The organism is Micromonospora sp. NBC_00821 (assembly GCF_036347035.1).
GTDB lineage: Bacteria > Actinomycetota > Actinomycetes > Mycobacteriales > Micromonosporaceae > Micromonospora > Micromonospora hortensis.
In genome coordinates this window covers 2,122,274-2,179,944 of sequence record NZ_CP108880.1, presented here as the reverse complement: position 1 = coordinate 2,179,944, position 57,671 = coordinate 2,122,274, and the positions used below count along the sequence as shown (strand labels likewise).

Below are 57,671 nucleotides of genomic sequence, written 5' to 3'. Positions count from 1 at the left end.
GCGCGGTCGTCGCCGTACCCGAACACACCACCACGACGAGGAGACACGACCCGTGGGAACCATCTGCTACGTCAGCGCCATCGATCCCGCCCAGCCGAGCACCGTCCACGCCCGCTACGTCCACTTCGACGGCTACCCCCTGGCGCTCATCGCGCACCTGCGCGGCATCTGGGCCACCACCGCCCGCCGCGACACTCAAGCCCTCATCGACGCGGTCCTCGCCCACGACTGGTACTACCTCGGATCCGACGTCACCCCAGACACCCGGTCGTTCCCCCACCAGCACCCCGTCGGGGGTGTCGGCGTGACGTTCGACGACACCGAGCCAGAGCCCGCCACCGTCTTCCCGCTCAGCCGCGCGGTCGACCTCGACGCCTCGTGGATCTACGTGATCAGCCCGGCCGACGACACGGTCACCGTGCACACCGGCGACGGCGATCCGGTCGGTGTCCACAGCCTCGGCTAGCCGGCAACCAGGAGGACCAGTCATGCCCGGCCACGCCTCTCCCCTCGTCCAGCGCCACTCCACGCCCTACCGCGCTCCCTACCTCACCTATCCCCTCGGCCGCTGGGGGCCGACGTGAAGCTCCGATCTCTGGTGTCAGTCGCGGTGGCGCTCGTCGCCGTATTCATCCTCTGCGCCGGTGGGCTCGGCGGATTCCTCGCCGGCGGCTCGGCCACCGCCGGATGTGACCCCATGGTCACCACTTCCCGGTCCACGTCAGACGGCACGGCGTCGCCACCCGGGCCGCCGCCCCTGTGGCCGGCGGTCGGTGACTGGGACAGCGACCAGGTCGGCAACGCCGCCGCGATCGTCACCACCGGCGCCCGCCTCGGGCTACCAGCGCGCGGCTGGGTGATCGCGGTCGCCACCGCTATGCAGGAGAGCAGCCTGCGGAACCTGCCCGCCGGCGACCGGGACTCGGTCGGGTTGTTGCAGCAGCGCCCCAGCCAAGGGTGGGGCACCTCCACCCAGCTTCAGGACCCCGTCTACGCGTCGGAGAGGTTCTTCGACGAGCTGGCCACGATCCGCGGCTGGCAGGCGATGCCGCTCACCGAGGCCGCCCAGGCCGTGCAGGTCAGCGCCTTCCCCGACGCCTACGCGAAATGGGAGGGACCGGCCACCCATCTGGTCACCGCGATCGCCGACACCGCAGGCCTTCCCACCGAGGGCCTGGCCGGGTGCGGGGCCACCGGCCCGTGGACGCAGCCGGTCCTCGCCCCTGTCGGGTCAAGCTTTCGTAGCTCGGAGCGGCCCGGTCACGACGGCGTCGACCTCAGCGCCCCGCGCGGCACCATCATCCGCGCCGCGTCCGCCGGGACCGTCCGCACCGTCCGCTGCAACGCCGTCCACGCCGACACCGGCGCCGATTGGGGCTGCGACCGCGACGGCGACCCCGCTCGCACGCGCGGGTGCGGCTGGTACGTCGACATCGACCACCCCGGCGGCCTGCTCACCCGCTACTGCCACATGGACCAACCCCCGATGGTGACGGTCGGGCAGCCGGTCGCCGTCGGCCAGCCCATCGGCGTCGTCGGCTCCACCGGCCACAGCTCCGGCCCGCACCTGCACTACGAGGTGCACCACAACGGCGATGCCAGCCCGAACGGCGCGATCGACCCGGTGCCCTTCATGGCCGCACATGACGCCCCGCTCGCCACCAGGCCCTAGCGGCGATACCGGCGGCCTCATGGTCACCCGACTCGACGGCCGTCGCGCCCGCGGACGACCGCCGCAACCCCATCCACACATCCCCAAGGAGGAATGGCCCATGAGCTCACCCGTACTGATCGGTGTTGCCGCGCTCCGCGGCAGGTACACCGCGCGGTCCATTCAGCTCGGCGAGGACCCGGAGGTCCTGGTGCCGCTGCTGCGCCGGATCTGGACCGACACGTTCGGCCGCGACACCGACGCCTTGGCCGCCGCGCTGCTGGCCCGCAACTGGTGGAGCCTCGCCGTCAACCCCACGCCTCGGCGATGGCACCGACAGCCGCCCGTATTGGGACTCGGCTACCCGACCGTGACCGAGAACAACACCATCCGGCAGGGCTCGCTGCGGGAGGACCTCGACGGGTTCGACGAGTGGATGTACTTGCTGCGCCCCGACCAGCGGCTGTTGGTGGTGTACGAGGCGACGGTCCACGGCCGCTGGCTGCGGCACAGCGTCCACCACCTCGACCCGGTTGAGGACCTGTTCGTCACCGCACCCGCCCTCGACGAGGGCGGGTCGGAGATGACCGTCTGCACCGTCTGCGGCGCGGTCGACGAGATCGACCACGTCGAGGTGCCGTCCATGGCCGGCTACGGCCACGACACCGCCACCAGCTGCACCCGCTGCGGCTCCTCTGTCGCCACCGACCCGATGTTCGGCGCCCGCCTCACCCGCAAGCCCTGGCCGCCGCACGCCCCCACCACGGGTGACGGGGAAGGCGGCGCCCGATGAGCACGCCCGACCCGACGCCGCCGCCGTCCACCGGCGGCGACCGCCTATCCACTCGCCGATCGGAGAGCACCATGACTTACCAGCCCGGCCAGCGCGTCGCCCTGGTCCACACCAGCGACCCGTACACCCAGTTGCGGCCCGGCGACACCGGCGCCGTCCGCCGCCACGACCAGCAGCAGAACATCGTCGAGGTCACCTGGGACAGCGGGTCGAGCCTGTCGATGTGCCTCGACGCCGGCGACCGCATCCAACCGGTCACCACCACCCCGCCGCCCACCGATGGGCCAGTCGACGAGGCCGCCAGATGGGCCGCCGCACTGCGGCAGATGCGCGCCACCGGCACCGAGGCCGGCCGCACCGCCGCCGAGTCGTGGGCACAGGACACCATCGGCGCCCGGGTCACCAGCGACACCCGCCTGACCGCCTGCCGGGTCCTGGCCGGCATCAAGGACGGGGATCCCGCCGTCCTCGACGCCCTGCCCCGCTTCACCTTGGCCGGAGATGCGGTCGACACCGCCGGATGGGAGCTGTTCGCCGACGCCACCGGCGACGTCTGCGGCTGGTTCGGGCTGCGCATCCAGCAGCGCGACGACGCGATGACCGTCTACCGCGACGCCTTCGACACCGCCGCCACCGACCGGATCGCCGACCTGTGTCACCTCGCGGCCAGCCCCACCGGCCGCGACGTGTCCCACCTGCGCCCCGAGAAGGTCCGTGTCGGCGACGTCGGCGTGTTCTCCGGCGACTGGGCGCTGACCACCGGCCCGGACGGCGGCGACCGTTTCACGGTCGGGTTCGTCGGCACCCTGATCGACCACTGGAACGGGTGGGCAGTGTTCTCCTGCACCCGTGCCGTGGCCGAGGCGATCGTCACCGACCAGCAGCGGCACCGCGACCAGTACCGCCACAGCCTGCGGGACGAGGGCGTGCCGGAGGACGAGCTGGACCGTCGGATCGGTGCCGCGTTGGCCGACCTGTCCTTCGACGGCGACCTCATCGTCGCCGACCAACGCACTATGTCCGACGACCCGGACGCCATCGAACGCATCGCCCCGGACGGCGACGACCGGTACGTGGTGATGGGCCGCAACTGGCGCTGGGAGGCCGTCGACCCCTACGCCTGCGACCAGATCGTCGGCGACCTGCCCGGACCAGGCGTAGGCCCAGACCCGGCCAGGGCCAGATTGGCACCGGCACAACCGCCGCAGTCAGGCGACACCGACACGCAAGCAGTCGAAGCACCGTACGCGCGCCGGTCGCCGGCCTGCGATTCCTGAGTCCGACCGTGCCTTCCCCACCGGTAGGCGCCCTGATCTGAACCCCGCTCCGCGTAGCCGAGCACGGCTACGTGCGCACTTCCCGCCCGCTGTGGCTCACCAACGCCGCCGCGCGCCCCGGGAAGGGGCGCGCGGCGGCTTATTCGCCAAGGAGCACCTCATGCCACGCCTGAACCGCACGCCGATCTGTCGGTCCCTGACCGGCCACACGCCAGCGCCGCAGCTGCGCGGGTACGACTTGATCACCTCCGGGAGCGCGGGTATCAGTTGCACCCCGACCGCAGCCATCGTCGGAGGTGCCCGGTGACCTCGCCCGCTCGACCCGCCAAGCCCAAGGCCAAGCCCCGCCCCATGTTCGGGCCGGTCCTGGCCCTGCTCGCGGCCGAACCGCACCGCGCCTTCTCCATCGGCGACCTGGGCAAGGAACTGCCCGGCCGGTCGTCCGGGGCGATCGGATCTGTCTTGAACCGCCTCGTCGACCGTGGTTGGGCGACCGTGTCCACCGGGTCGCCGCGCCGGTACACCATCACCGCCGAGGGCATCGACGCGTTCACCGCAGGAGCCGGCACCAGCCGCGCCCCCTCGGCCGCCGCCCCCGGCACGCCCACGGCGAGCGCCGCGCCGGCACCTGCTCCGAGCGGCCCGGTTCCCCCGCGTCCCGGCGCTGTCCTGCGCCCCAACGGGGTCTGGTACCTGCCCCGCCAGCTCGGCGACGGCACCGACGTCGAGGTGCTGCGCCAGCTGCGCCGCGACACCATCCCGGTCCTGCTCTACGGGCCACCCGGCACCGGCAAGACCAGCCTCATCGAAGCCGCCTACCCCGATGCGATCACCGTCGCCGGGCACGGCGACACCACCGTCGAGGACCTCGTCGGCAACTACGTCCCGCTGCCCGACGGCGGCTTCGCCTTCGCCTACGGGCCGCTCGTGAGCGCCATGCGCGCCGGACGCGCCCTGTTCATCGACGACGCCACCCTCATCCCACCCCGCGTGCTCGCCGCCCTGTATCCGGCGATGGACGGCAGGGCCACCATCACCATCGCCGTCCACCACAACGAAGTCGTGACCGCCACCGACGGGTTCTTCGTCTGCGCGGGCCACAACCCCGGCGTGCACGGCGCGATCCTCACCGAAGCCCTCGCCTCCCGGTTCTCCGTGCACATCGAGGTCACCACCGACTTCCAGCTCGCCCGCTCCCTCGGCGTACCCAACGGCGCCATCGACGCGGCGATCGCCCTCAACGCGCGGATGCGCAAGCACGAGATCGACTGGGCGCCGCAACTGCGCGAGCTGCTGGCGTTCAAGCGCGTCGCCGGGAGCCTCGGTCTCGCCGCCGCCGTGGCCAACCTCGCCGCGGTCGCACCCGACGCCGACCGGCAAGCCGTCGTCGAGGCCCTGCAGCGGGCCTACCGCGGCACCACTATCACCCCCCTCACCCTCGGCAAGCAGAAGTAAGGCAGGCCGTCATGACCAGCGTTTCCGCACATCTGCGCCCCTCCGGCGGCAGCCCCACCTCCACGGCCCCGGCTACCTCGCCCTGGGGCCGGTGGTCAGCGGCTTGGACCAGGCAGGCCGCGACACTGACCGGCCGACTCGACGCCATCGTGACCGTCACCCCGGCCGACGGCGGCCCACCCGGCTTCAGCTACCCCGCCACCGCCCAGATCCAGGTCGACGCCGACCTCATCGCCGACCCGGCGATCGCCGACCCTCGCCGGCCCGGGCACCGGTCGAAGGTTCCCGTCGCCTACGGCGTCCTGCTGCACGAATGCGCCCACGTCATCCACTCCCAGTGGGACCCACCGCCCACCGTGGCGCCCGTCGTCCGGGAGGCCGCGCTCCTGCTCGAGGAGTCACGCATCGAACGACGCTACCGCGACACTCGACCCCGCGACCGGCGGTGGCTACGCCGCGCCGTCACCAGCATCATCGACCCCGCCGACACCCCCACCGACACCTTGTGGAGCGCCGCCTACGCCGCCGGACTGCTCCTCGCCCGCGTCGACGCCCGAATCCTGTACCCCGCCGACGTTCGCGAGGCACGACGCGCCATCACCACGGTCCTCGGACGCAAACTCATCCGGGGCCTGCGCGCCGTCTGGCGGGAAGCTCACACCGTCGGCGACACCGACACCACCCGCATGATCGAACTCGGTGAACGCTGGTGCCGCCTACTCGGCATCGACCCGACCGTCACCCCGGGCCTGCCCGCCGACGACGCGGCCACCAGCGCGATCGCGGCAGCCATCTCCGGCGCCCTCGACACCATCCTTCACAACCCCGCCGACACCCCGGAACCCGCAAGCGACAGCAGCCGTCCCGACGGGCCCAGCATCCACGTCGACACCGAGACGCCGATCACCTGGGCCGAACGCGACGCCCGCGACGCCGAACGTCACGCCGCCAACCGGCTCACCGCCCTGCTGCGCCGCGCCCGCCACCGTGAACCCGCCCGCACCCGCGAACCCAGCGCCGCACCGCCCGGACGGCTGCGAACCGGCGCCGCGGTCACCCTCGCCGCCCAACACGCGGCCGGGGCCATCCCCACCGCCCAGCCGTGGCAGCGCACCGTACGCCGCCCTATCCCCGACCCCGAGCTGACTGTCGGCATCCTCATCGACGCATCCGGCTCGATGGAGGACTTCGCGAAACCCATGTCCTCCGCCGCGTGGATCGTCGCCCACGCCGCCACCCGCGCCGGGGCCACCAGCGCGACCCTTGCCTACGGCGACCGGATCACCGTGCTCATCCCCCCGGCCGCCGCCCGACCACAGTCCGCGACATGCGCGCCGACGCCGGCACGGAACGGTTCGTCGAAGCCTGCGCCGAAGCCGACCGACTCCTACACCTGTCCACACCCGGCACCGCACGCCTGCTCGTGGTGGTCTCCGACGGCCACTATGTCAACCCCGACGAATGCCAAACCACCATCACTCGCCTGCACCGGGCCGGATGCGCCGTCCTCTGGCTCGCACCCGACAACAAACATTGGCCATCCAAGGTCTACGACAACACCACGACTATCACTGTCGACGACCCCAGCACCTGCATCAACCTCATCGGGCACGCAGCCATCGAGGCCGTAACCAGAGCCTGAACGTGTGCCTTTTCGCAGGCTCCTCATCGTGTTGAGGTGGTGCACGAATCGACGACCGCTAGGCCGTCAGCCTGCGCAAGCTCCACGGCAATCTGGCCGCGGGAAGTCTTAAGGATCAGCCTGTTCTGCGCCAGCGACACTATCTGCCCGCAGTGCCGGGCTCCGGTGGTTAGCTGGACTTCCACGAGCTGCCGTTTTTCCGGGCCGTACCAAGTGACTCCGACTGCGGCGGTCAGTAGCGCCGCGCAGGCGAAGACCGCTACGACGCCTCTCCGTAGTGCCTGCATGGAGTCCGCGACCTCAGCGTCGCGGGCCAGGTCGAGCGGATCGGCCCCGGACGTCGGCGACAGTGGTGTTGGGCCGGGTCGGCCGTGTGCCGCCCGCAACAGCAGTAAGGCGCCGGCCCCGCCCACCACCAGGGCAGTCAGCAGCAGTGCGCCCACCACGGCCGCGTACCGGGGTGCGAGGTGGCTCACGTCGGTACGCCCCTTGATGAGGCCGAAGCCGATCAGACCGGCGAGCAGTGCGCCCAATCCATTGCGCCAGGCGAGTGCTCCTGCGCGTACCCGGGGCAGCTCGTCGGCGAGCAGCGCCCGCATGTTCCGGGCCGCATGCCGGTCTGCCGGCTTGGCCGGCGGGCCGGCCTCGATCGTCGGCGTCACGACGCGGTTGCCTGCAGCCTGATGTTCCAGTACGCGCCGCACCCCTCATCGTTGACCGGCCGTCCGGGGTGGGTCGATTTGCAGGTGCACAGCAACGCCCGCACGTCCGCCTGCCGTTCGGGGGTGCCGTTGAGAGGAACTTCGGTGACTACCTCGAAGTTCATCGGGTGCTTGCACCGAGGGCAGGTACCGTCGAGCCCTAGTCCGCGGCGGATTTTGGTGACGGTGCATGTGTCGACGAATGCCTGCGCGTATCCGTCGTCTGTGATCTCTTCGAAGGGCACGTCGGGCATGGGGTTTCCTCGCGATCAGGGGCCGGTGTGCGCGAACGGTGTCCATCGGTGCGGCCAGTCGGGGTTGCGGTTTCGCATTCGCCGAAGGATTTCGTGCAATACGCTGGGCGCGCGGTCGGGCTCTATCCGCCCGTTCGCCGCGATGGCGCGGTAGAGGCTGGTGAAGACTTCGGTGGAGGCGCTGTTGTCTACCGCCCAGAGGGCGGCGACGACGTGCCGGTAGCCGGTGTAGTGCAATGCGGCGGCTAGCGTGATCGCCTCGTCTGGCAGGTCCACACCACCCACGGCGGTCTTGCACGCCGATAGTCCCGCGAAGTCGCCGTGGAAGCGTTGGGTGGCGACTGATTCCACGGTGAGGACGCCATCGCGCAGCCGTAGCCCGCCGCGCGACGGATCCGCCAGATCTTGGTCGCCGTGGCAGCTGAAGTGAACCCAGCGGTGCACGGGTAGTTCGTTCAGGACGGCGGACGGGGTTGCGTCGGCGCTACCGAGCACCGTACGGCGGTGCTCCGGGAAGGCGTCGATCAGCGCTGCGCGCGTAGCTGCGTTGTCGATCGGCCTCAGCCCGGGCAGGTCCGGCACATCGACAACGAGCAGGCGGTCGAGTCCGCGGTCGGCCGCGCCGGGTCGGCGCGCCTCCAGCAGGGCGCGAAGCGTTGGGGTATATGACGACACGGCCCGGTCAAGGACGGTGCGCCCGGACCCGTGCTCGTTGTGGTGTCCGGCGGTGTGTAGCGGCAGCAGAGCGAGCGGGCCGGTCGGGCACCACCAGACCCGGGGCCACGACGAGATCGGGCCAACGGGGGGACCGAACCCGAGCTTGTCGAGCACTGGCTCGGTGATCGTGTCCCACATCCACTGCTGCAGGGCGGTGAGCATTGTGTCGACCCGCTTATACGCAGCATTGACTTCTTGATCCGCGTCTCGTTGCCGTCGGGCCGCTGTCCGTGGCGACTCCCCATGGACGGGTGTCGCCGCTTCGGCGGCTCTGATGTCGGCCTGCTCGGCGTCCTGGAGAACACTCAGGTAATGCTCGGTGCGTGCGCCGACCTCGGTGAGGGAGAGATCGGGAAGCTCGCGCAGGGTCACGCCGCTCGTCCGCACAATGAGCGCATCGCACCGCCCCCGGCTCACGTTGATGACAACCACTGGGCCGCCCTTTGCTGCGGGCAGTAGCGTCTCCAGCCGCGGCGGGTGCAGGAAGTCAGCGAACCCGTCCAGCTCGCGGACCTTCTGTAGGAGGCCGTCCCACTCGCGCGCAAGAGCCATTTGCCGGTCGATCGCGCCGTCGTCCACAGTCAGCCCCTTGCTTCTCGTACCGGCCCGGTCATCGCGTCACCCCAGTGCCCGACGGACAGCGTCCATCCGGTCGGCGAGCTCAGGTTCTACCGCCCGAAGTTCGGCTAGGTCTGTCCGGCGTCCGAGCCGGTGCGCCCACAGCACGTTCCGACCTTGTTCCAGCAGTTCGACCGAACTGCTTAGCCGATCAAGGGTGATTGCCTGCGCGGCGGCCGTGGTGATGATCGGGTTCCACCTGCGCAGTTGCGCCTCCTGGCTGCGCCGATCGAGCCCGTGCCAGGCGACCAGCGGTAGCAGGCTGACGGCGGTGGCGTTGCCTTCAGCGGCATCGGCAAGCCGTCCGTGCTGAGCCGCGGCGTAGCCCCAGCGGCTAGCGGCGCGAAGCCTCTCGATGCTGGGCGCAGTTTTCAGCGCAGCCGCCTCGCGGAACAGCTCGATCGCCTCGGTGAGGGCATTCGAGACGGCGGGTGCGGCCGCGTACCGCTCGACCAAGCGTTGACCCAGCTCAGAAAGGAAGGCGGCACGGCTCGGGATGCCGGCCCGGACACCCTCGAGCGCCTGCCTTAGTAGCCCGATGGCGTGATCCAGGTCCCCGAGGTTCCCGCCGATTCGGAACCGCTCTACATAACACGCCGCCAAGTTGAGCCGCCGCGATGGTTCTTGGTCACCGTCTATGGCCACAGCGCGGATCCCTGTCCGAATTGCCTCGTCTATGTCGGATATTTGCTGGGTCCATTCCGCCAGCACGCGCCTGACGTTGGCGAGGTTGGACAGCATCGCAGCGTGCCGCGCCGACGATGGTGGTGAGCCGAGAACGGCCTCCTCGCAAACATCGACGGCCTCGAGCAGGTCGTCGATGTTTTCGCGCAGGCTGAATCGACTCTCCAGCGCGCTAGTAAGGACGGAAAGCAGGTCACCGTGGCGCGGATCCCTTGCATCCATCGCGGCTCGGGCGGCCCGCGCGTGCGTGACGGCGCTGTCCAGATCTTCGAGGCTGCGCGCGAACTGGTAGCGGTCGAGGCAGATCTTCGCCAGGTTGAAGAGGTGCCCCGCTTGCTCCGGGCGCCCTGTCGAAGCGTCGACGGCATCCTTCGCCATGGTCACCGCCCCGGTGAGGTCGGTGAGGTTGCCTGTCGCCTCGGCGCGTCGGCCATGCGCTATCGACAGCAGGCCCAATGCTTCGCCCCGCTCATATTCATTGACGGCCGCGGCGACCGCGCTCTCCGCCACCTGGATCAGCTCGGCTAGAACGGACCAGTCGCGGTGGTGATGGAGATAGGTGTTGAGGACCAACCCGAGGTTGTTCAGCCGGACGTATCGTCCAGGCTCGACTTCCGCATACGCCGACTCCCGCCCGACGGTCAATGCCTCAATCAGGTCTCGTGGGTCCCCTCCGAACTCGAAGCGGGCGGTGAGGGCGAGTGCCAGCATCGACAAGACCTCGGCCCGATGTTCCGGGGGCGAGGCCAAGTCGGCCAGGGCCCGCCGGGTCAGGTCGACGGCACGGCCGAGGTCGTCCGAGCTCTTTTGTCGGGTCCCCCGCTCCCGGTAAGCGATGCCGAACTGCACCAGCGACGCGGCGGTTTGCTCGGCTTCGGGCGCACGTCCGAGCGCACGGCGATGGAGTGCGAGGGACACCTCCACCGCGGGAGAGGCGTCTTCTCCTCCCGCCAGCAGCACTTCGGCCAAGGCGACCTCTCGGTCGGCGAGGGAACGATTTCGGTCACCTACCACGGACAGGCGACGGGCACGCATACTCTGGGCACCGGCGCTTGCCGCATCGCCCACGGCGCTGAACAGTTGGGCGAGGAAATCCGAAATTGATCTCGCTAACCCGAAGTGTCGCTCCGCAACATCGTCGAGATCAACGAGCCTTCCGGCGTCGCCGGTCACCGCCGCCAGCAGCAGATCCCGGACCAGCATTGCCGTCGAGGGCGAGAGAAATTCCTCCGGACTGCCCTCGTCGGCACGCCTGATCAGCGCCAGGCCGAGTTCGTCGGCGGAAGGCATCAGTGCCTCCGTCTGCGGGCTGCGGCTAACCGATGCAGGTACTGCGTGGCCTCGCTGTGCCCAGCCGCCTCGGCTCGGCGCAGCGCTATCTCGGCTTCGTCGAGCTCGCCGACCATCATGAGGACGATCCCCAGGTTGAAGATGGCATTGTGGTCGCCCGCCGCGACCGCCGTGCGAAACAGGGCTATAGCTTCGTACGGATCCTCTCGCTGAAGCCGGATATTTGCGAGGTTCGTGATCGCATCGGTTAGACCGCCGTCCACCGCCTGGCGCAGCAGCCGCTCGGCTTCCTCCAAGTCCCCGCGCTCGCTGAGCATCTCAGCTAGGTTCATCGCCGCATCGGCGCTCCCGGCCGCGGCGGCCTGCCGCCAGACCTGCTCGGCCTCCGCCTGACGACCGGTACGACGCAGCAGATTCCCGAGGTTGAACGCCGCACCGACATGCCCCCGGGCGGCGGCCGACCGGTAGAACTGTTCCGCCCCAGCCGGGTCACCAAGGGTGTTGCGGATGATGCCCAGACTTAACTCGCACTCCTGCAGCATGTTCGGCGGCTCCTGCGGAAGACCGACCGCCAACGCCCGCCGGTAGTGCCGCTCAGCCTCGGCGTACTGGCCACCGTCCTTGAGGATCGACCCGAGCAGGAACGCGGCCAGCCCGTGACCCGCGTCGCTTGCGTGCCGGAACAAGTCGACGGCAGTGGCCAGATCACCCGACTGCGCACGTGCCACCGCCATCTCGAATTGCGCCTCTGCGTCACTCACCGGTTTCCCTCCGTGCAGCGAATGTCTGTTGCGCGATCTGCAGGTTCTGCTCGATCTGGCGTCGTGTTGCGTGCTGAGTCGGCAGTGCTTTGGCGCAGGCGGCCTGCGCCTGCCTCAGCAGCGCGAGTGCGTCCGCGCAACGTCCGGCACCGAGGTAGACGGCGGCCAGGTTGTTTGCTGAGTTCAGTGAATGCATGTGCACCTCGCCGAGCACATGCTGTCGGGTCCGAAGGGTTCGCTCGTGCAGGGCAATGGCATCGTCGATCCGTCCGGCCTCGTGGTATGCGGCGGCCAGGTTGTTTGCGGTGGACAAGCTGTCCACATGGTCGGGCCCAAGCGCCCCAGCCGATGCCGCCAGGGCGCTTTCGTAGGTATCGACAGCGCGGGACAGGTCACCGCAGATTTCGTAGGCGTGCGCCAGGTTGTTGAGCGAGGTGAGAGCGTCCGGGTGCTCGGCGCCGAGCACCCGGAGGCGGTCTTGCAGCACCTGCTCGTGCAGGCTCCGTCCGTCGTCTACGCGCCCCTGTGCGAGGTACGCCTCGGCGAGGTTGCTCAGAATCGTCAGCGTCTCGGGAGAGTCGGAGCCGAGGACTTCACGCCCTATCTCTTCCGCCTCCTCGAGCCGCCTCACGGCGGCCTCATGTTGCCTGGCGTAAAGCAGCGCCATCGCCAGGTTGACCAGCACTGTGACGGTCTCGCGGTGGCGCGATCCGGAAACCTGCCGGCGCGCCGCCAGGGTCCGCGTTAGCAGGCCCAGCGCCCGCGAAGGCTCACCGGCCAGGACGTACGAGTGGCCGAGATCGTTAGCCGCAGTCAGGGTGATCGGGTGGACAGTTCCGTAGAGCTGGTTGAGCCGCGCGTACCGCGTCTCGTACGCCTGGACAGCCTCGGCGTATCGGCCCGCGCGCACCAGACCGATCGCCGCCTCATCATTTTCGCTCAAGTACCCCTGCCTAAATGGACGGTCGGGCTCGGCCCCCGCGACAGGTCATCCGCTTTGTGGCTGATCACCGGCGGGCTATCCAGCTCTCTCACCAAATGTGAGTTCGTCAGGGGAGACTACGGAACCGAACCCAACGCCAGGGTCGGTCAAACGAGCCGAACCGGGAGTCAGATCATGGACACCGCCAGAGGGCCTGCACGGGGCAGCCTTCTTACCCCGAGGCAATGACATGAATTCGGCTAACGTTTGACAATCGAAGTCGAATAATGCTTTTACCCCGACCTCACGCATCGAGGTCGACGCCACCCACATCGCCGAGCGCCCCGACATCACCGACCCGACCAAGGCCCGCCACAAGCGCCTCGTGCCCACCGGCTACGGGCTGCTCGTGCACGGCGCCGCGCAGGCCGCGCACAGTCACTGGACCACCCCGCCCGGCACCCCGCCGATCCTCGCCCACGTCGCCAACATGCTCGAGGAATCCCGGGCCGAAGGACGCCAACGCACCCGCCGCCGGGGCGACCGCCGATGGCTGCGCCACGTCGTGACAACCCTCCTCGACCCCGACGACGCAGCCGTCGGCGACCCATGGCACCCGGGACAACTCGCCGCCCTGCTCCTGGCCCGCGTCGACGCCTGCATCGTCACCAGCAAAGACGTCCGCCCCCGTCCGCGCCGCCGTCACCGGCGTCCTCGGACGCAAACGCCTGCGCCACCTGCGTGACATCTGGCGCGAGGCCCACACCTGCGAAGACACCGACGCCGACACCATGATCTGCCTCGCCCGCCGCTGGTGTCAGGTCCTCGGCATCGACCCCGACCAGCAGTACGACACCCCCGTACCGGACGCCGACCTGTTCCCCGGCCGCCTCGCCGCTGCCCTCGTCGACTACCTCGCCGTCGCCGCCGGCGTCACCCCGGCCGAGTACGCCGCATCGATGCTGGCCCGCCGGCATAGCCCACCCCCAGAGTGGGACCGCCGGGACCCAACCGAGCAGGAACACCGCGCCGCCCGAGACCTCGCCGGCCGGCTGCGGCAGGCCCGCACCAACCACCCTGAACCCGGCCGGCGGCCCTCCGCGATCCCACCCGGCCCGGCTGCGCACCCGCCACGCCATCACCGCCGACGCGCAAACCGCCGCCGGGCAACTGCCAACGGCCGCCCCGTGGCAGCGACGTGCCCAACTACCGCCCGAGAAGCCCCGTCTGCACCTGGCGATCCTGGTCGACCTGTCCGGCTCGATGGACCAATACACCGAGGCGATGTCCTCCGCGGCGCGGATCTTCGCCCACGCGGCCCGCCGCCCCGACGCGACGACCACCACCATCGGCTTCGGCGACCGCACCACCGTCCTGGTAGCTCCACGCACCTACCCGAAGCAGGTGCTGCACATGCGCACCGACCTCACATTGGCCTTCATGGGCGACACGACCGCCCAAGCCGAACGCCCACAAACCCGTGGAACCGTGGCACTCGGCATGCCCACGACAGGGCCTTGAACTGCGAAGGACTGAGAACCACGGTCGTCTCGATCAAGCCGAATCACGTGCTGTTCAGCAGGGTTTGAGTGGCAGGATCTGGTTGAATTAGCTATTGATCTGGTGTGCCAGTTCGGCGTAACGGCCGCCGGTCTGGAACTCAGGCAAGAGGAAGATTCGTGGGGTGTCGAGCGCGTGCATGGTGCTCAGGCCGCGTAGCTCGTTGGCCAGTTCCACAAGCGTGGCCGGGGAGGCTAAGTCGACGGCAGGTCTGCCGGTGGACAGGCCGGCTATCACCTCAATTGGAGAGTCGAAGGCGGCCGCCTGAAATCGGAGTTCCTCGTATAGTCGGCGGCTGCGTTGGGCGGGTGCAAGAGATGCCACGGTGGTGCCGACGTGTATCAGCCCAGCAGTTGCCGCCGTACGTAGGGACAGGGCCGCGTTCTGTGCGGCGTTCTTGGCGTTCCGTTCGATGAGGATGGCGTCCGGTGGCAGCCCTGCGGCAATGGCGATGGAGGCCAGAAAGTCGGCTTCGGCGATGCCGAGCGCGGTCAGCGGGCCGGAGTCCTTGCCCGTTCCGCCGGTGAACACGACGTGGCTGACGCCGCCGCGGTCGTGCAGCTGGGCGGCATCGTAGGCCAGTTGCGGATCGGCGGCGCCGAAGACGACGAGGACGTCAGTCGGCTGGGCCGCGGTTGGTGGCGTGCCGTGCGGCCCGGCCATGATGTCGAGCAGCTGGGTTCGGATCGACATCGGCAGGTCGGCAATTGCGGTCACTACACGCTCCTCGGTCATGCGCGGTTCGGTGGGTCGGCGGTTCGGATCCAGTCGGCGACGATGGCTGCTTCGTCGTCGGCGGCGTTTTCTCGGAACAGTCGTTCGGCGTCGGTATACGCACGTAACGCCGCCTGTTCATGGCTACCCAGTTCGCCGAGGGCTCGGCCCTGGTAGGCCAACGATCGGGCGCAACCGAGCGGATCGCGGACCTCCTTGTCGAAGACGGTTGCCGACGTGTCGTAGCTGCGAGCCGCTTCCGCGAGACGTCCCTGAGTTCGTCGGAGATCGCCGTAACGGCGCCATCCGAACGCCTTCAGCCGGGAGCTTCGCGAGCGGCCGTTGCGGTCGAGCCTTTTGGCATATGCGAGGCTCCGGTCGATGAGCTGTTCTGCTTCCGCCAGCGCGTCCGGGTTGTCGGCTCTGTTGAGCAGATGTGCTATGCCGAACGCAAGCTCGAATGAGGCGATCCAGTTCTCTCGCGACTCGGTGGAGATGTTCGGGGCGTAACGGTCGAAGGCGGCGCGGGCGGTCTCGTACGCGGCGACGGCTTCGGTCGAGCCTGCCGGGTCCGTGCCGAACTCCGCCTCGAGCCTGCGAAGATCTGCGAGCTCCCGCATAGTGGTCGCGACGCCGGCGACCGCGCGACGCCGCCGGTCAGGCGGACTGGCGGTGGTCGACTCCTGGACGTACAGGCGGAGGCTATGCTCCAGGTAGGTGCGGGCCCGCATTGCCGCCTCTCGCGACATTGTCTGACTACCGCCTGACGGTTGTAGGCGTTCGCTGTGCTCGAGCAGGGTGACGAGGTGTCTCCTGCCCCGGTTGCGCAGCCAGCGTGCAAGGTCGAGGCGGTCGCCGCCGGTCGCCTGTGCATGCGCTGACGCGGCCTCTTCGACACGGTCCCAGTCGTCGAACGAGCGTGCAGTTTCCAGAAAGTAGAACGCCGAGCAAGCCAGACCCGTGGTGATCGGCAGGGGCGGCGTGAGCGAAGCGGCGTGGATGACGAGGGAGACGAAGTTCGTGCGTTCTCGCTCGAACCATTGGAACGGGCCGCCCGCTGCTTGGGTCATGTAGACACCGACCGGGTCTTCAGTTCGCCAGGCATTTCGCCTGTCGAGGTCCACCATCAGATTGTCACGGTTCTGCCAGTCGAACACCTCGTTGACTCCGTTGTAGTACAGGTCGGACAACCGCGTGAGCGCGTCGCGGACCTCATCGACGAATCCTGGGCTGGCCGCGATCTCCGCTGCGAAACTGTGCAAAAGGTCGTGACGGCCGATCCGCAGTGCCAGTGCTGGTGTCCGGTCGACGCCGTCCGGCACGCCATCGGCGAGATGCCGTTCGGCGGACGGGTCGTACGCCCATTCCAGCAGGTGATACGACCGTACAACGTTTAGCAAGTCTCGGGTTCTCGAGATGTCGAGGCCGAGGAACGCGGCCATCGTGTGCAGACTGGCGGTCGAGCCCTTCGCAGGGAAGACGCCGAGGAGGCGGAATGCACGCCGCGCTGCGTCGGACGGCAGTGCTTCGTAGGACCAGGACAGCACTACTCGGACGTTCGCCAAGTCGTCGCCTGATCGGCTCATCGGCGCAAGGGCACCGGCTTTGGTGGCCAACTCGGCAACGACCTCGTCGAGCCGCCGGTTTTGTGCGGTCTCGGCGACGACCCGCAACGCCAATGGGAGCCCGGCACAGTACTCGGCGATTTCCCTCGCCACCTGGGGATGCCCTGCGAGACGCCCACCCATTACGGCATCCAGCAGGCGCATGGCGTCCTCACCAAGTCGGCCGATATGCAAGGTTCGGGCACCTTCGACGGCCCGCAGACCGTGCAGTTCGCGCCTGCTGCTGATGACGACACGGCACATGCTCGGGATGCCGGGCAGGACGGGTCGAAGTTCGGTGTAGTCGTCCACATTGTCGAAGATGAACAGGCAACGCCGACCCCGGATCGCATGCAGCAGACTGACACGGCGCGCCGTCGGGTCCGGTGGTATTGGCTCGCCCGGTTTCAGATGGGCCAGCCATTCTCCGAACGCGTCAGAGATGTTTTTGCGACTACCCGGCTGTCCGAATCCACCGAGATTGAAGCCGAGAACGTCTACAGCTACTCGGCGGTGCAATCCATCGGCCCAATGGGCCAGCAGACCCGACTTCCCTACCCCCGCCTCACCCAGCAGCAGCAGGGGCGGAGCAGGATCGTCCTCCGAGAACCACCCCTCCAGCTGAGCCAGTTCGGACTGACGACCGACGAAGGGCGTCGGCGGCAAGTTCGCACGGCACAGTACCGGCTCCCTCGACGACGTCGCAGACTGTTCAGTCCTGAACAGGACCTGAATGAGGTGCGTCTTCAGCGTGGCGAAGGTCAGGCTGCCCGGAAAGGTCGGGTCGAGGATCGTGGAGTGGTTTCCGGGCAGTGAGCCGACGTTGGGAAAGACGCTCTGCGCCGAGGCGCGGGTGACCACGTTGTCGGTACGTCCAGCGTAGGCATACACGGGGATCGGGCAGTCACGGTCACTGGGGGTCTGGGCGTTCACTACTGAGCGCAGGAACGTGCGTCGGGCCTCGGTGGCGTCGGCGACCAGCGTGGCGAGTTGCCCGGCTTGCGGGTGGCGGCCGAAGCCGAGTGCCCGGCGGATGGTGCCGAGGTATTCGGAGCCCTCGTTGGGGCAGGCGAGCAGCACGATCGCGCGGATGCGGGCGAGTTCACGGGCCCGGCCTTCGTGGACCATCCACGCGAGGTGCCGTTGCAGGATCAGGCCGCCCTGGCTGTGGGTGACGATCACTACTGGTCGGGAGGGGTCCTGGAGCGCGAGGTGGCTGCCGAGGGAGTGGGCGATGTCGTCGTAGTCCGGGATGCGGGTCGGTGACAGCGGCAGCCGGATCTTCGGTGATTCGTAGCCGAAGGGGTCGACGTTGACGCCGGTCAGGTCGGCGTCGGTTTCGATGAGTTGGACGAGGCGGTCCCATGTGCGCGTTGCTGACCAGAATCCGTGGATGAGGACGAGGTCGCCAGTAAACATGGGGGCTCCTGTCGCGGCGTTACCGGCATAGTACGCACGGCTACGCCGGACGAGGAACGAACGGGTACTCGACGGGCGTCCTGGCCGTTGTCCTGTGGGAGGCACCGTCCTGGACGGCCTCCCAGACCGGAACTGGACGGATCTTGCCAGGGCTGTACGGACCCGGATCGGTATACGCCCGATATAACGTGCCTTGCTGGTCTTCCGGCCGTCCGTTGAGTGTTCCCCGAGCGGACACCTGAATTGGCTCCATGGCGAGTACTCACTCGTCTTCCCGAAGAGCGGGTCACGAGATGGAGCCGTTCGATCGGTCGCGCCTCTTGCATAGTGCAGAGAAAGCCGGACAACCCGATGCACCTCGACCCCGGCCGTCTCAAGCAGAAGGTGACCGAGGCGCGCGGTGACGCCGGCTACACCATCTGCCACTCAACCCTGCCGTACGCCGGCAGCCCGGTCCCGCCCGCGGTCTGCCGCGGATTCGCCGACCGCTACCGCACCTGGCAACTCTAGGTCATGGAACGACTCTGGGGCTTCGTCGAAGTCGAACCACCCGACCCTGACTCCCACCCGTACGCCCGAGTGACCAGGAGACACCCGCCATGCCGAACATCGACGACGTCCTCCGACGCCAAGAACAGATCATCGACACCATCGGCTGGGCCGTCACGCACGTCCTGCCCACCGACGACGACCCCGACACCACCATTCCGTTCGCCTACACCGTCGGACTCACCGCCCACCACTAACCTGAACTACTCACTGCCGGGCTGCCGACCGAGGTCGCCCACAGCCTGCTCAATGACCTCGCCCGCCGCGTCGACGACAGGGCCGAACGGTTCACCCACGGCCAGCGCATCAGCGACCTCATCGCCGGCCACGACGCGATCATCATCGACGGATCAACCACCCATGATCTGCTGCCCGGGCTGGCGATCGCCCGCTACGGCCGTCACCAGATCCGCCTCCAGCAGCTCGTCTGGCCGGACCAGCAGGGCCGGTTCCCCTGGGACAGCGGGTACAGCCTCGAACCACAGGCACAGCCACTGATTGCTCAGATGTAGCGACGACGCGGCGCCGCCCAGGATCCGGACGCCCCCAGGCGCCGGATCCCGGGCACGACCGAACCGCTGGCCCACAAAGGTGGCAGCACCAGCGAGGGCAGCAGTCGGCGTACATAGGTGGGTACGCCGTTACTTACAGAAATCCACATTACAACGGAGCTCAGGATGGTCGGGCCGAGGTTCCCTCGTCACTCAGGCGGAGTTACTCGGTCCGGTTACGCTCGTTTACCCAATCGCAGACGCATTCGTGCCCAAAAAGCGGCTACGAGAGCAGAGATTCACCGCACTGCAGACGTAAGTGCAGCAGACTATTTGCAGGCCGCCGGACCACGGATATCTCCGGGCTGAAACATGTTGACCTCGACGCTGGTGATAATAGCCATCTCGCCGTTTTGGAGGATTTCATCGTACGGATAGTAGACGTCATCCTCACCTATGCACGGTCTCGCATCGATCTCAAATAGGCCGGGCGCGCGGGCCACGATAGCTAGGTAGGCATCAGGCGTGCCTTCGGATTCTTGAGGTAAGAACCAGTTGATCCCGAATATCCCCTCCCCCTCACCGGGAACGTACGTAGACAAGAATGGCTTGTCTTGAAACGCCGTCGTGATCAATGGGGCCTGAGTGGGGATGGCGGCGGGGAACTCGACCACCACGCCCTCGGGGGCGGCCAGCGCCAAGCTGGTGCGCGACAGAGAGTCATAGCGTATCGATTCGATCGCGCCACCGACGTCACACACGGTGACCGTGTCCAGATGTTTGGGATGCCAACGGTGGCATGTTGCTCCCGGCCGTCCTTCGCTCTGCGGGAAGCCCTCGATCTCAGTGATACCGAACGAATCGAGCGCAAGCTGGACCGGTTGCCCCAGACAAAGCCCGAAAAGTCCTGGGCAGGCCTGCTTGCGGGCCAAATGAATGCTGTCATCAAGACCGACGTAAAGGTATGGGTCGGGACCAGCAAGTCGAGGAATGCCGGTCTCAGCGCCCTTCGACGCGGATGGTCCCCGACCGGCCCCTCTGGTCTCATCAGCCCGCCGATTGACAGTGACAGCAAGAAGGGCGAGCGAGAAGGTAATCGCAGCCACGACGGCCATCGACGTCGCCATGACGGCCAATGACCGTCCTGACACGCCCACTACAACCGTTTGAACAGGGCCAACCACGATTCCGCCCGTGATGGTCATCGTCTGCTGGGCGGTCGCTTCCGCGCCTACAGCAGAATCTGTTGCTCCGTCCTGCAGGCGGGTGGCAGTGATCTGTACTGCAACGCCGCCGAGGACCAGCGTCGCCAAGGCCCCAGCCCAAGCCCAGGTGAACGTGTCAGTGACCTTGTTGATAGCGATTCCGATGACTACAGTGAAGACGAAGAGAAGGGCTGACGTCACTACCCTCATACGTCGCGTCAACCTTGCGCGTCGCGTCAACGTGACCTCCTGTCGTCGCTAAGTGTAGCGACAGACAGCTACACGTCAACGTACTGCAATGTTCCGCCTTGAACTGTAGCTACATCCGCGATCGGCAGATAGCCACTGAATGGGCGCGCCAGCTCAAAATCGTACGACTGGTCCTCGAGACAGTAGGCCCTTTTCGTGCACTACGCCCAGCTGCCCCGTCAAGGCAGCCGACCATCAAAAGTCGCCTGCCCCGGTGCAGCCGCGCACGTCAAGCCGTACCGGTCTCCCCCTGGGGAGCCGGTACGCCGACAGCAGCCTGATACCGCTGAGCAGCATCGAAATCGGTTGCCTGTTCGCTTACCTCGTTTCGGCTATCCCTCACAGAGGCCACATCCTGCACTGGTCTCGCTTCCGCAGTGTTAGCCCGCCTGCGGGTTCTCGAGTAGGAAGTGCGGCTCTTTCCTCGTCCTTTGAGCGGGCGTGGTGCCTGTTGACGTCACTCGCTGTGGCCCGCGCGTCGGGCGGGGCCGGGCTGGCGTCGGATCCGTCGCCTGGGGATCCCTGGTCGGCGGGGGTAATCCGGCGGCAGGTATCGGTAGACCGATCGCAGTGACTTGCCGATCCTCTCGGCGAGCAGTTCAGGGTCCAGGTTCGGCTCCTTGCGCAGCCAGTAGGCCACTGCCTGCGCGGTACCCCGGGGCACTTCCGAGTCGGCGTCGGCGTCGGCGTCGACATTCTGATCGCCGTCGTCCGTCTCCTCGTCGGCGTTCGCACCACGGACGTCCTTGTCGTTCAAGGTCCCATCTGCCGGGTCCCCGACGGCCGGATCGTCCGGGGTCAGAGCTTCAGGCGGGCCAGCGTCCCGGCTCTCCGTACTCTGCTCGTCGCCGCTCGGGTCCGGCTCAGGGTTCTCCTCTGGCTCTGCAATCGGCTCCTGCCAGTCATCGCGGGGCATGTCCGCCACCGACGCGGTGGGCGCTTGCGGCGCGGAGGAGGCGGGCTTAGGTGCCGGCGGTGCGTCCGCGATGCCCTCTCGCCTAAACCAGCGACGGTGGCGACTGGAACTGCGGGCCGTCATGATCCGCTCCGGGGCGAGGTCAGCGGCCAGGAGCGTGGTCAGCCCGTTGTAGTCGGCGGTGGCCGCGAGGCGTGCGGCGATCTCGTCCAGGTCGTACACGTGCACGGCGATGTCGGCGGTGGTGGGGTCTACGGCGGTTCTGATCTTGCGATGGAGCACCTTGGCGATCGCGGCGTCGCGGCGTCGGCGGGCGATCGCGGTGCGGGCCGCTGCGAGGGATTCGTACAGGTCGAGGCCGTCGGCCTTGGCGATGGACCGCGCCCGGGCGGTGATGGCGGGGTGGCAGATCCAATGCCCCAACACCTCGTAGGCCGGTGGTGTGGGTGGCAGGCCCCCGGTGACGCGCAGGCGGTCGCGGCGTTGGTTGCCGGCGTGCATCAGCCAGACGAGGTATCCGAGGGCGGACATGCCTGCGTAGAAGCCGCCGGCTAGGTGGTCGGGGTGGGCGGCCCAGTTGAAGGTGACGGCTCCGGCGGCGATCGCGGCGGACAGTAGGCGTGATCCGATTGCCCGCTCGCCGAGGCGGCGTCGCACGTCGGCGTTGGCCATCACGACCACGCCGCCCAGTTCGAGCGCCGCGACGGCGGGGACCGCGACGGCCACCGGTACGCCGAGTGTTTGGACGGCGCCGGTGACTTGTCCAACGAGGGCGACCAGCAGCACCAGGACGTAGAACACCTGGCGTATCCAGGCGGCGTGCCGGACTGCTGTGGCCAGGTCGGCGTCCACCGCGTCGAGGGTCGTCGGGGACGAAGCTTGTCGATGCGCCGGCCCGCCTTGAGGGCTGCGGGCGGGCCGAGGATGTCCGGTGGGCACGGATGCTTGCAGGGCCCAGTCGGTGCCTTTGTGGTCCCAGTTTGTCGCCTGCGGGCCGTCGCCGCTGCGGTTGGGCTGATCGTGCGGGCTGCCACGACGTGCGTCGGGCGCCGCCGAAGGGTCCGGCGTCATGGGTGAAGTCCGCTGTCGTGAGAGTCGGGCTTCGCGGTCGGCCTCTGGCGGCGCAGCTCGGCGATGAGGCGGTCGGCGAGTCTGAGGGTGTCCTCGCTGGGTTCGGCGTCGATCTCGTCGAGGCGGAGGGTGAGGGCCCGGGGTAGGGAGCGGATCTGCTCGAGGTGTCCGAGTGAGGCGTGGGCGCGCATCGCTTGCTGGTAGGAGGCTTCGGCGTACGGGTCGTGGCGCATCGCGGCTTCCAGGACGGCCAGGGCTTGTGTCGGGTCGGGGGTAGCGGCGGCGAGGGCGAGGTGGGCGTCGAGGGCTTGGCGGCGGATGCCCTCGCGGTATGCCTCGATCCATTCGTAGTCGAAGCCGTCGGCGAGTGTGCCGTCGTAGGCGTCGACGGCGCGCTGCAGTGCGGCGGTGCGGTCGTTGTCGGTGGTGGCGAGCGCGGCGTCGCGCAGCGCGGCGCGCATGCGCCACAGGTCGGTGTCGAGGGCGTCGCGGTTGAGGGCGTAGCGGCGCGACGGGTGAGTGAGGTAGGTGGCGGGTCCTCCGGTGAGGACGAGGGTTTTGCGTAGTGCGGATACGTAGGTGTGCAGGCGGTGCGGTGCCTTCGAGGCGGGGGCGTCGGGCAGCAGGTCGTCGAGGATGTTGTCCTGTGCTGCCTCGCCGTCCTGAACGACGAGGTAGACCAGCAGTTCGAGGGCTTTCGCGCGCAGCGGCGTGGTCGTGTCCATGTCCATGATGCGGGCCCCTCCGAGCACTCGAACGTCGACGCGTCCGCCGGTACGGGAAGACTGGTCGTCGCCCGCCGGGTGCGGTTCATTCCCGGCGTGATCGCGGCGCTCGTGCGGGTGTGCGGCGGCGGAATTCTCGGGTGTGGGGTTCGGATCGGTGTGATCGGGCGGGCCGGTGATGGCGCCGCTGGCTGCGGCCGGTCGTGGTCCCTGACCGGTGACAGGGCGCGGCGGTGCGGTCGGTGCCGGTGCGCGGGGCTCGCTGGGCTGCACTTCGGCGGGAAGGTCGACTCCCTGGGCCGGAGTAAGGACGTTGAGGCGACCAGCGTTGGCGGGGCGCGGGCCGGGCCGCGGGACAGCCTCTTTGTCGCTCGGGGGTGTCGCACTGCTGTTCGGGTCGAGGTGCCTGACGGTTGTGGGTAGTTGTGTGCGCTGCGCGGGTGCTGGCGGTTGAGGCTCGCCGGTATGGGACTCGGCGAGGAGCCGCAGCAGTTCGGTGGTCTCGCTGCGGTTGATGACGCTCAGGCGGCCGACGGCGGAAGGACAGCTGTGCTGTTTCGCGTCGTGCTTAATGATGCTGGTGGAGCCGTCTTGGGCGACGAGGATGGTGTCGCCATCGGGCCAGGCGCCGAGCAGGACGCCGTGGATGTCGAGTCGGTGTCCTTGCGTGAGCAGCGCGGTGATGCGGGTGCGCTCATGAGCAGTGGTGGGGGCGGCGATCAGCACCGTCGGTGGCACGGGCTCGGCGATTGGGTCCCGGTCGCGCAGGTCGGCGATCGTGTCGACCTCGTAGTCGCCGCACATGCGTGCGCGGTTTAGCGTCTGCTCCTCGATCAGCGTCAGAGCGTCGCTGAGTCCGCTGGTGATGGTCATCCGCGGGGTGCCCGCCCGCGGGGTTGTGGGGGTGCCTAACAGCGTGGCGAGGGTGTCCGAGGCGATGACAACGTGGTGGCGGCTATGGGGGTCATCCGGTCCGCCGGCGGCGAGGGCGGACAGCAGCACGCCTCGGGCCGCTGCCTCGGCTCCGGGCCCGATCAGACCGAGTCCCGCAGACGGCCACACCTCGATCAGCGGGCGGGTCGGCGCGGGTATAGGCGGCTGCGACTCGTGCGCCGTGAGCTTGGAGGTGTCGTCGTCGGCCGCGTCTGCCGGGGTCGAGTCAGGGTCCACGACGGGTTCGTCGTGCGGAGGTTCGAGGTCGGGGCCAGGGTCAGGAATGGTCTTCGCGCTCGGTGTCAGGGCCCGTAGGGCGCGGCGGATCCGGGTGACCACCGCCGGCATCGGTTCGACGCTCGGGTCGTCGAGGCGTGGGCGCGCGGTGGGTTGCTGGGGGGTGTAGCGGCGACGGCGGTGTGCCCAAACGAGGGCAACTGCGGCGAGGACTGCGGCGGCGAGTCCCATGTCGAGCCAGCTACCCGTACCGAGCGACACACCCGGCTGATGTCGCGGCGTTGGGGCGGTTCGTTCGTCGGCGGGGCGAGTGGTGGGCGTGGCAGCTGGTCCCGACGCCGAAGCGTGGCCGGCTGGCGGGGACGTCGTCGCTGGGGCGGACTCGACGAGGCCGTCGTCGGTGTCCGTTCCGGTCGGGCTGCTGGGCGATCCTGACGGAGCTGGTGTCGTCGGCGTTGTGGCAGGCGCCGGTGGGGGCGAGGGGCGTGGTGCTTCGGCCGTGGGAGGGAGTCGCAGTGTCCAGCCCGGGTAGATGAGGTCAGGGTCGCGGAGTGTCCCACCGGTGTGGGGGAAGCGGGTGCCACGGTTGGCGGTGAAGATTTCGGGCCAGCGGTCCGCGTCGCCGAGGCGGTCCTGGGCGATGCGGGACAGCGTGTCGCCGCGCCGCACCGTGTAGGTGTTCTTGGCCTGGTCCCTGCCGTTGGCTGGTGAGGTGGTCTGGTCGTCGGCGTGGGCAGGCGCGGTGGCTGCTGGGCCCTGCGGTGCATGGGTCGTCTCCGCGGCGGCGGTGGTGGTCGCGCTGGCGTGGGCGGGTGTCGCGGTGGCCGCCGTGCTGACGGCGGTCGCTCCCAGGACAGCCGCCGTGATTCCCTGCAGTGGCCCGGGCATGTGCAGCCGTGGCAGTCGCCGTGACATCCGGGCGGCCTGGGCGTACAGGCGGATCGCAATGGCGGCGGCGAGCATTGCCCACAGCAGCCACGCCGCGAGGTAGGCGATGCCGGCGAGGAAGCCGCCGCTGAGGGGCTCCTCGACCCAGCCGCGGAGCAGGGTCGTCCACGAGCCCTGCGGGCGTGGCCACCTGCCGACGCGGACGAGCGTGACCGGCACAGCGACGAGCAGCAGCGTGACCGCCGACGTGTGAGCGGCCGAAGCGACCCTGAACCTCATCGCCCCTCCCCTGCTGCCGTATGCGGGACCCGGACGCCGACCGGCACCGAGCCGGCTTGGCAGCGCCGTGAAACGTTGGCCGCGAATCGACCGTAGGGCGAGCGGCAGAAGACGACGCGGTTCCGCTGGCTGACAGGACCTCACACGACCTCACACGACCTCACAACCCCAGCTCACCGGCGGTCGATAGGAGTCGAGACGGTGCGACGGGCGGCATCTGCTGAGGCCAAGACGAGCCTTTGTCAGCAGGACGAGCTGGCTGTCTGGGACCGAGTACGGGGAAGCCGCAGGCGGAAACGGAGCCGGAAGCGCAGGGGTAGCACAGTTCGGGCTTTCCCGAAGTGGGTTGCCCGTGCGCTCGGAGCGGGCGGCGTTACCGGGTGGGGATGGCGGGATGGTCCCCGAGGGCGGCTGTCGTGAGAGCCGTGTCGGTGGGAAGGATGCCCGCTGCGGCGAGACGACGGGCGTAATCCTTCCGCAGATGGTCGGCCGCGTCGTGGTCGCCGAGGGCGATGAGTGCGCTGACCGCGCGGGTGTGCAGGTCGGCGTTGTACGGGTCGATGCGGATACCGGCCTGCAGCCATGCCAGGGCCGCACGGACGTCAGGGCTGGCGCTGGCGAGGGCCGCGTGTGCGTCGATGACGTGCCGGCGGGTGGCCTCGCGGATCGGGTCGAGCCAGGGCCAGATCCGTCGGGCGGCGAGGTCAGCGGGGTAGGCGTCGATGACGGCCTTCCAGGTCGTCGCGTCGGCGGCGACGGCGGTGGTGGCGTCGCGGACCGCGTGGTGGAAGTGCCACAGGTCGACGGTGACGCCAATGGGGTCGAGGCGGTACCGGTCGTCGCTGTGTTCGATGAGGGTCACCCCTGCCGTCGACCGGATGGTGGCGCGGAGGTCGCTGAGGGTGGTGTAGAGGCGGCCGGTGAGAGAGCGGCGGGGCAGGCCCGGCCAGATGGCGTCGGTCAGCTGTCGGGTGTCGGCTCCGTCGGGGTGGGCGGCGAGGAACACGAGGACCTGGAGCGCGGCGGTCCGCCGGATCTCCACAGGGTGGCCGTCCAGCAGCAGTGTCGGTTCGCCCAGCACGCGCAGCTGAAGGCGTCGTGTGTCGTTGCCGGAGCGGACGGGGTGCTCCTGGGCGGTGATCTCCCACTGCGGGGACCGGCCTGCCAGGGTGGGGTTGCGCGACGGGCCGGAGGTGCCAGGCTCTGGCGGTGCCGTGTCGGGGTGGGCGATGACGGTGAGCAGGTCGGTGGCCGTGACCTGGGTAAGGACGCACATCCGTGGCCCGGCTGACCCGCTGCCGTCCTGGTGGTGGGTGCGCCCCGACGGGTCGACCTGCCATGTACGGCCGGTCGGGAACCGTCCGAGCACGGCCAATGCGGAGGGGGCGGTGGCCAGACTCGCCAGGGTCCCGGCGTTGTCCGTCGCGGACGCCTCGTCGACGATGAGGGTTGGTCCGGGTGGGCCGGTGCCCTCCTGCGTGTTTCGTTGTGCCGGGTCTCGTCCGCCCAGGCCACGACCAGGGTGGTCTCCGGAGAAGAACCCCGCTGCCTGCCCGAGGTTGTCGATGACGGCCAGCCCCGGCAGGCGGCGGGCCAGCGTTTCGGCGGTGGGGCCGAGCAACCCGGCCAGGACGGCTCGGGTGGCGACCACGGACACTGCCGGGTGATGATGCCCAGCTAGGAGGCTGGTGACGAGCAGGCCTCGCGCCGCGTCGTGCGCCCCCGGCCCGGTGAGACCGACCGCAGCTCGGGGGAAAGCCCTGCTAGGGGTTGGCTGGTCGAGCGGCGACGAGCCGGCCGAGGCGGCGCCGGGTTCGGTAGGCGGTGGCGTCGAATCGGCGAGGGCGGCTTGCACGGCCGCCACTGTCGGGGGCAGCGGCGCCAGGTCCGTGTCCTCGCGGCTCGGTGGACCGGGCGGGCGGGGCCGGTAGGAGCGGCGGCGACGGAGCCACACAAGCGCCGCCGCGGCGCTGACCTGCTCCGCCACGTCGCGCGGTAGCCAGCCGCCGGCGACGCTGATCCCCGCGTGGGCCAGGACGTCGCCGTCGGGTGGTGTGGACTTACCGGCCTCATCCAGGGTTCCTGCCGCTACCGGCTGCGTGGGCGGTGGTGGCGGTGCGGCGATCGCGTGGGAGCTGACGCCGAACACGGCCGCGCCGGCGATGCCACCGGCGGTGGCCTGGAGGGGTGTCGGTAGCGGCATGCGCCGCAGCCACGACACGGTCGCGCTCAGGCGGGTCAGCACCCGGATCGTGACCGTGTAGGCGAGCAGGAGCCACACCAGCCAGGCCGCGATGGTCAGCGCGGCGGTGAGGCTCTGTTCGGTCAGCGGGTTCTGCACCCACTCGCGTGCCTGCGCCGCGGTCGGCCAACCCAGTTCGGGTGGCCCGATCAGTGACAGCAGCACGATCGGAGGGCCGGCCAGCAGCGCGAGGACGAACAGCAGGGACATCAGCTGCCGCGGCCACCGCATGTCACCCGCCTCCACCCGGTGACATGTCCGCCCGAACCGGGCCCGTCAGAGGTGCGGTGGCAGTGGGCCGGGAGGGGCGCAGGACACGGCTCCAGAGCCGAGTAGCCCACCAGGTCGCGACGGCGATGGCGTAGATGACGCCGAGCATGCCGGCGGCCCGTCTACTGACGATCGCCGCGAAGATCACCGCCAGCGGGGCGGCGAGGATGAGGCGGAACATCAGGGGTGTCACCACTGCCATGACCACGGCGATGCCGAGGAGGAGGCCGCCGACGCGGCCGGCGATGTCGATCCACAGGATCCGGTCCGGCCACCGGTCGGCGGTCAGGGAGTACTGGATCAGTCCCATGCCGAGGGTGGCGGCGACGATGGATCCGTTCGGCGCGGCCAGCAACGCCGACCAGCCGCCGTGCGGGGTACGCCACTGCCGGGCGGCGACGGCCGCCATCGCCACGGCCATCACCGACACCGGCGCGATCGGCCACAGCGCCCACTTCAGGTATGGGCCGACGGGCATACCGAAGTATTGGCTGGTGACCACCGCGTACAGGCCGGCGATCGCCGCGCCGAGGGACACCGCTGCGAGGATCCCGACGCTGACCCTTCCCCCTTCGGTTCGGGTGCCGGGGGTGGGACTGCGGGCGGCGATCAGCGAGCCGAGGACCGTGCCCGCGGCCAGGCACGCCAGCAGGGCCATCACGGCCGCCATCGTGAACTCGCCCCAGTTCACACTCACCGAGTAATACAGGCCGAGCACCCCGTGCTGCTCCGCGGTCAGCAGGCATTGCCAGATCAGGGCCAGCGACGCGAAGCCGGGCACCGCGATCGCCGCCGCCCGCCGCACGGGCGGCACCGGCACCTCCACCCGCTCGACCGTCCCGGTATCGACGGCGCCGACGTCGGCGGCGCCCCGAGCCGCGGCCAACCCCGGCTCGGGCAGAACGGCGGGGGCGACGCCCGTGCGCTCGGTGATCGCCGTCGCCAGTTGCGGCAGCTGGGCGCTGCCGCCTACACAGTAGATACCGGCCAGGTCCGCAGCGGTCAGCTCTGCGGCGGCGATGGCTTCCTGCGTCAACTGCGCCACGCGCCACGCCACAGGCCGCACGGCCTCGTCGAGCATGGCGCTGTTCGCGATCACGGGCGGCCGATCCGGGAGCGGGACCGTGACGGCCGAGTGGCGCACCAATGCTTCCTTGGCCACTCGAACGCTGTCCACGACCGACGGGCGCGATGTGCCCTCACCCGTGCCCATCGCGGTGCCGATAAGAGTGTTGGCGAATGCCTGATCGATTGCGGTGCCGCCGGCCGCCCTGTCGGCGAGGGTCGCGAGAACCTCGAACCCGGTGGGCGCGCGTCGAAGTACTGTCACCTCGGCGCCCGCGCCGACGTCACAGACAACGAGGAATGCTCCGACTGGCACCCGCACACCGTTGGTGAGTAGGTATTCCGCGACCGCCACCGGGGCTTCCACCAGGCGTGGCTGCGGCATCCCGGCCCGGTGCGCGACCTGCCGCATCCAGGTCCGCCGCCTGGGCCCCCATCCCGCTGGCACCACCACCCGCACGTCCCGCACCGGCTGACCTACTAACCGCTCGGCTTCGGCCGCGACCCCGCGCAGCGCCGCCACCACCGCGTCTACCGCGCCTCGATCAGCGTCACCCGCCGTCGCGTCCTCGATTGGATGCCGCGGGCCCGGAATGAACGCTTCAAGCTGATTCCCGGTGGGTTGCCCTTCGGGTGGCGTCCGCCCGTCTGTGGGCTGGGACGCCATGGTGGGCAGGCGCGGGGCGCCGTCGATCGCCAGCACGTGCACGCTGCCGTCGGCCCAGGCCAAGGCGGCGCGGGTTCCAGCGCTGCCGCAATCGATCGACAACCGCGCTTCCCCCGCTCCCATGCCCCTAGTCAAACATGAGGATCACATTCACGTCACCTGTCAATCACTTACGGCCACCAGGAGGTGCGCCGCGCCTGCCAGCTGTTTCCTGTTCGCCGCCAACGCAATCGCGTCGCGGAGATAGTCGTGGTGAAGGTTGGCTACAACCCCGTGCGTCGGCAAGACCGCCGCCGGCGTGCGTTTACCGGCCCTAACAGCCGCCGACGCATCCTCGTCCTCGTCGACGAACGCGTTGTCGGCGCCAACCCCGCCGCGCTGGTCAGAGTCTCCGGCGAATTCGCCCGTCCTATCATCGGGGAAGAGGAGCGCGTCCGACAGTGGAAGACCGGCAAGGTCCGGGCCCGTGATGGTCTAGACCGACGACCGGGTCCTGGAATTCCTCGACGACGCCATCCACGCACCCGGCCTGTTCCTCAAGCGAAAGCTCGCAGAGCGGCATCTAGGGGCAGTGCCTCGACCGGAGGCATCCCGGACAACCCCAACGCCACCTGGGCGCAAAGTATTCGCTACTCGCGCTGGAGGGCGAGTTCGCCGGTGACGTCGGCTTTGATTGTCGCCGACGCCTCACCTCGAAGCCCTGCCAGGACCACGCCTGGCAGGGCTTCGAGATCGACGTGTGGGGTCAGCCATCGCCCAGTGGCAGATCCGGCAGGCTGTCCAAGAGGGCCCTCACCTCATCCTTCGTTGCCCCTGTACGCGTCTGAAAATCGCGGTCATCGCCGGTCTCGAGCGCTTCCATCATCAAGGACCCGACCAGAAAGAATTCTGTCCTGGACATCGTGATCACCACCCGCTCCCCACAGTCCTCCACATGCATCGGAACCGTCCTTTCATTCTGACCTAAAGTTCCTGGTGAAGTATTTATAACCCTCTTGCGGGGCGAACACGGTACCACCGTCCTTCGCTCGGGGGTTGCGAATCACGATCACCCCGTTCCGCCAGTAAGCAGTGGTACCACCCGTCCGCACTCGGCGCTCTCCATTGAGGATTACACCTTCGATCATTTCGGCGAATTCCGCGCGAGTCCGGATACCGGGGAATTCTCCCTGCTCTACAACATGCTTCTCAAAGGCATGTCCGTCCGCCCCAGCGAGTTCTTCTGCTGCGAGTTGAGCTCGTAGTCGGGGACCGTCAGCGGCATTGCAGCGGCCGGAACTGCAGGCATCGCCTGCGACTCCGGCCGACCGGGCGGCGTCCTCCGTGAGTAGCAGGCCGCCACTTGCGCGGGCGGCAGTTCCGCCGGACGCGGCTGAGAGAAGGTTGAAGGCCGTCCAGGCGCAGCTGGTTCCATCGAGGTCGGCGGTGCAGTAGTAGTAGTCGGTTACTCCGGTGACTGGTTCCACTGCGGCTTCGCCGCGCTGCCAGCCTTGATAGACGGGTTGCAGAAACCAGTCGGGGTTGTTCACTGTCTTGGCGTCGAGATTGTCGAGGGCGCGCTTGAGGCCCGCGAAGAAGCCGTCATCATTTTTGCCGCCACTCCCACTGCCACTGCCGTGGTAAAGACTTTTGGAGCCGGAGCAGCGTGGCCAGCAGCCGGGGTTGTTTTTCTTGTTCTCGCTGTTGCCTTTTTCGTCGCCGGGCCGGTAGTCAGGGCAGCTGTACTGGGTGACGCAGTCGGCATCGATCAGGCCGGTTGGGTCACTAAAGGTGGTGGGGTTGTTGTGCGCGTAGGCGTAGCCGTTCCATTGTTGTGGATCGGCTTGATCGAGGATCGGGTCGAGACTGATGAATTTGCCGAGCTGCGAATCGTACTCGCGTGCGCCGAGGTGTGTCAGACCGGTGTTGTCCGCCGTCCCGCCAAGAAAGCCCTTATCCATGGCGGCAGGCCATGTGGTGGGCGTGGTGCCTCGTTGACCTCCGAAGGGCAGGGTTCGGCGGCGGCTGGCGGTGAGGTCGGTGTTGCTGATGGTGGCTTCGGCGGTTGCGTGATGGTCGCTAACGATCCAGTGAAGCGTTCCGGCTGACGTGCGGACGGCGATGGCGCCAGTGGGGCCGGAGTAGTAGCGGGTACCGGTGGCGGCGGTGCTGGTGGGCTTGCGGATCTCGGTGCCGCCGGGGAGGTAGAGGGTGGCGCCGGTGGGGTCGCGCCGGATCAGACGGTTACCGTCGGCGTCGTAGAGGTAGGTGGTCTTTCCGGTGGTGTCGGTGGATGTGGCGCGCTTCGCTTCGCGGTCCCAGGTGAGGGTTTGGTTGCCCTTGGGGCCTGGTCGCGTCGCGGTGTTGCCGATCGGGTCGTAGCTGAAACTCTCAGTTTTTGAGGTCGCGCCGGCGGTGGTGACGGTGGAAACGGCGTGTGGCTGGGAGCCGGCAGCACCGCCCTGTGCTGGGTAGCTGTAGGTGCGGGTGGTGTTGGTGGTGCCGTGCAGCGTTTCGGTTTGCCTGTTGTCGGTCGCGGCTTGGTAGGTGTAGGAGTGCCAGTACGAGGCGGGCCCACCGAGGTTGGTGACGCTCCGCCGACTCGGGGCGCAGTCACCGAGGGTGGGGGTCCAGGCGTTGGTGAGTCGGCGGAGGTAGTCGTAGTCGTAGCACTGTGTGTCGGTGCTGCCGCCGGCTGGGGTGTCGTTAATGGACTTGACGTTGCCGATGTCGGAGTAGCTGTACTGGAGGTTGAAGACGTCGGCTTTGAGCTCGGGTGTTGCTGTGGTGTTGGTGGTGCGGCCGGTGTTCTCGTCGATGGTGTTGACGGTCCAGGTGCGCTTGCCGAAGGCGCCGCTTACCTGTTGGGTGAGTTGTCCCAGCTTGTTGTAGCCGGTTTCGTACAGGTAGGTCTGGTTTGCGGACAGGATGCCGTAGGGAAGGCCGACCTCGTTATAGGTGAAGGTGAGCTTCTCCTTGGCGAGGCCTGCGGCGGCGGGTTGCTCGCTGGTGGCGACTTGCCCGTTGGCGCGGTAGGTGCTGGCGTAGCTGTAGGTGCAGGGCGTCAATGTGCCGGCCGCGCAGAGGCCGCCTTCGGTAGCGGGGATGCTGATCTTGGTGGTGAGGGGTCGACCGGCGGTGTCGTAATCGGCGATCTGGTTGACGTAAGCGTTGGTGGAGCCGGCCGGCTCGTAGCGCGTGGAGGCGGCGAGTTTGCCGATGCCGTAGGGGGCCGTGTCGTAGGTCCAGTCGGCGCGCTTGGGGCCAGTGATGGAGTCTTCGCGGAGGCTCGTCTTCCGTCCGATGGCGTCGTAGGTGTAGGCGAGCGTCTTCTTGAGCGCGTCGGTGGTGGTGGTGACCTGACCAGCGGCGTCGTAGGTGTAGGTGGTGGTGCCGCGGTCAGGGTCGTCGTCCTGGATTTTGCGGCCGCGTTGGTCGTACTGGTACCGCCAGGTGTTGCCGGCGGGATCGGTCAGCGTCGAGATTTCGCCGCGGTCGGTGTAGCGGTACTGGGTGGCGTCGTAGGTGCTCGGGTCGTCGCTGCCGACCGCGGTGGGTGTCTTGTACTGGCGCAGGGTGGTGGTTCTGCCCCGCGCGTCGGTGATGGTGGTGGTCGCCGTGCCGCCGTCCGGTGGGGTGACGCTGGTCTTCTCACCGTTGTAGCTGGTGGTGGTGCGCCACTTCTCGTTGGTGGACTCGTTGACGCCGACCTTGAAGATGGCGCTGGTAAGCCGTGCGGCGCCGTCGTAGATGTTCTGTGTCAGGGCGGGAATGGCGGGGGTCCCCGCTCCGCCGTAGAGAGTGGTGTTGGGTGCGGTGTTGGTCTTGTCGTAGTAGGGGGCGGATTCCCAGTCGAGCAGGCCGCGGGAGTCGTAGACGGTGTCGGTCAGGCTGCGACCGCCGCCGGGTGCCTGCTTCTGGACTTGACGGACGCGCAGCAGTCCGTCGTGCAGGGTGATCGATGTGGCGTATGTGTTGGTGCTGACCGGCATCAGCGTCTTGGTGGTGACGGCCGTCGGCGCGGTGTTGCGGACCTGGTAGGTGTACTCGGTGCTGGGACCGTTGGGGTAGGTGTCCTTGGATCGGCCGGGGAGCCAGATCTTGGTGAGGCGTCCGAGTCCGTCGTAGCTGAGGTCGGTGCGGATGGCGTTGTCGTCGACGATCGCCGTCGGGAGGTGCCAGGCGGTGGCGTAGGTGGTGGTGCTGCCTTGCTTGAGGGGGTTCTTGCTGGTGATGGAGGTGACGGGGCCTCCGACGGCTGGCGTGTAGCTGGTGGTGGAGGTGTGTTCTAGCGCGTCGGTGGTCTCGGTGGCGCGACCGGTGGAGTCGTACTTGGACCGGCTGGTCGTGGTCCACTGCGGGGTGGTGCCGTTCCAGGAGCCAATCTCTTCGGTCTTGGCGACGTTGCCGTACTTGGGGAGGTAGGCGTCCCAGTCATTGGTGTCGGCGTCGTAGGTGATGCGCGCCGAGGTGAGCATGTCACCGGGCAGGGCCGGCGTGGTGGCGCACTTGACGCCGACGGTCTCGGTCCTCTTGGCGAGGTTGAGTATCCAGAGCGTGTCGTTGCGGGCGTACCAGGTGCGGGTGCAGATGTCGTCGTCAGCGGTGGATTCGTCGCCGAGGTCGTCGACTTGGGTGGGCAGGTTGTCCGCGTTGACGCTGGTGACGGTCTTGGTCCAGCGGGGTGTGCCGTTGGCCAGCTTGGTGCGGGTGCGGACGGTGTCGGTGTGGGTCATCCACGCGGTCAGTGGCCCGGAGGTTGCGGTGGGGCCTTGCCGTCCTGGGGTGGTGATGGTTCCGGAGATCCATGACCCGCCGGAGCCAAGGAGGGTGCTTTCCTCACGGATCGTGCCGGCGTAGGCGTCGTGGTCCTCGACCTTGACGTTTTGGGAGTCGGTGATCCAGACGTCACGGCTGCCGGTGGGTTGCTTGTCCCCGTCCATGCCGCGGAAGTAGAGGAACTCGGTGGCGGATTGGACGCCCGACTCGAGTCCGGTCCGGACGCGGATGTTGCCGTACCCGCGGAACTCGCCCCAGGTGCGCTTCTTGTCGTCGGTGAGTTCTGAGTCGTCGTGGTGCCAGGCGGGGGCGTCGAGGTAGTCGTAGTTGGTCTGCTCGTGGGTGAAGCCACCGGTGTTGTCGTAGACGTCGATGCGGTCGACGCGGTACTTGTGGAACCAGTCGAGGGTCGGCTCTTCGCCCTTGGGACCGTAGTACTGGGGGTAGCAGCGCTTGGTGTTGGCGTGGACTGCTGGCAGCGTCGAGCGGGTGCACTCGGTCGGCGAGTAGCTGACGGCGATTTGCGCGCCTGATTCCGTGGTGATGGTGTTGATGCGGTAGCGGAAGAGGTTGGATCGGCCGTCCCCGATCGCGTCGACTCGGTTGGCGAGGGCTTCGGTGCCCGGGTCGAAGACGATTTCCGGGTCGGACACGGCGATGCCGCCTGCGGTGGTGACCTTTCCGGTGCGGGTGATGCCGGCAAGCCACATCGGCTTGCCTTCGTTCTCGCCGGACTGCAGGTAGGTGTGCCGAAGGGTCCACGATTCGACGTCCTGGTAGGTGTCGCCGGAGCCGGAGTAGACCTGGGCGCGGACGGCGGAGAGCCGCTTGGAGGTCCAGAACGTGGGGGAAAGCTGCTCGGTGCAGGGTGCGGCCTTGCAGTACTGGTCCCACGGGGTGTCCAGCCATGAGGCTTGGACGGGGTCGTTGTTGGACCAGCAGTTGGTGGCGCAGCGGTCGACGCCGTCGAAGAGGAGGCGTGCGGCGGGGCGGGTCGTCGCGGGGGCATCGTTGCGGCTGCCATATTCGATGCTGCTCAGCCACCCACCGCGGTCGTAGGTGGTCCGCTTGTCCTTGTCGCCTTCGCGGCCGTAGGCGCCGCCTTCTCGCTGGTAGAAGTAGGTCATGGTGTTGCCGTGGGGGTCAACGACGTAGTCGAGGTTCCACCGCCATGCCTGGGTGGTGCGGGATTCCGCGAATTTGCCGGCGCTGTAGCCGGGCTCGTCGGGGTGGTTGCCGTAGACGGGCAGCGTCCAGGTGGAGTTCGTGGCAGTCGCGGCGGTGGATCCGCCGACGCCGTGGTTGCGGCCGAAGACGTACTGGGTGCCGTCGGGCTTGGTGACCTTCCAGTACTCGTTGTCGTTGTCGCCGTTGTTCAGGCTGCTGTCCGTGAGCAGCTCGATCTTGGATCCGTCGTCCGCCTTGCCCTTCCAGGTCTTACCGGCCGCCTTGACCAGCTCGGTCGCTTGGCCATTGAGGGAGATGGTGGCGTTGCCCTCGGGCTTGTACCAACACTGGTCACCGCCGTAGACGCTGGCGTTGTTGGGGCTGTTGCCGCGGATCGCGTCTTTGTCGTCGGCGCAGGGAGTGAACTTTCGCTCGACGAAGCCGGGCCACATGTCCCAGCCGTCGCCGATCCAGGATCCCTGGGTGTTCGTGCCGGCGGACATACCGTCGACCGCGCCGGAGGAGTAGGACAGGCCCAGTTCAGGTTGGGGGCCGCCTACTGCGGGGGGACCGCTGACGGGGTAGGACCAGGAGAACGCGCCGGTTTGCGCGGATACCTGCCATGTCGCGGCCGGGGAAAGGCTGGTGGCGGTGTAGTCGCCGTTGTTTCCTGACGGACCCGCGGCCAGGGCCACGGACGTCGCGGCTCCGCTTGCGGTTAGGGGGACTGTCGCCGATACCCGCTGCGATCGGGAGTCGTTGACACTTGCCAGTCTTTTGCCGTCGAGGGTGATGATCTGCAGTCGTGATGCCCAGTCGCCGCCGTGCGTGCCGGCGAACGTGCTGTAGTCGATTTGCACGTCGACGGCGCCGGGTCGTTTCTGTCCGTCTTCGCGTGCCACTCTGACCAGGAGCCCTGACACTCCAGCTCGTGCGGTGGCGGCACGGTCGGCGATTTCCACCGCTACCCGTGTCACGGGAGCGCCATCGAGTCCGGTCGAGTCTGCGGCTTGTCGGGCGGGCGGCGCGGCGGTCTTGACCCGGATCGGAAGGTTGCCGGCTTGGCGTGCGTCGGCGGATCGGCTCGTAGCGGCGGTCAGGTCGACGACGGCAGACCCTGCGGCCGGCCAGCTCACCGATGCCGCAGGCCGTGCCTCACGTGACGTTGCCGTCCAGGACGGGCGCACCTGGTGTTGCAGTGGCTTGACGGCCACACCGGCGACGTCTTTGGCCGTGGGTGGCTTCCAGGTCGAGGCGGATGCGGGGGTGCCGGGCACCTGGGCAAGCGTTGCAGCCACGATGACGGTGAGTACCGCGGCGACACGGGACCGTGCGATACGGCGCCGACGAAATGCGGAGGCGGTGGCGGGGGGAGGCGTCACGGAAGTCCTTCCGGCGGAAGCGGCGTGGGGTCGGCGGGATTCGGCGGTCACTGCAGCGCGAACCCGTCGATGTCGCTGGCCGTCCAGGCGCGCTGGGCCGCATAGACATGATCGAGGTCGCCCACCCACCGCTCGGCGTTGCCGATGGTGCGACCGATCGTGAGCGCGCTCGTCGCGGACCAGGCGTTGGTGTAGCTAGCGCTGACTTCGGTTCCGTCAATCATCGGAGTGCCGTTGACGAACAGCCGCATCGTCGCGGTGGGCTTGTCGAAGACCCCGACCAGGCTCACCCACTCGTCGGTATCTACTCGATCACGGGTACAGGCCCTGGCTTGGTCGGCTGTTGGTGAGTCTGAGCGGGTGAGGGTAAAGCACCATGCCTGGTCCGCTGCGGAGTCGCCGTCGACGTCGACGTCGTTGCGGTAGCCGAGACGGAACATAGCGGCGCCCGTCCCGAGTTGAGCGATCGCGGTGTGCGGCCTGGTCAGGTCGGTGAGATGGACCCAAGCGGCGACGGTGAAGCCGGCGGCATGGTTGGTGTTGAGAACCGGAGATGCGGTGGTCAGATCACCCGTGCCGTCAAGGGTGACGGCTCGGTCCCCCACCCTGCCGGGTACGAGTGGCGTCACTCCGCTTGCGGTGTGGGCGGCCGGGAACGTCGCGGGGATAGAGGCGGAGGTGCTTCCCGTGTCTTGGTCGAAGGTCCACGCCCACGTATCGCTGCTGGGTGTGACCAGGAACTGATACACCCGTGGGTCGGAGGTGGCTCCGGCGGAGTTGCGAGATTGCACGGACAGGACGTTGACGCCGTCGCGGCTGGGAACGATCGTGGCGGTGGTGCTGGTACCGGTTACCTCTTTGACGGACAGGTCGTCCCAGTAGACGGCCTTGGCGGTTTGGCCCACGGGGTGTCCGTTGAACATGCGGACGAAGGCTTCGGTGGCGCCTGCGGGCAGCGACATCGTGAGGGAGAGTTGCTGCCAGCCGTCGGTGATGGACGCCTTGGCCGAGCGGACCTCCACGTAGAGAGAGCCCACCTTGTAGACGGCGACGAGCCGCAGCCCGTCCAGGCTTCCTGAGCTGCCAGTGACGTTGAGGCCGGTGGCTGCGGGAACGTAGATCCAGCCGGTGATCGTGTAGCGCTTGCCGGGCTTCATGCCCAGTCGCATGCCGCCGTAGTCGCCGCCTACCGCAGCGAAGGTCGCGCCCTCAGCGCCGATCGGGGTGCCTCCGGAGGCCAACGGTGAGACCTTCAGCGATTGGCCGCTGTTGTGCCCGCGGGTCGTGTCGCGGGCAATGGTCGCGTTGAGTCCCACGAAACCAGTCAGGTCGGTCGAAACCTGCTGTTCGTTGGCGGTGAGCATTTCACTCTGCGGTGCACCTGCCGGGACGGTGACCGTGTCGGTGTTGTTCAGGCTGTAGAGGTATTCCTGAACATCGGTGCCGCCGTTCGGGGCGAAGGTGAACGTCCCTGGCGTGCCCGGGCCGCCGTTCCACGTGCCGGTTTTCTGCTCGGCGTACGGAGTGCCAGTCACCGTCGGCAGCGACGGATCCTGTGTGTTCACGGTGAAGGTGAACCACCCCGAGTAATCGCCACACAGGTAGCTGTCACAGCCGTGCACCCGGTAGTGGTAGGTGCCATCGGGCAAACTGCTACCCGAGACGGGAACAACCATCCACGCTCGGGCGGTTCCGGAGGTTACGCCGGTGACTGACGTACCGGACTTCGCCTTGAGCGTGGTCTTCGCGTTGTCGTAGACCTCGTACTCCGTGCGCAGCGTGCCCCCGTCGGGATCCGACACCACCGCCGAAAGGGTAGGGCGACCGGAGCGCACCACCGCTGGGGACTGGCAGGCCGAGTAGCACGAGTCGACCGCGAGCGCTGTGGGCACGTTTGGTTTACGGTTGAAGATCAACGTGACGTAGGGCCTGGCCGACGGCGCGTCGAACGACTTGAACTTCTTCCACCCGGTATGGCTTGACTCGCTGGACGCCCGCAGTCCGACGTTGGCGGTGTTGTAACCGCCGTTGAGGCTGATCTGGAACGTGTTCTTCACCGACGCGGACACCCGACCGCCGGCGCAGCCGGAGTTGTAACCCTTCGTGCCGGTGGATCTGCCGTCGATTTCACGCCATACCGGCTGGCTGCCCCACCGCACCGCAGTTCCGACCGAGTCGACTCGCCAGGTCTGCCACTCGGCCGCGGCGCACTGCCAGGAGTAGTAGTTCCACAGGGACAGCTCGGCGGACACCACCGTGGCGCCCGCGTAGGCGCTGAGTCCGTAGAAGGCGAGGAAGGAGCGGGCCAGGCAGCCGGAGGCGCAGCCCTCATCGGCGTCGTCGCTGTAGCCCAGGCGCAGCTCGTCGTCACCGGACTTGTCGGTGTTGGCGATCGTGTTCTGCACGTAGGTGTCGAACGAGGGGTTCAGGTTGATCGTGGGGTCGATCGTGATGGGGAATTGCAGGTGGGGGTCCTGGTAGAACGCCTGGTCGGTGCTGAGGACCAGGCTGGTGCGACCGTCGACGACCTTGTCGGCGACGTCCACGTTGGCCCGGTGCAACGGCTCACCGCCGGGCGAGACCCGGGAGTCCCACATCTCCCCCTGCGACACCGTCACCGGCTCGTCCGCCGTGCCCGTCCGGGCGCCGGCTCGCAGGGCCGAGCCGGGTGACCAGGGCATGGCCACCGTGGTCAGCTGCGTCGCGGCCTGCGGCGTCTTGACGACGAAGGAGTAGCTGACGCCGGTTGGCCGCGCCTGAACGACCAGGTCGACATCCGGCTTCACGTTGGGGTACGTCGCGGTCGCGCCGTTGAGCGTCGGCTCGGGCAGGGTGCCGAGCCACCCCAGGGCGGTCCGCTTCGCGCCCTCTCCGATCGTCACGAGGGCATCGGAGTCTGCCGACCGGGGACCGGACAGCCACAGGCCGAACGGGCCCGCCTTGGACCCGACCGAACCGTCGCTCTTCCGTTCCAGCGTCAGGTCCACCGGCACCCACTCGCCCGACGGGGCTTGCACCCGCTCGGGTGCCGAGTGCATCTCCGCGCGGAAGGTGCCGTCGGGCTGCGCCCACTGCATGGACGTCTGGGTGGTCATGCCCGTCACCAGGACCGGCTTGCGCAGCTTGTGCGCCAGCAACATCGCCGACGCCTCATCCGCGGCCTCGAGCGGCCCGGATGCCTGCGACCGGGCGGCCGGCGTTACCGCCTCGGCGGCATCGGCGCCCGACGGAACGACCAGCCCTGCCGCAGCCACGACCAGCAGCGCCAACGCTGCTGTTCGACGTCGCGAGACGCCCCTAGCGCTCGACGCGACGCGCGCACCGACCAAAGCACCCATCAACAGCCCCCGTGATCATCAACTTGAACCGAGGCGACGGTAGAGATCTTGGGAATCCCATGTAAAGCGCGGTTACAAATTGATTCCACAAAGCGGTCATTCGGGCAGCAGGCGGGCGGGCCAATCACAATTAGCTACGCCGCCGTAGGAGCTGCTATCAGCAGCCCAGAATCGCCAGTCGAGCTGGGATACCCATTGTCAATGCAAACGCAAGATGCAGTTTCCCTGAAGGACGAATACCGTTAACCGCAGCCGGGTCGACACCAGTCATCCCCTTTGGGAACTGGCGCGTGGAAGCCAAGGATCGTCCGGCTATTCGGCTCGGGCACGTGACGGACGACGTAGGGGTTACGACAAGCGCCGTCGAAGCCAGGGAGCACTCGGCGCGTCCCTTGACACAAGCCGGACGCCACCACAGCGTTCGACCACCCGTGAGCGGAACAGCGGACAACGCCCCAGCAGGTGTCGTCTCTTGCCCGCCCGTGGCGGCCCCGCGCATTTGTCACCCACGTCCAGCCCGTGCCTCTTGCCAACGACACCAACACGTATTGGATGGAACCGTGAACCCCTCGAACCCACCCGCCCACCCCACCGACGGCATCGCCCGCACATGGACCCGCACAGTCCTGACAACCGAACCCGCCGACCACAACAAAGCCGAAGCCGCAGCCCGCGCTGCCTACCGCACCGCAGGCAGGCCCGAGCCCACAGACTTCATCTGGTGCCCGTCTCCCTGGGCCGCTCTCAAGCTCGTCAGGAGTTTCCTCGAAGAAGGGCAGGCTCCACTCGTCAATGCCGTGCGTCGCGCGGTGTTGAACCAGGCGTTGTCCGCAGCCCGCGCCCCACTCATCGATCGGGCCAGCGATACTGAGCGGTTCAGCGCCTTCGGCGAGTTCCACTCCTACTTCGAACGCAAAGGGTTCTACGGCGAGCAACGCTACGACGGCATGGACGAACGCTACGACCTGATGGAGCGCCCCTACCGGTGCCCGCCGGTCCTGCCGTCCGAGCGATCGGCGCTGCGGCCCGTGCTTCACGCCGTGCATCAGACCTACCGGCACGTCCTGAGCCCAGCGTGGTCGGCGATCGACCGCGCGATCAGCGCCGATTACACGCTCCAACCGGCCTGGTACTGGTCCGACGAGCACGGGCTCGTCGACCAGAACGATGAGGCGCGTGCCGTCGTCCGCTACAGCACACCCGGGCTCAACGACCGATTCTTCGACCCGGCCTGGTGCTTCTACCCTGACGTCATGGTCCTGGCGGCCATCGACACCTACCGCAGAGTTTTCGATACGGACCCCGGCGCCGCCTGGCAGGGCTGCCGCGACGTCGCGCTCACTAGCGGACCCTGGTGGCCCTTCCCGGAAACCGTGGTCATGAGCGAGCGACCCACCCTGCTCACACTCGACGAGCAGGACCGTCTCCATGCCGACGACGGGCCAGCTATTCAATGGTCCGACGGTCACCACGTGTGGGCCCATGACGGCGTTCTCATCGACCCGCCTCGCTCGGGGTCGTCAACGAGCGGCGCATGATCCCAGAAGCCCGCATTGATCAGCTGGATATCCACAGGCACCTGAGTTGTCCACAGCTAATGCGATCAGGCATTGATCGGCTGGACCACCACTGCTGAAGTACCTCTGCGGGGACGACGCCACGTCCCATCCAGCGACGAAGGAGCGCAGCCATGACCCGGGGTGGACGCAGCCGATCACGGCGCACCGACAGGCCGACACCACTGGAGCACCTCGCCGGTGTCACCGGCCTGATCGGCGCGACGGCCGCCCTCATCGCCGCCGTCGCCGGGCTGCTGACAGCCGCCGCCACACTGACGGTGAATCGCTGATGCCCGCCGTCGAGGCATGGCTGCTCGGCGGCCCTGCCGACGGCCGTTTCACCCACGTTGAGGTTGACGACGACGGGTCCCTTCCGCAGGCCATCGTTCTGCCGCAGAGCGGCGCCTACCTCGGTGCCCGCGAGCATCCCAGCCCGCCGGTGCAGCACCGCTACCTGCGCTGCGCCGGCGAGGTCGACCCGCCGACCTTCCGCTACGACGGCCCTGTCCCCCAGGACCAGTGACGTCGGCATGGGCTGCCGACCGACCTAAGCCGCGGCGGCCCGTGTTCCCACCAGAGAACGACACACCACCCCATCCCGGCCGTCCCACTACCCAACATCATCCGCTTATCGAACGCTTGTACGATTCACTGGTGGAGGATGTGGCGGCGCGCTGGTGGAACGGGATCTGGGGTCGCCTGGGCCGCCGAGATGTGTGGCTCACCCGCGAGGTCAGGTGGAAGGTCACCGCCCGAGCCGGCGACAGCGAGACCGGCCGGGTGCTCCGGTGGCAGTTCGACACCGAGGACGAGGCGCTCGCCATGGTCAAGCGTCTGCTCGCCGCCGACGCGGGCGGCCAGTGGCGCAAGCAGTCCGGCGACAGCCAGCCGCCACAGCAGACCTAGCACCCGGCTGGCGGTCTGCGTCTCGGGGCGCAGACCCTCAGCCGGATCGCGCTCAGGAGCTACAGGTGTTGAGCATGCTCTGCAGGGCAGACTTCTCCGACGACTGCAGGGTCAGGCCCCAGCTGTACTTCACGGTGATCCACATCTTGCTGTAGGTGCATCGGTACGACGACAGAGGCGGCTGCCAGGTGGAGGGGTCCTGATCGCCCTTGGACTGGTTGACGTTGTCCGTCACCGCGATCAGCTGCGGGCGGGTGAGGTCGTTGGCGAAGCTCTGCCTCCGGCTGGTCGTCCATGAGTTGGCGCCGGAGCGCCAGGCCTCCGCGAGGGGGATGACGTGGTCGATGTCGACGTCGGAGGCCGCCGTCCACGTGGCGCCGTCGTACGGGCTGTACCAGCGACCCGAGGTGGCCGCGCAGGCGCTGTCGACGACGACGGAGGTGCCGTCGCGCTTGAGGACCTGCTCGCGGGTGTTGCAACTACCGCTGATCGTGATCCAGTGCGGGAACAGGTCCCGTGAGTAGCCGCTCGTCGAGCCCTGCGCCGCCACGGTCAGGGTATTTAGCTGCGACTGGGCCGTAGCCTTCGACGGGACACCGGGAGGTGCCGCCGAGGCGGAGGTAACGCTCGCGACCGCGACAGTCCCGCTCACGAGGACGGCGATCACGATAGCTACGGCTCGCGGACGGCGGCGAGCGAGTGGCAGGGCGTCGAGTGGCAGTTCCGTCATGTCGGGCTCCATCGTCAGCGGCGAGGCAGTCACGCTCCTCGATGATGATGCCGGTAGTGCGACGGTTTTGTGAAGAACCGGGGACGCGTTCGTGACGCTTACGCGATATTGAGTTGTCCGGGTGTCGCCCACTCCAGGATGCGCCACGCAAGGCCCCGGCCGGGCTAGTGGATCAGCTAGCGCCCACGCCGCTTCGTCGTCGAGACAACAAAGGGCCAATTTTGAGGTCCATTCGTGAGGCTCTGGCAAGGCTGAGCTCCTGCTCAGGCGGTGCAGCATGCGCCACTAACGCGGGCTCCCCCACGATTTCTGGTTGGCATCTACATTCAATCATTCAACGCCATTCGAAAGCGCCACGCCTCTAGAACCGCTAACCTTGACTGCTCGATCCAAATCCTCTGATTGATGCGGATCGTCGAGCCGACTCTCCCAGGATTTGTTTGGCGGTTGGCCCTGATGAACGAACGCACGATTCGAGGATGGAGTGGAAGCCAATCAATCGCTGAGTGCTCGTAGCTCGAGTGAGCAGCGCGGAGTCGGGCGAAAGCGTCTTCGCGTGAAATTTTCAGCTGCACGATGGCAACTACGTGCCCCCGCAATATTGGGCGAAGTAGGCCGACCCATGAGATGACTATCTTGCCGTAGTCATTCTGGTTGAGCCCCAACTCTTCGTTAAGCCCCCTGGCAGCAAGGCCGTACAAGCTCTCGGGGGACCCTGGCCTGTTCGGATCTGACCGCTTCATCGTTTCGAACACCCCCACCGTCCACCACCCGGCTGCACTGTCGGTCGCCGCAGAGCGCTCGACACTCAACAACTCGCTGCCGTCGGACGATACGACTACAAGATTTACAGCAACGGAAGACGGGACGGGAGAAAAGAGATATTGCTTGATATCACGCTCAATTGCCTCGTCGCAGGCCTTGAACAGTTCCGGGCGCCGAATCCTTAGCCGCTCGACAGCTAACACCTCTGGGTAGCGACTCTCCGCTTGCCGAACTTTACAATATTGGGTATCGTCCGACTCTCGGTAATCGAGGCGAAATCCCGCGAAGTAGAGAATTTCGCCTGAGGATTGTTCAGCGCATTCTGCCACGGCGGCTGCGAGGACGGTGGGATTAATCCACTCCTGCTCGGGCCTCTCCGACATCGGTAAAGTGTCGGTTAGAAGACGGTGGGGTTCAAGTTGCCTTGCCGGCGACCACTCACCCAACGGGAAAAGGCCGTCCTCCCGCACATCGAATTCAAACCGTTTACGACGGTTAGCGGCTCTCCTCAACTCACGAACAGCACCGCTGATTGCACCCGTCGCAGCTTCTGTCGCAATTCCGATGGCGATAGCGGAAAGGCTGCCGATTATTAAGGATTCCATGCTTATATCGTAACGATCGGGACAAGACCCCAGAGGATACGAAGCTAAAGTTACGCTTGTTCCGATTTAAGGTGGCTAACAAGGAGGTGCGGACTTACCAGGATCCGACGATCTTGAGGACGAACGAGCGCTGGATCGGCGCCCCTCCGGCTGACGCTCTGCGAGGCTCCCCTCCTCAGCGCATCGAAGGAGGAAGCTGGGCGAGGACTACAGCCATGACCCATAAGGGTCATTCTGGTGCAGCCCGCGTGTACTCATCGAGGCGCAGGCGGCTCGCCGCTGCTGTGTTCAGTCCAGGGTCACGCTGCCGAAGCCGGGGCAGGAGCCGGACCGGAGATGAGGCTGATGGTGGTGCATCCACAGCACGACGTCCAGGACCCTCAGCAGGCTAGCGGCGGACGGGATGCCTGTGCGAGCGCGCAGCAGAGCCAGTTCCTCGCGCAGTACGCCGCGGTCCGCTGTGAGTCGGCGGTGCAGTCGTAGCCAAACCTTCTCGGGCTTGCCGTACAAGCACCTGACGACCTGGTCGTAGACGGGGATGAGGTGAGGACGCTTGCGGGCCATGACCTTGCCCGCGATCACGTAGTCGATCCCTATCTGCTCGTCCAACAGCCGCCAGGCCCCGTCGGCAGCTCGCCCGTCAGCCACCAGGCACATCGCACCCGCAGTCCCCAACTCAACGTCGGTGGGAATTTGGGCAAGCAGGCCACTGATCTGCTCGCCGAGCTCTCCCTCGAGCAGGCCGATGGAGGCCTCGGCCGGTACCGTCACCGACAACATCCTCACCGCCACGAGGTCGTCGGCGGTGACCATGTCGCGGGTGTTGGGGCGGTCACCACCACCAGCGAGCGCCTCGAACCTGCGGCCGCTATACGGACGGGGAAGCGTCTCGTCGAAATACGCGCGCAGGTTGTCGAACGCACTTTCGGCACGAATGAGATCGAGCAGGTCTGCCGCCATGCGGAGCATGGTATTGGTGGCTGAGTGACGGGCGTCTGCGCCAATATCAGCCTGCCCGACGTCAACAGGCGTCTCTGCCGCCGCGCGCCCTGACCACCGCCCACCGGGCCGCCGATACGATCACGCCCGCTGAGGGGTTCACCGCCCCACGATGGTGTGGAACAGCATCAGCGCACCCCCGGCAGCACCGCCGCCCCACAGCACAGCTGATGAAACAGAATGGTCGGTCAGGTACGACAGCCCGCCCGCGAGCACGCCGACGACGAGTGCGAGGAGCAGCACGACGGCGGCACGGACAGTCAGCAGCGGGCCCGGGGGCGACGGTGTCACGAGACCTCCGATTCAGGTGGTGAACGATGCCCGGCTGTAGGTCCACATCGGGGGGCCACCCCACGCGCACGACGGGTTTGAGCTGCGGACAAGGTTCACAGGAAAAGTCTGAGAAAGTCCGTGGGGTGACCGCTACGGGCACACCTACAAGGGGTCGGCACAAGCGAGACGACCGAAAGGGCAATGGTGGTGGTTGGCGGCGGCGCGGCGGGCGAAGTGCCTGCGGGCGAGGCGCACGGGGCTGCTCTACAACCCTCCGACCGGGCCGATTTCAACCTGGGGCAGCCCGTTTCGCAGCCGGACGTGCTCGCCAACATGAACAAGCTCTTCGCCAACGACACCCGGCGGTTGCAGGAGAACCTTCAGCGCCGGGAGGCCGACCGGCTCCTCCTGACAGACCTCGCCGCCGGGGACTTCACCGGCCTCCGGTACCGGCGCTTCGAGGACGAACTCGCCGCCTACGGCATGGCGGTGCTCCGGGGTTGGATGCACTCCAGCTACATCTTCACCCTGACCGCGACAAGAGGGTTTTCGCTCAACCCCAGCGACGCCGAGCTGGAGGAGCTGTTCCGCGACTCTGACGTGCGGGAGGAACTGGCCATCATGACCGTCGCGCTAGCACTCCCCCGGTTCCGCAAGAACGCCCTGGTCGGCGGCGGCTGGCGGTTTGAGGGCGGCGCCAGCCTGGCCACCTACTTCATGGGGGCGTGTCTGTACGAATTCCCCAACCAGATGCGTACGCGCCGGGCGCAGCGCAGACGGTGGCAACTGCAAGATCGCGGCGACCCGCAGCTTGTCACACCCATGGAAAGCAACATCGACGACCCGGCAGTCATCACCATCGGGGACCAGCGGGTCCGTGACGACCTCACCCGAGCCGACGCCCGGACCCGCGCGGTTGTGGCACTCACTCTGGACGGCTACAGCCAGGAGGAGATGGTCGAGCTGCTTGGCGAAACCTCCGTCCGCGCGATCGAGGGCGTGCTGCACCGGTGGCGCAAGAAGGAGAAGACGGCGCATCAGGGAGGTCGGTCCCGTGACTGAGCACGACGGCGACCTGGATCGCTTTGAGCAGCTCTTGCAGCGTTCTTCTCTTGGCACGCCCGGCGCCCGCCGGCTTCGCCAACGGACTCCTGCTGCCCATGTCGAAGCGGTCCGTCGGATCTACCAATTGCGCAGCCGGATGGTGCACTCCTCTTCGTCGAAGGACAGCACAGCGGCGGCGATTGAGTTGATCGACTACCTGACCGAGCTCGGCTATTACGGGCAAGCTGATCATCTGCTGTACGAGGCACTCCCAAGCGGTGAGGGCGCCGCGATGGCCAACTTTGCGGCGAGCATGGCAGCGCTGGCCGCGCTGCGTGAGCATCGGAAGCGCCGGCGCTCCCACAGCAACAGCTCTCAGCAGGAGCAACTCTTCGATGTTCCCGACGAAGTTCGAAAAGGCATGGGAACGCTCACCCTCACGGCGTCCGATGATCGGTTCCCCGACGACGACCCCCGCTGGCAACACGAGCTGCTGACTCTGTACCTGGCCCTGCATCGACAGGTCGACGCTGTGGCAATTACGACCAAGGACTCGCCGTACCACGCTGAAACTGACGATCGACCCCAGCTTGTGCTGCTCGTTCCGATCTCTCCTTCCACCGTCAAGGTGATCTTCGTCGGCCTGCGTAAGTGGGTGAACAGTGAGTCGGGCCGCCATCTCGACATCAACTTCACCTCGGCGGAGTGGTCCTTCAGCCGGATCCTTCACCATGGCGCCAATGAGTCACCGCTCACCACAGACCTCCCGCCTCGCCTCGGAGGCGAGTAAAGGGCCAGCGGTTCTGGCGCCTGCGCTGCCCTACTTACTGGACCGCGTCGCCGGCGGCGATCTGCGGCGCGGTCCAGCCGCGCCGCCAGCTCCTCCAACGACCACCCGCCACCGTCGCGCTCACGACGCTCCGGAGCGTGCAGCTCCACGTCGTCGTACCCAGGGCCGGGAGACCGCGATTCAGCGGGTCAAGTGGCGTGCCCGGGTGCGAGCCGGCGATCCCGATGCGTTCTGGCCATGCGAGCCGCCGCCGCACTCGCCTCGACCGCCGCCATCTCGGCCTCGGACGGCCGCACCGTCACCCGATGCACGGGCGGATCGTCGTCGCTGTAGGCACGCCTCCGGCGTTGGCTCGCACATGCCGACCAAGTCAGCGCCCGACCCGCCAGCGACCCAACGTGCGTCAGGTCCGCTTGATACAGCGGGCCGGGCGGCGGTCCGCGCCCGCCTGGGTGAGTCGATGGCAGACGGGCTCGTGAGGACTTCGCCCGCTGGGCGTAGGAGACAGGCAGATGACCCGCCGGTCGGGCCGGTCGGAACAAGCCGTTGTCCGACGGCGGAGCTACAGTGCTGATGCTGCCAGCAACTCGGTCCATGGCTTCTGGCGCAAACCCGCAGCTGTATCGAAGGAGACGCGAAGTTCGATGGCGCTTGAGGTGGTGTATGGCGAGAGCCGCGATAGAGGCGTCGCGTCGAGCCTTGCGGAAGCCCTAAAGAGGAGCATCACGGAGGGGACAGTTTACCTTGGGTATCCGGTTCTCACTACAGCCGATGACCGCGTCGAGATTGACGCCCTCCTTATCAGTGAGCAGTGCGGGCTAGTAGCATTTCTGCTCGCCGAATCAGTGCCTCGTAGCTCGACAGATTGGAAGCAGTTCGTCGATGCGCAGGACCGCCTCTATGCCACGCTTGAGGCCAACCTTCGCCGTCACGACAGCTTGCGCAGTGGGCGTCAGCTCGCAGTAAGGATCGAGACGGCTACGATCTTCTCTGGTCCGGTAGGTGCACCGCCGCCCGGCTCTGAAGGCAAGTACGTCGCCATCGAAGACGTGTCCGACTGGGTCGGTGAACTTCAAGGCATCAGCCGTGACGAAGAGCGCTCCCTCCAAGGAGCGCTCCAGCGGGTAAGCACCATTAAACCGGCCAAGAAGAGAACGTCTGTCAAGAAGACTACCTCCAGGGGTGCGACGCTCAAGGTTATTGAGCGCGGCATCGCGAACCTCGACCGCTGGCAGAAGGCCGCTGCAATCGAGACGCCGGAAGGACCACAAAGGATCCGGGGCCTTGCGGGCTCCGGAAAGACGGTTGTCCTTGCACTAAAGGCAGCTTACTTACACACTCAGCACCCGGAATGGCGAATTGCGGTCACATTCCATTCCCGCGCACTATATCAGCAGTTTCAGGATCTGGTTACCCGATTCACCTTCGAGTATAACAATGACCAGCCCGACGAGGACAGGCTCCAGATTCTTCACTCGTGGGGCTCCCGGTCGCGGCCGGGTATTTACAGCGAGATCGCTGCCGCTTTGAATACCACCGCTCGGGACTGGAACTATGCACGCAACGTCTACGGCATGGACAACGCCTTCCGCGGAATTTGCAAAGAACTACTCGCCGTTGCCAGGGAGTCCGACCCCGAGCCAATCTTTGATGCGGTACTAATTGATGAGGCTCAGGACTTGCCGCCTGAGTTCTTTCAGCTCGTTTACCTTCTTACGAAAGAGCCGAAGCGGATTGTCTGGGGCTTTGATGAGCTGCAGAAACTATCCGAGGCAGCAATGCCAGGAACCGATGAACTATTCGGTGTAGGGCCGTCAGGGCAGAGTCTAGTGAGCCTAGATAACCGGGAGAACGAACCCCGCCGGGACATCGTCCTGCCCGTTTGTTACCGCAACACGCCTTGGGCGCTTGCGACTGCCCATGCCCTTGGCATCGGGGTCTACCGTGACGGCGACCTGGTCCAACACCCGGGCGACCCGGGACTGTGGGCTGAGATCGGGTACAACGTGATTCACGGCCACCTGCGCCTAGGCTCTCACGTTACCTTGGAACGATCGCAAAGCAGCTACCCTAGCTACTTCACGGAGCTGCTCAACGAGGAAGATGCGGTTGTTCTTCGTAGTTTCGATGACCAGGTGTCTCAGGACACATGGGTCGCGAGGCAAATTGCCGAGAACCTGTCGACGGACGAACTGGAACACGACGATATTCTGATCGTTCTTCCCGACGTTTACAGGGCGAAGACGAGAGCACCGCGCCTCATGCGGGCATTGAAGGAGCAAGGAATCAATTCCCACTTGGTGGGTGTCAACTCTAGCGTAGACGAAGTATTCGTCAAAGACTCCGTTGCTATCGCGCACATCTTCCGCGCAAAGGGGAACGAGGCACCGATGGTCTACGTCGTTGATTCTCAATATGCCACCGGCGATGTGAACGCTGTTACTCGTAGAAATACTCTTTTCACTGCAATTACCCGAAGTCGTGCCTGGGTACGCATTGCAGGCTGGGGCGAGGAAATGGAAGAACTCAGCACAGAGGTGGATACGGTTCGGCAGAACGGCTACAAACTCGACTTCGAAATCCCAACGCCTCCACAGTTGGCGGCGATGCGCCGCACTGATCAGGACAGCACGGTACAGGAGCTGGCGTCACGCAAGAAAGCGACGGATGGCCTGCGGGCTTTCATGGAGGCATACGAGCGGGGGGTGATCGATCTTTACGATCTTCCACCAGCGCTGCGGACGCGCCTGTTGGCAGCGAATCTGCAGGAAATGCCCGGTGACGACGACTAGAGCAGTACGAGATGAGGTCAACAACCTCCTTGATTATTTGCTCGGAGCCGAGATAGCCGTCTTCTCAAATGTTGTCTCCATCACCGGCACGCGTGTTACATGGCATGCCCTCAACCCCACTACTCCTTTCCTCGTAAATCGAGGGGATCCCTCTCTCGACGACTACAAGCACTGGGTCGAGGCGGGTGCCTACTCTGCCTTGTTGTTCGATGGTTCACTCTTACAGATCACCTACGATGTCGAGGGCGGCAGGATCGTCGGTCATCGGTTGGCCTATGTACCATGCCCCTACCGACTAGACCCGATAATGGTGAAGACCGATCCGATTCTCGATATAATCGATCTCCATGTCGATGCGGAACCTACGTCGATGGTCCTCCACTCATGGGTACGCTTCGACTTTGACCCTGAGGCTGCCGGTCCGAGCCATCCGGCTACGCACATGACGATTAACGGAATGGATTGTCGTATCGCTTGCGCCGCACCGTTGCACCTGGGCAGATTCGTGGACTTTGTATTTCGTCACTTTTATCCCGAGATTTGGAACGCCCACCTTCCATACTTTGCGGCTAGTGCCCGTAGGGAAATTGGCGAGAGAACCATAACTGAAGAAGACAGGAACAGCCCTCATCTCCATTGGAATTGATGGGCAGCTCCTCGTCGATGACGGGTGAAGTTGGTTTCCCGGGTGTTGAGTTGGGTGCCATCCGGGGAGGGGCGAGCACGTCGGCCTGCCATGCGCCGTCAGGAGCGCGGACTTCCAATTCCGGAGCCGGCTCAGGACATAGGCAGGTCGGACCTCAAGCGGGCACCTTGACGACTGGGACTTCGACAGAACTGGAGCCCTGGCCATACGACGACGGCGGCCCTCCGGTTTTCGCGACCACCCGTGTGCGGGTTAGCCGCGCCTTGGCCGAGAACGTGCCCGACCGTGGCCTACTTGACCTGGTCGAAGGGTTTCTGGATTTGCATCCTGACACCATGCAGTCGGTCGACTAACTTAAACCGCATTCGGCGCTGTCGGTGCCCGAGGCGGTGCGCAGGATCTGGTCAAAGGCTCGCTGGGCCTCCTCCTGTGGTACCTCATATGGCCCTGCCGGATCGGTCATGATCGTGACGAAGTGTTGCCTCAGCGCTGGCAGGGGGTCGATGTCAAGGCGGGCACCTACGCCCTGGACGGCACGAACCACGGTCGCCTCCAATGACGACGGCGAGCCGTTGAGGTAGGCGAGCACTGTCGCGCCGAGGCTCCCGAGCACGAGTTCTGCGGGCTCCAGCGCTGCGGTCAGCCCTCTTGCGCAAGACGCGACGAGGGCACCGAGTCCGTCGGCGTCGTCCCCGGCTAGCCGAGCTAGTTCATGGACCATTGGACCAATCTCCTCGGCAGCCGCGTTCTGCCAGAGGATGGGTCGCGTCAGGTTGAGCCGGGCATGCGGCGACATCGGTCCGTCACACTCGATCGCTTGGACGACCACCGGCCATGGCGAAGGCAGGTCGACGACGTTTCCGCGGAAGAGCTTGGTGACGACGGGCTCGACGTCAATCACCGTTCCGGCGTCAAGGAGAGCCTCGACCAGAGCGAGGGTGCCGAAAGCTGGCACGCCCTGCGACCGTGCCCAGGTTCTGAGGGCCACGTCGTCGCTGTAGAGCGGGATGCCGTTTTGCTTGGCGACGAGAACGGCGGCCACCCAGGGCGTGGTTACGGCGCCGGGTGCGGCAGGTAGGTCTTCGACCGGGGTGGCGACATCTGTCAGCTGGCAGTCCTGTGTTGCTCTCTGAGTTGCCGCTGTGCGGACGACGGAGGACCTCTTCTGCTCGGACGACATTTCTCCCGACGAGAGTCGGCCAGCCTCGGAGGAGGCTGGGCCTCGCGCCGCCCTGGCGCGGCTGTTGGCGGCCAGGTGGCTATGGAGGATGTCCGACGCCACAGGTTTGGCGATTCGGACGTTCAGGAAGGCGGCCCGCACGGTTGGCCACAGCTGGGCGACCGCGGCAGCCAGGTACACGGCGGAGGTCTCGACGCTGACTGTCCCGCCGATCGCCTTTTTCGCCACGCTCAGCTCGGCTTCCGTGACCGCGTCGCTGGGATCGACTGCGGGAACGACGCCGGCGAGGTCGTCGGCGAGGGACAGCAGATACGGCAGGCCGGTGGCCAGACTCAGCGAGCCAAGCGCGGCTTGGCCGGCGTGGACGGCCGCGGCGGCGTGTTGTGGGAGCGCGGTCACCAGGTCGAGCGGGTCGTCAGGTCTCGCACGGATCTGGCTGACGTCGGCATCGACGCGGACAGCACGGGCTGGGTCATGTTCGCTCAGGAACCTGGTCCAGGCTTGTGTCAGCCGAAGGTGAAGCTCCTCGGACACCGGGACGGGGAGAGGGTCACTCAGGTCGGTGGCTACGACGTCGCCGCCGGTCATCGCTGTGATGTTGGGCGAAGGTCGGCATGTCTGCACGAGCGAGAACAGGAGGCGTCCCACGACCTCGCCCGGGGTGCGGTCGTGTTCCGCTATGGCGAGGGCTTGCTCGGCGCTGGCGGGTGTCCAGCCGTGGAGGCGGTGCAGGTCGGTCCACGCCTGCAGTTGAGGGACGGTGCGGGGCGCGGGGTCGAGAGTCTGCAGGGTCTCGAATGCCCGTTCAGCATTGCCTTGGTTGTATTGGCTGATCACAATCGACCAGGCGTAGTCTCGCTCGTTTTCGTCGAGGTCCGCCGCCGTTGACGAGGGAAACGTGAGCTCGCCCGGCTGGCTCTCGTGCGAGTGTGCTCGCAAGCGGCGTGTTTCGGACAATCCGTCATGTCCCAGCCGTTCGCAGGAGAGCCAGTCTCGGCGCTCGGTGAAGATGTCGGTCAGTTTGCCTCGCAGGAGATGGCGAAGGCTGATGGGCAGGTCGGCGCGGCCCAGAAGCATGTTGACCCGGAGAATCACCTCGTCCGTGCGTTCGGCACCGGTCAGCACTTCGAGGGCGTAGAGCGACAGCCGCGGGTCTCCGAACCGGAGGCTCGCGTGGTCGCACGCCCGGACACACTCATCGACGCGCCCTGCCGCGGCGAGTTGCCTGGCGTACTCCTCGGCGACGAGGACGCTCCCATCCCGGGCGACACGTAGCAGGCTCAGGGCCGCGTCGGGCTGGCCCGACGCGGCGAGTGCTTGCGCGTGTAACAGGTCATAGACCCCCTCCGTGAGGTGTCCGTCGTCTCTCAATTCGTCTAGGTCGGGGATGGGCCAGCGGCCAAGTTGCGCCAGATTTTGCAGTGCGACCAGTCGGTGCGGCCCAGCGGCGCCAGAGGTCAGGGCCTCCTGCCATCGCTGAGCTTGTACGTCTTTGCCCGCGTTACATGCCTGGGCGCGAACGGCCGCGCAGTGTGTGGTCAGCTCTCGTCGTCCGCTAGCCTCGACCACCTTCGCCAGGCGGTCGCCACGATCCAGCTCGCCCGACTCGTAGCAGAGCCGAGCGGCGTAGAAGGCGAGATTCGGGGATCTTGCCTCGGCGTCAGTGGCCTCACCCTCTGGTCCTTGGAGGGCGACGCGGACCGCCGAACGTTCGTCGCCCGCCATGGCCCGAGCCTGAAGCAGGATCTCAGCAGGCCGAGTGCTGTCCGATCCCCAACGGCGACGCGCGGATCGCGCAGACGCCGCCAGAGCCGCGGCCTGGTGATAGTCCTCGAGCTGGGAGCCACCACCTTTGGGTCGCGGCCGGCGCAGCAGTGCCTCGGCAAGAGCAATCTGTTGCGCCGGAGCGTCGGGCGAAAGAGCCAGTGCCTTCTCGTGCAACTCGACCGCGCCGTCGAAGTCGCCGGCGACGGTCCGCTGCTCGGCCATGAAACGGAGGATGGTGGGTTCTACTCTCCCCTGATCTCCTTGCGGCAACGGCGGCAACGAAATGGGCCCCTTCCGCTCGCCGTGCTCGAGGGTGGCGATACCGATGCCCGCCAGACCTCTTGCGCCGGCGGACGACGCCCGCGTCAACAGTGCGTGGGCTCGTTCGCGGTCGAGGTCGGCGAGGAGTAGACCCGCGAAGGCAAAGAACCGCCCCGCCAGGTCGTCGTCGGGGCAGGATTCCGCCGTCTGGCGGAAGCAGTCAGCGGCTAACAATGCCTGGTTGTGCTCGTTGGCGTAGTCGGCCAGCACGGACCACGCTAGCCACGGCCGTTCGCCCCCTTCGGCGATGATCTTCTCGACCGTGGCTCTCGGGTTCCTACGCCCGTTGACCAATTCCTCGGCAAGTTGCTGAGCCAGGTCGGGTGCCGTCTGCCGCAGCGCGACCAGCCTGACGGCGCATCCGGAAGGGAGATTCTGCAGCCGTTCCCCGAAGGCGTCGTCTGGCTTACGGCGCGCGAGTTCTGCCAGCCGCTCGGCGGAACCGGCGTCCAACTGTTGGGTCGACGGCACGCGTACCTTGAAGCCTGCGCCAGTGGCAACGGCAGTCTCGTCGGTGACGACCTGCCAGTATGCGGTGTGAGTGTCTGGCTGGTAGAGCACAAGCAGCACAGGCAGTGGGTAGCGCAGCCAGTAGCGGCGGTGGGTTTGGGAGCGTTCGCGGTAGACCCAGCCGCTACCGTCAGGCGCCGGTTCGGAGAACATCGATTGTCCGGACTTGATCTGAAGTCCGAGTAGGCAACCCGTGCTGACACCGTCAACAACCGACTCCACCTGCGCGTCGATCCCGACGTCGGCGACGGGCTGGGGGCGAAAGTGCCAGCCAAGCCTGGTGTTGACCAGCAGCCCCACGCCGTGGATGCCGGCGTCGCCGGTCACGGTAGTCAGTAGCTGGGTCACTGGGAGAGGCTAACGGCCACCGCCGACAAGACGCGGACTCGATTGCCTACCGGTGGGCTGAGCGATTGGGCTGCGGCGGCGGCTCGTCAACGACGCTACTTTAGTTCGGCGACACCAAATGGGGTCCTGCTATGTTCTCGGGCGTGGATTATCTGCCCCCTGCCATCGCGACCCTCGACGCGAGTGGCGTCCTCGCCCCTCTCGCAGACCTCGTTCGGCAGGTGTACCGGCGGGCAGCGGATCGGCACGAGCCCGAGCTCGGCGACGACGCGATGAGCTTCGGGACCACAGTCTGGCGCAACCTGACGAACCTGGGCGTGGCGCAGTTCGCCGGACTCCCCGGCGTCAGCACGCGGATCGAGGACAATTCGCTCGAGATCCTGTGCGCGGGTTACATCCTGCGCCTCTACTCCCTACAGGGTGGCACCGGAGCCAACGTCGAGTCGATCCGCTGGGAGGGCAGTGAGGCCCGCCTCGGTGGCGCTGTCGAGAACAGTCGGCACGGCCAACTTGCTCTCGATGACGACGAGCAGTTCGCCGATGCTTTCGCAGGCGTGCTACCACGTCGGCGGCACCTTCGGGTGGCCCATGCCGGTGACATCGGCACAGGTGATGCGCTGGCCTACATCGGCCTGCCGCGCGACAACCGTCACGGCGGCTCGCCCTGGTTCGAGGTCCAGTTGTGGATCGGACAGCCCGCCAGGACAACCACTGTGGCGGACGACGGCCCGGCCGGTAGCCTCGTCCGGCTTCGCGGCGAGGTCCCGATCCCAGAGCTAGACCTACAGGTTCGCCCGCGTAACGGCGCGGACAGGCGCCTGTCCGCACTCGCGTGAGGGCCGCCGGCAGCCGGGACGACGCGCCGGCGCTGGCAGCGGCAGCATTCCGGCCTCACGCCTTGACACTCGCCCGCCGGTGGCGGCGGATGCGCAAGAAGGATCTGGCATACCAGGTGGGTGTCTCCGCGGCAGCCGTGAGCCAGTACGAGCTGGGGCAGTCTCGGCCGTCACCGGCGGTACTGTCCCGCCTTGCCTTGGCCCTGGCCATGCCGGTCCCGTTCTTCGCCGCCGGGTTCGCCGCCCCAGTCATGGCAGGCCAGCCCCACTTCCGGAGTCTGCGTGTCACCAGCCAAGCCGAACGGGACCAAGCGCTTGCTTTCGGCGAGATCGCCTGGCGGGTCGTCGATGTCCTGGAGCGACACCTCGATTTGCCCGAACTCCGGCTACCCTCAGTCGATCTTCCCGAAGAAGGCGACAGCGGCGACCTCCAAGCGGCTGCACTCGATGCTCGCTGCGCCTTCGGCTTGGCTGACGAGCCGGTGCCGCACATGGTCCGCCTGCTCGAATCCCGAGGTGTCGTCGTACTGACGCTCCCCGACGTATCCGACAAAGTCGACGCCTTCTCCCACTGGTACGGGGTGCGGCCGTTCGTGTTCACCAGCCCTCGCAAGAACGACAAAGCTCGTTCCCGGATGGATGCCGCGCACGAGCTCGCGCACCTACTGCTGCACCACGACGCCGAACCCGGAAGCCAGATCCTGGAGCGACAAGCCACCGCCTTCGGCTCGGAATTCCTCGTCCCGAGCAGCCGACTACGCGACGAGCTGCCCGGCCGCCTCGACTTCGAGCGCCTCCAGGAGTTGAAGAGCCGTTGGGGTATCTCGTTGAAAGCTCTCGTATACCGCGGACACGAGATGGGCATCTACCGCGACCACACCTACCGTCGAGCCATGACCACGCTCACCGACTGCGGCTACCCGGAGCCCGGCGACCTAGTGCCTCGCGAACAGCCAGCGCTGCTGGGCAGGGCAGCGCAACTACTTGCCGACCAGCAGTACAGCGCAGCATCCGTCGCGCACCAGGCGGGCATGTCGACCGAACTGTTGCAACTCGTGTTGACGGCTGGCTCGGACCGGATTGAACAAGCAGCCCTTCAGGTCTGA

At 67.2% G+C, this 57,671-nt stretch carries 43 protein-coding genes; 20 read left to right on the top strand and 23 right to left on the bottom strand.

The window, feature by feature from the left end:
- The first annotated feature begins 52 nt into the window (after positions 1-52).
- From OHB44_RS10010 to OHB44_RS09985, 6 genes are all read left to right on the top strand, one after another.
- Positions 53-466 (top strand): hypothetical protein, encoded by a 414-nt coding sequence (locus OHB44_RS10010; protein ID WP_330440517.1) that lies wholly within the window; start codon positions 53-55, stop codon positions 464-466.
- 114 nt (positions 467-580) lie between these two features.
- A complete protein-coding gene (locus tag OHB44_RS10005; protein ID WP_330440516.1) occupies positions 581-1,672 on the top strand; it encodes a M23 family metallopeptidase in 1,092 nt (363 codons plus the stop codon).
- A gap of 100 nt (positions 1,673-1,772) precedes the next feature.
- The gene (locus OHB44_RS10000; protein ID WP_330440514.1) at positions 1,773-2,444 is read left to right on the top strand and encodes a hypothetical protein; all 672 of its coding nucleotides are present in this window, start codon (positions 1,773-1,775) and stop codon (positions 2,442-2,444) included.
- 71 nt (positions 2,445-2,515) lie between these two features.
- Entirely contained in the window at positions 2,516-3,721 is a 1,206-nt protein-coding gene (locus OHB44_RS09995; RefSeq protein ID WP_330440512.1) for a DUF4314 domain-containing protein, read from the top strand.
- A gap of 303 nt (positions 3,722-4,024) precedes the next feature.
- Positions 4,025-5,176 carry an AAA family ATPase gene (locus OHB44_RS09990; protein ID WP_330440511.1) on the top strand — a complete coding sequence of 384 codons (1,152 nt, stop codon included), beginning with the start codon at positions 4,025-4,027 and terminating at the stop codon, positions 5,174-5,176.
- Between the two features lie 11 nt (positions 5,177-5,187).
- Entirely contained in the window at positions 5,188-6,807 is a 1,620-nt protein-coding gene (locus OHB44_RS09985; protein ID WP_330440510.1) for a VWA domain-containing protein, read from the top strand.
- Positions 6,808-6,841: 34 nt separating this feature from the next.
- Here OHB44_RS09985 and OHB44_RS09980 read toward each other — a convergent pair whose 3' ends face one another.
- From OHB44_RS09980 to OHB44_RS09945, 8 genes are all read right to left on the bottom strand, one after another.
- The gene (locus tag OHB44_RS09980; protein WP_330440509.1) at positions 6,842-7,480 is read right to left on the bottom strand and encodes a hypothetical protein; all 639 of its coding nucleotides are present in this window, start codon (positions 7,478-7,480) and stop codon (positions 6,842-6,844) included.
- Complete coding sequence (locus OHB44_RS09975) at positions 7,477-7,773, bottom strand: hypothetical protein (protein ID WP_330440508.1); 297 nt, start codon at positions 7,771-7,773, stop codon at positions 7,477-7,479. The genes OHB44_RS09980 and OHB44_RS09975 overlap by 4 nt, the downstream gene beginning before the upstream one ends.
- Positions 7,774-7,788: 15 nt before the next feature.
- Complete coding sequence (locus tag OHB44_RS09970) at positions 7,789-9,069, bottom strand: CHAT domain-containing protein (protein ID WP_330440507.1); 1,281 nt, start codon at positions 9,067-9,069, stop codon at positions 7,789-7,791.
- Between the two features lie 39 nt (positions 9,070-9,108).
- Entirely contained in the window at positions 9,109-11,082 is a 1,974-nt protein-coding gene (locus OHB44_RS09965) for a hypothetical protein (RefSeq protein ID WP_330440506.1), read from the bottom strand.
- Entirely contained in the window at positions 11,082-11,843 is a 762-nt protein-coding gene (locus OHB44_RS09960; protein WP_330440504.1) for a tetratricopeptide repeat protein, read from the bottom strand. Before OHB44_RS09960 ends, OHB44_RS09965 begins: the two co-directional genes overlap by 1 nt.
- Complete coding sequence (locus OHB44_RS09955) at positions 11,836-12,786, bottom strand: tetratricopeptide repeat protein (RefSeq protein ID WP_330440503.1); 951 nt, start codon at positions 12,784-12,786, stop codon at positions 11,836-11,838. The genes OHB44_RS09960 and OHB44_RS09955 overlap by 8 nt, the downstream gene beginning before the upstream one ends.
- A gap of 283 nt (positions 12,787-13,069) precedes the next feature.
- Entirely contained in the window at positions 13,070-13,381 is a 312-nt protein-coding gene (locus tag OHB44_RS09950) for a hypothetical protein (RefSeq protein WP_330440502.1), read from the bottom strand.
- Between the two features lie 49 nt (positions 13,382-13,430).
- Positions 13,431-13,841, bottom strand: a complete 411-nt coding sequence (locus OHB44_RS09945; RefSeq protein ID WP_330440501.1) for a hypothetical protein — start codon at positions 13,839-13,841, stop codon at positions 13,431-13,433.
- 208 nt (positions 13,842-14,049) lie between these two features.
- Here OHB44_RS09945 and OHB44_RS09940 point away from each other — a divergent pair, with 208 nt between their 5' ends.
- The gene (locus OHB44_RS09940; protein ID WP_330440500.1) at positions 14,050-14,286 is read left to right on the top strand and encodes a hypothetical protein; all 237 of its coding nucleotides are present in this window, start codon (positions 14,050-14,052) and stop codon (positions 14,284-14,286) included.
- Positions 14,287-14,373: 87 nt separating this feature from the next.
- On the opposite strand, the gene OHB44_RS09935 is transcribed toward OHB44_RS09940, so the two are convergent.
- Together OHB44_RS09935 and OHB44_RS09930 are read right to left on the bottom strand one after the other, a co-directional pair.
- The gene (locus tag OHB44_RS09935; protein WP_330440499.1) at positions 14,374-15,060 is read right to left on the bottom strand and encodes a YdcF family protein; all 687 of its coding nucleotides are present in this window, start codon (positions 15,058-15,060) and stop codon (positions 14,374-14,376) included.
- On the bottom strand, positions 15,057-18,062 hold the full coding sequence (locus OHB44_RS09930; RefSeq protein ID WP_330440498.1) for an alpha/beta fold hydrolase: 3,006 nt from the start codon (positions 18,060-18,062) through the stop codon (positions 15,057-15,059). The genes OHB44_RS09935 and OHB44_RS09930 overlap by 4 nt, the downstream gene beginning before the upstream one ends.
- A 327-nt stretch (positions 18,063-18,389) precedes the next feature.
- On the opposite strand from OHB44_RS09930, the gene OHB44_RS09925 reads away from it, so the two are divergent.
- From OHB44_RS09925 to OHB44_RS09915, 3 genes are all read left to right on the top strand, one after another.
- On the top strand, positions 18,390-18,572 hold the full coding sequence (locus OHB44_RS09925) for a hypothetical protein (RefSeq protein ID WP_330440497.1): 183 nt from the start codon (positions 18,390-18,392) through the stop codon (positions 18,570-18,572).
- A gap of 89 nt (positions 18,573-18,661) precedes the next feature.
- On the top strand, positions 18,662-18,808 hold the full coding sequence (locus tag OHB44_RS09920; protein ID WP_330440495.1) for a hypothetical protein: 147 nt from the start codon (positions 18,662-18,664) through the stop codon (positions 18,806-18,808).
- A gap of 21 nt (positions 18,809-18,829) precedes the next feature.
- Complete coding sequence (locus tag OHB44_RS09915) at positions 18,830-19,123, top strand: DUF4262 domain-containing protein (protein ID WP_330441209.1); 294 nt, start codon at positions 18,830-18,832, stop codon at positions 19,121-19,123.
- Positions 19,124-19,431: 308 nt separating this feature from the next.
- On the opposite strand, the gene OHB44_RS09910 is transcribed toward OHB44_RS09915, so the two are convergent.
- The 8 genes from OHB44_RS09910 to OHB44_RS09875 form a co-directional block, all read right to left on the bottom strand.
- Complete coding sequence (locus OHB44_RS09910; RefSeq protein WP_330440494.1) at positions 19,432-20,517, bottom strand: hypothetical protein; 1,086 nt, start codon at positions 20,515-20,517, stop codon at positions 19,432-19,434.
- 496 nt (positions 20,518-21,013) lie between these two features.
- Entirely contained in the window at positions 21,014-22,324 is a 1,311-nt protein-coding gene (locus OHB44_RS09905; RefSeq protein WP_330440493.1) for a hypothetical protein, read from the bottom strand.
- A gap of 215 nt (positions 22,325-22,539) precedes the next feature.
- A complete protein-coding gene (locus tag OHB44_RS09900; protein WP_330440492.1) occupies positions 22,540-25,605 on the bottom strand; it encodes a BTAD domain-containing putative transcriptional regulator in 3,066 nt (1,021 codons plus the stop codon).
- Between the two features lie 373 nt (positions 25,606-25,978).
- On the bottom strand, positions 25,979-28,078 hold the full coding sequence (locus OHB44_RS09895) for a hypothetical protein (RefSeq protein ID WP_330440490.1): 2,100 nt from the start codon (positions 28,076-28,078) through the stop codon (positions 25,979-25,981).
- A 1-nt stretch (position 28,079) separates the two neighbouring features.
- Positions 28,080-29,972, bottom strand: coding sequence for an Hsp70 family protein (locus OHB44_RS09890; RefSeq protein ID WP_330440489.1), 1,893 nt, complete (start codon positions 29,970-29,972; stop codon positions 28,080-28,082).
- 622 nt (positions 29,973-30,594) lie between these two features.
- Complete coding sequence (locus OHB44_RS09885) at positions 30,595-30,789, bottom strand: hypothetical protein (RefSeq protein ID WP_330440488.1); 195 nt, start codon at positions 30,787-30,789, stop codon at positions 30,595-30,597.
- Between the two features lie 13 nt (positions 30,790-30,802).
- On the bottom strand, positions 30,803-37,051 hold the full coding sequence (locus tag OHB44_RS09880) for an RHS repeat-associated core domain-containing protein (RefSeq protein ID WP_330440487.1): 6,249 nt from the start codon (positions 37,049-37,051) through the stop codon (positions 30,803-30,805).
- A gap of 152 nt (positions 37,052-37,203) precedes the next feature.
- Entirely contained in the window at positions 37,204-39,702 is a 2,499-nt protein-coding gene (locus OHB44_RS09875; protein WP_330440486.1) for a LamG-like jellyroll fold domain-containing protein, read from the bottom strand.
- Positions 39,703-41,054: 1,352 nt separating this feature from the next.
- Here OHB44_RS09875 and OHB44_RS09870 point away from each other — a divergent pair.
- The 4 genes from OHB44_RS09870 to OHB44_RS09855 all read left to right on the top strand — a co-directional run bounded on the left by OHB44_RS09870 (position 41,055) and on the right by OHB44_RS09855 (position 42,959).
- Entirely contained in the window at positions 41,055-42,032 is a 978-nt protein-coding gene (locus OHB44_RS09870; RefSeq protein ID WP_330440485.1) for a DUF6745 domain-containing protein, read from the top strand.
- A 152-nt stretch (positions 42,033-42,184) separates the two neighbouring features.
- Positions 42,185-42,343 carry a hypothetical protein gene (locus OHB44_RS09865; RefSeq protein WP_330440484.1) on the top strand — a complete coding sequence of 53 codons (159 nt, stop codon included), beginning with the start codon at positions 42,185-42,187 and terminating at the stop codon, positions 42,341-42,343.
- Positions 42,343-42,576, top strand: a complete 234-nt coding sequence (locus OHB44_RS09860) for a hypothetical protein (protein WP_330440483.1) — start codon at positions 42,343-42,345, stop codon at positions 42,574-42,576. Before OHB44_RS09865 ends, OHB44_RS09860 begins: the two co-directional genes overlap by 1 nt.
- A gap of 131 nt (positions 42,577-42,707) precedes the next feature.
- Positions 42,708-42,959 (top strand): hypothetical protein, encoded by a 252-nt coding sequence (locus OHB44_RS09855; protein WP_330440482.1) that lies wholly within the window; start codon positions 42,708-42,710, stop codon positions 42,957-42,959.
- 52 nt (positions 42,960-43,011) lie between these two features.
- Here the strand turns inward: OHB44_RS09855 and OHB44_RS09850 are convergent, their stop codons facing one another.
- The 4 genes from OHB44_RS09850 to OHB44_RS09835 form a co-directional block, all read right to left on the bottom strand.
- Entirely contained in the window at positions 43,012-43,689 is a 678-nt protein-coding gene (locus OHB44_RS09850) for an HNH endonuclease family protein (RefSeq protein ID WP_442932661.1), read from the bottom strand.
- A 326-nt stretch (positions 43,690-44,015) separates the two neighbouring features.
- The gene (locus tag OHB44_RS09845) at positions 44,016-45,059 is read right to left on the bottom strand and encodes a hypothetical protein (protein ID WP_330440481.1); all 1,044 of its coding nucleotides are present in this window, start codon (positions 45,057-45,059) and stop codon (positions 44,016-44,018) included.
- Between the two features lie 288 nt (positions 45,060-45,347).
- Entirely contained in the window at positions 45,348-46,019 is a 672-nt protein-coding gene (locus OHB44_RS09840) for a DUF6308 family protein (protein WP_330440480.1), read from the bottom strand.
- A 138-nt stretch (positions 46,020-46,157) separates the two neighbouring features.
- Positions 46,158-46,349 (bottom strand): hypothetical protein, encoded by a 192-nt coding sequence (locus OHB44_RS09835; protein ID WP_330440479.1) that lies wholly within the window; start codon positions 46,347-46,349, stop codon positions 46,158-46,160.
- A 183-nt stretch (positions 46,350-46,532) separates the two neighbouring features.
- Here OHB44_RS09835 and OHB44_RS09830 point away from each other — a divergent pair, with 183 nt between their 5' ends.
- The 4 genes from OHB44_RS09830 (at position 46,533) to OHB44_RS09815 (ending at position 51,603) form a co-directional block, all read left to right on the top strand.
- Positions 46,533-47,393: a hypothetical protein gene (locus tag OHB44_RS09830; RefSeq protein WP_330440478.1), complete on the top strand. Its 861-nt coding sequence runs from the start codon at positions 46,533-46,535 to the stop codon at positions 47,391-47,393.
- A complete protein-coding gene (locus OHB44_RS09825) occupies positions 47,386-48,165 on the top strand; it encodes a hypothetical protein (RefSeq protein ID WP_330440477.1) in 780 nt (259 codons plus the stop codon). The genes OHB44_RS09830 and OHB44_RS09825 overlap by 8 nt, the downstream gene beginning before the upstream one ends.
- Positions 48,166-48,809: 644 nt before the next feature.
- On the top strand, positions 48,810-50,957 hold the full coding sequence (locus tag OHB44_RS09820; RefSeq protein WP_330440476.1) for a DEAD/DEAH box helicase: 2,148 nt from the start codon (positions 48,810-48,812) through the stop codon (positions 50,955-50,957).
- A complete protein-coding gene (locus OHB44_RS09815) occupies positions 50,944-51,603 on the top strand; it encodes a DUF2290 domain-containing protein (RefSeq protein WP_330440475.1) in 660 nt (219 codons plus the stop codon). The genes OHB44_RS09820 and OHB44_RS09815 overlap by 14 nt, the downstream gene beginning before the upstream one ends.
- Positions 51,604-51,952: 349 nt before the next feature.
- On the opposite strand, the gene OHB44_RS09810 is transcribed toward OHB44_RS09815, so the two are convergent.
- Entirely contained in the window at positions 51,953-55,729 is a 3,777-nt protein-coding gene (locus OHB44_RS09810) for a DUF4365 domain-containing protein (protein ID WP_330440474.1), read from the bottom strand.
- Between the two features lie 143 nt (positions 55,730-55,872).
- On the opposite strand from OHB44_RS09810, the gene OHB44_RS09805 reads away from it, so the two are divergent.
- A complete protein-coding gene (locus tag OHB44_RS09805; RefSeq protein WP_330440473.1) occupies positions 55,873-56,565 on the top strand; it encodes a hypothetical protein in 693 nt (230 codons plus the stop codon).
- Positions 56,562-57,671: a helix-turn-helix domain-containing protein gene (locus tag OHB44_RS09800; protein ID WP_330440472.1), complete on the top strand. Its 1,110-nt coding sequence runs from the start codon at positions 56,562-56,564 to the stop codon at positions 57,669-57,671. Before OHB44_RS09805 ends, OHB44_RS09800 begins: the two co-directional genes overlap by 4 nt.

What these genes read in the sequence shown, in the direction of transcription:
- OHB44_RS10000 (WP_330440514.1), top strand. Translation starts at nt 1,773, where the DNA reads ATGAGCTCACCCGTACTGATCGGTGTTGCCGCGCTCCGCGGCAGGTAC.
- OHB44_RS09995 (WP_330440512.1), top strand. Translation starts at nt 2,516, where the DNA reads ATGACTTACCAGCCCGGCCAGCGCGTCGCCCTGGTCCACACCAGCGAC.
- OHB44_RS09985 (WP_330440510.1), top strand. Translation starts at nt 5,188, where the DNA reads ATGACCAGCGTTTCCGCACATCTGCGCCCCTCCGGCGGCAGCCCCACC.
- OHB44_RS09975 (WP_330440508.1), bottom strand. Translation starts at nt 7,773, where the DNA reads ATGCCCGACGTGCCCTTCGAAGAGATCACAGACGACGGATACGCGCAG.
- OHB44_RS09965 (WP_330440506.1), bottom strand. Translation starts at nt 11,082, where the DNA reads ATGCCTTCCGCCGACGAACTCGGCCTGGCGCTGATCAGGCGTGCCGAC.
- OHB44_RS09940 (WP_330440500.1), top strand. Translation starts at nt 14,050, where the DNA reads ATGTCCTCCGCGGCGCGGATCTTCGCCCACGCGGCCCGCCGCCCCGAC.
- OHB44_RS09935 (WP_330440499.1), bottom strand. Translation starts at nt 15,060, where the DNA reads ATGACCGAGGAGCGTGTAGTGACCGCAATTGCCGACCTGCCGATGTCG.
- OHB44_RS09930 (WP_330440498.1), bottom strand. Translation starts at nt 18,062, where the DNA reads ATGTTTACTGGCGACCTCGTCCTCATCCACGGATTCTGGTCAGCAACG.
- OHB44_RS09920 (WP_330440495.1), top strand. Translation starts at nt 18,662, where the DNA reads ATGCCGAACATCGACGACGTCCTCCGACGCCAAGAACAGATCATCGAC.
- OHB44_RS09910 (WP_330440494.1), bottom strand. Translation starts at nt 20,517, where the DNA reads ATGAGGGTAGTGACGTCAGCCCTTCTCTTCGTCTTCACTGTAGTCATC.
- OHB44_RS09900 (WP_330440492.1), bottom strand. Translation starts at nt 25,605, where the DNA reads ATGAGGTTCAGGGTCGCTTCGGCCGCTCACACGTCGGCGGTCACGCTG.
- OHB44_RS09895 (WP_330440490.1), bottom strand. Translation starts at nt 28,078, where the DNA reads ATGCGGTGGCCGCGGCAGCTGATGTCCCTGCTGTTCGTCCTCGCGCTG.
- OHB44_RS09890 (WP_330440489.1), bottom strand. Translation starts at nt 29,972, where the DNA reads ATGGGAGCGGGGGAAGCGCGGTTGTCGATCGATTGCGGCAGCGCTGGA.
- OHB44_RS09885 (WP_330440488.1), bottom strand. Translation starts at nt 30,789, where the DNA reads ATGCATGTGGAGGACTGTGGGGAGCGGGTGGTGATCACGATGTCCAGG.
- OHB44_RS09865 (WP_330440484.1), top strand. Translation starts at nt 42,185, where the DNA reads ATGACCCGGGGTGGACGCAGCCGATCACGGCGCACCGACAGGCCGACA.
- OHB44_RS09860 (WP_330440483.1), top strand. Translation starts at nt 42,343, where the DNA reads ATGCCCGCCGTCGAGGCATGGCTGCTCGGCGGCCCTGCCGACGGCCGT.
- OHB44_RS09850 (WP_442932661.1), bottom strand. Translation starts at nt 43,689, where the DNA reads ATGACGGAACTGCCACTCGACGCCCTGCCACTCGCTCGCCGCCGTCCG.
- OHB44_RS09845 (WP_330440481.1), bottom strand. Translation starts at nt 45,059, where the DNA reads ATGGAATCCTTAATAATCGGCAGCCTTTCCGCTATCGCCATCGGAATT.
- OHB44_RS09840 (WP_330440480.1), bottom strand. Translation starts at nt 46,019, where the DNA reads ATGGCGGCAGACCTGCTCGATCTCATTCGTGCCGAAAGTGCGTTCGAC.
- OHB44_RS09830 (WP_330440478.1), top strand. Translation starts at nt 46,533, where the DNA reads ATGGTGGTGGTTGGCGGCGGCGCGGCGGGCGAAGTGCCTGCGGGCGAG.
- OHB44_RS09820 (WP_330440476.1), top strand. Translation starts at nt 48,810, where the DNA reads ATGGCGCTTGAGGTGGTGTATGGCGAGAGCCGCGATAGAGGCGTCGCG.